General features: G+C 41.4%; 56 protein-coding genes and 1 riboswitch (2 of these 57 only partly in view). Of the genes, 52 read left to right on the forward strand and 4 right to left on the reverse strand.

Annotated elements, in window-relative coordinates:
* Nucleotides 1–630, forward strand: the 3' portion of a protein-coding gene (cysK, locus tag AC0VYE_RS08420) for a cysteine synthase A (protein ID WP_475447238.1). 288 nt of this gene lie to the left of the window's left edge; 630 of the gene's 918 nt are visible here — the last part of the coding sequence; its start codon lies beyond the left edge, outside the window; its stop codon occupies nt 628–630.
* An 18-nt stretch (nt 631–648) separates the two neighbouring features.
* Here cysK and AC0VYE_RS08425 read toward each other — a convergent pair whose 3' ends face one another.
* Nucleotides 649–1,719: a CotH kinase family protein gene (locus AC0VYE_RS08425; protein ID WP_475447240.1), complete on the reverse strand. Its 1,071-nt coding sequence runs from the start codon at nt 1,717–1,719 to the stop codon at nt 649–651.
* Nucleotides 1,720–2,142: 423 nt separating this feature from the next.
* Here AC0VYE_RS08425 and AC0VYE_RS08430 point away from each other — a divergent pair, with 423 nt between their 5' ends.
* From AC0VYE_RS08430 to AC0VYE_RS08580, 31 genes are all read left to right on the forward strand, one after another.
* On the forward strand, nt 2,143–2,889 hold the full coding sequence (locus AC0VYE_RS08430) for a DUF6897 domain-containing protein (protein ID WP_475447242.1): 747 nt from the start codon (nt 2,143–2,145) through the stop codon (nt 2,887–2,889).
* Between the two features lie 71 nt (nt 2,890–2,960).
* Nucleotides 2,961–3,635: a DUF2642 domain-containing protein gene (locus tag AC0VYE_RS08435; RefSeq protein WP_076267884.1), complete on the forward strand. Its 675-nt coding sequence runs from the start codon at nt 2,961–2,963 to the stop codon at nt 3,633–3,635.
* A gap of 134 nt (nt 3,636–3,769) precedes the next feature.
* Nucleotides 3,770–4,897 (forward strand): GerAB/ArcD/ProY family transporter, encoded by a 1,128-nt coding sequence (locus AC0VYE_RS08440; RefSeq protein WP_475447244.1) that lies wholly within the window; start codon nt 3,770–3,772, stop codon nt 4,895–4,897.
* The gene (locus AC0VYE_RS08445) at nt 4,894–6,348 is read left to right on the forward strand and encodes a spore germination protein (RefSeq protein WP_076267882.1); all 1,455 of its coding nucleotides are present in this window, start codon (nt 4,894–4,896) and stop codon (nt 6,346–6,348) included. Before AC0VYE_RS08440 ends, AC0VYE_RS08445 begins: the two co-directional genes overlap by 4 nt.
* Complete coding sequence (locus tag AC0VYE_RS08450; protein ID WP_083681927.1) at nt 6,345–7,520, forward strand: Ger(x)C family spore germination protein; 1,176 nt, start codon at nt 6,345–6,347, stop codon at nt 7,518–7,520. Before AC0VYE_RS08445 ends, AC0VYE_RS08450 begins: the two co-directional genes overlap by 4 nt.
* Nucleotides 7,521–7,608: 88 nt before the next feature.
* Entirely contained in the window at nt 7,609–7,833 is a 225-nt protein-coding gene (locus tag AC0VYE_RS08455) for a hypothetical protein (RefSeq protein WP_179089791.1), read from the forward strand.
* 36 nt (nt 7,834–7,869) lie between these two features.
* A complete protein-coding gene (locus AC0VYE_RS08460; protein ID WP_076267880.1) occupies nt 7,870–8,265 on the forward strand; it encodes a spore coat protein in 396 nt (131 codons plus the stop codon).
* A gap of 198 nt (nt 8,266–8,463) precedes the next feature.
* Nucleotides 8,464–8,955, forward strand: a complete 492-nt coding sequence (locus AC0VYE_RS08465; RefSeq protein WP_076267879.1) for an Lrp/AsnC family transcriptional regulator — start codon at nt 8,464–8,466, stop codon at nt 8,953–8,955.
* 16 nt (nt 8,956–8,971) lie between these two features.
* Nucleotides 8,972–10,192 carry an aminotransferase class I/II-fold pyridoxal phosphate-dependent enzyme gene (locus tag AC0VYE_RS08470; RefSeq protein WP_076267878.1) on the forward strand — a complete coding sequence of 407 codons (1,221 nt, stop codon included), beginning with the start codon at nt 8,972–8,974 and terminating at the stop codon, nt 10,190–10,192.
* A gap of 93 nt (nt 10,193–10,285) precedes the next feature.
* A complete protein-coding gene (locus tag AC0VYE_RS08475) occupies nt 10,286–10,858 on the forward strand; it encodes a cob(I)yrinic acid a,c-diamide adenosyltransferase (protein ID WP_475447247.1) in 573 nt (190 codons plus the stop codon).
* Nucleotides 10,855–11,814 (forward strand): RluA family pseudouridine synthase, encoded by a 960-nt coding sequence (locus tag AC0VYE_RS08480; protein ID WP_475447249.1) that lies wholly within the window; start codon nt 10,855–10,857, stop codon nt 11,812–11,814. The genes AC0VYE_RS08475 and AC0VYE_RS08480 overlap by 4 nt, the downstream gene beginning before the upstream one ends.
* Nucleotides 11,815–11,853: 39 nt before the next feature.
* Nucleotides 11,854–12,234 (forward strand): arsenate reductase family protein, encoded by a 381-nt coding sequence (locus tag AC0VYE_RS08485; RefSeq protein WP_475447251.1) that lies wholly within the window; start codon nt 11,854–11,856, stop codon nt 12,232–12,234.
* Nucleotides 12,235–12,242: 8 nt separating this feature from the next.
* Complete coding sequence (locus AC0VYE_RS08490; protein ID WP_475447252.1) at nt 12,243–13,448, forward strand: aminotransferase class I/II-fold pyridoxal phosphate-dependent enzyme; 1,206 nt, start codon at nt 12,243–12,245, stop codon at nt 13,446–13,448.
* Nucleotides 13,449–13,491: 43 nt separating this feature from the next.
* Nucleotides 13,492–14,358, forward strand: coding sequence for a 5'-3' exonuclease (locus tag AC0VYE_RS08495; RefSeq protein ID WP_430057621.1), 867 nt, complete (start codon nt 13,492–13,494; stop codon nt 14,356–14,358).
* Nucleotides 14,359–14,639: 281 nt separating this feature from the next.
* Nucleotides 14,640–15,623 carry an ABC transporter substrate-binding protein gene (locus tag AC0VYE_RS08500; RefSeq protein WP_475447254.1) on the forward strand — a complete coding sequence of 328 codons (984 nt, stop codon included), beginning with the start codon at nt 14,640–14,642 and terminating at the stop codon, nt 15,621–15,623.
* A gap of 90 nt (nt 15,624–15,713) precedes the next feature.
* Nucleotides 15,714–16,691: a FecCD family ABC transporter permease gene (locus AC0VYE_RS08505; protein WP_475449486.1), complete on the forward strand. Its 978-nt coding sequence runs from the start codon at nt 15,714–15,716 to the stop codon at nt 16,689–16,691.
* Nucleotides 16,692–16,741: 50 nt separating this feature from the next.
* A complete protein-coding gene (locus tag AC0VYE_RS08510; protein ID WP_475447256.1) occupies nt 16,742–17,686 on the forward strand; it encodes a FecCD family ABC transporter permease in 945 nt (314 codons plus the stop codon).
* A gap of 48 nt (nt 17,687–17,734) precedes the next feature.
* Nucleotides 17,735–19,348: a helix-turn-helix domain-containing protein gene (locus tag AC0VYE_RS08515; RefSeq protein WP_475447258.1), complete on the forward strand. Its 1,614-nt coding sequence runs from the start codon at nt 17,735–17,737 to the stop codon at nt 19,346–19,348.
* 333 nt (nt 19,349–19,681) lie between these two features.
* Complete coding sequence (locus tag AC0VYE_RS08520; protein ID WP_076267870.1) at nt 19,682–20,092, forward strand: helix-turn-helix domain-containing protein; 411 nt, start codon at nt 19,682–19,684, stop codon at nt 20,090–20,092.
* Between the two features lie 100 nt (nt 20,093–20,192).
* A complete protein-coding gene (locus AC0VYE_RS08525; RefSeq protein WP_441908976.1) occupies nt 20,193–20,945 on the forward strand; it encodes a YveK family protein in 753 nt (250 codons plus the stop codon).
* Entirely contained in the window at nt 20,935–21,591 is a 657-nt protein-coding gene (locus AC0VYE_RS08530; protein WP_076267869.1) for a CpsD/CapB family tyrosine-protein kinase, read from the forward strand. The genes AC0VYE_RS08525 and AC0VYE_RS08530 overlap by 11 nt, the downstream gene beginning before the upstream one ends.
* Nucleotides 21,592–21,945: 354 nt before the next feature.
* On the forward strand, nt 21,946–23,772 hold the full coding sequence (locus AC0VYE_RS08535) for a polysaccharide biosynthesis protein (protein ID WP_339207721.1): 1,827 nt from the start codon (nt 21,946–21,948) through the stop codon (nt 23,770–23,772).
* A gap of 25 nt (nt 23,773–23,797) precedes the next feature.
* A complete protein-coding gene (gene galU / locus AC0VYE_RS08540; RefSeq protein ID WP_076267867.1) occupies nt 23,798–24,679 on the forward strand; it encodes a UTP--glucose-1-phosphate uridylyltransferase GalU in 882 nt (293 codons plus the stop codon).
* A gap of 23 nt (nt 24,680–24,702) precedes the next feature.
* Nucleotides 24,703–25,869, forward strand: a complete 1,167-nt coding sequence (locus AC0VYE_RS08545) for a glycosyltransferase family 4 protein (protein ID WP_475447260.1) — start codon at nt 24,703–24,705, stop codon at nt 25,867–25,869.
* 25 nt (nt 25,870–25,894) lie between these two features.
* The gene (locus AC0VYE_RS08550) at nt 25,895–27,019 is read left to right on the forward strand and encodes a glycosyltransferase (RefSeq protein WP_475447262.1); all 1,125 of its coding nucleotides are present in this window, start codon (nt 25,895–25,897) and stop codon (nt 27,017–27,019) included.
* Entirely contained in the window at nt 26,946–28,031 is a 1,086-nt protein-coding gene (locus AC0VYE_RS08555) for a glycosyltransferase family 1 protein (RefSeq protein WP_475447264.1), read from the forward strand. The genes AC0VYE_RS08550 and AC0VYE_RS08555 overlap by 74 nt, the downstream gene beginning before the upstream one ends.
* A gap of 16 nt (nt 28,032–28,047) precedes the next feature.
* Nucleotides 28,048–28,959: a glycosyltransferase family 2 protein gene (locus tag AC0VYE_RS08560; RefSeq protein ID WP_475447266.1), complete on the forward strand. Its 912-nt coding sequence runs from the start codon at nt 28,048–28,050 to the stop codon at nt 28,957–28,959.
* A gap of 38 nt (nt 28,960–28,997) precedes the next feature.
* Entirely contained in the window at nt 28,998–30,071 is a 1,074-nt protein-coding gene (locus AC0VYE_RS08565; protein ID WP_076267862.1) for an EpsG family protein, read from the forward strand.
* An 11-nt stretch (nt 30,072–30,082) separates the two neighbouring features.
* Nucleotides 30,083–30,823: a glycosyltransferase family 32 protein gene (locus AC0VYE_RS08570; protein ID WP_475447268.1), complete on the forward strand. Its 741-nt coding sequence runs from the start codon at nt 30,083–30,085 to the stop codon at nt 30,821–30,823.
* Between the two features lie 35 nt (nt 30,824–30,858).
* On the forward strand, nt 30,859–31,467 hold the full coding sequence (locus tag AC0VYE_RS08575; RefSeq protein WP_475447270.1) for a sugar transferase: 609 nt from the start codon (nt 30,859–30,861) through the stop codon (nt 31,465–31,467).
* 120 nt (nt 31,468–31,587) lie between these two features.
* Nucleotides 31,588–32,724, forward strand: coding sequence for an aminotransferase class I/II-fold pyridoxal phosphate-dependent enzyme (locus AC0VYE_RS08580; RefSeq protein ID WP_475449488.1), 1,137 nt, complete (start codon nt 31,588–31,590; stop codon nt 32,722–32,724).
* Nucleotides 32,725–32,732: 8 nt separating this feature from the next.
* Here AC0VYE_RS08580 and AC0VYE_RS08585 read toward each other — a convergent pair whose 3' ends face one another.
* Nucleotides 32,733–33,389: an acetyltransferase gene (locus AC0VYE_RS08585; RefSeq protein ID WP_475447272.1), complete on the reverse strand. Its 657-nt coding sequence runs from the start codon at nt 33,387–33,389 to the stop codon at nt 32,733–32,735.
* Nucleotides 33,390–33,597: 208 nt separating this feature from the next.
* Between AC0VYE_RS08585 and AC0VYE_RS08590 the strand changes: the two genes are divergently transcribed.
* The 11 genes from AC0VYE_RS08590 to AC0VYE_RS08640 all read left to right on the forward strand — a co-directional run bounded on the left by AC0VYE_RS08590 (nt 33,598) and on the right by AC0VYE_RS08640 (nt 47,457).
* Nucleotides 33,598–34,794: a nucleotidyltransferase domain-containing protein gene (locus AC0VYE_RS08590; RefSeq protein WP_475447274.1), complete on the forward strand. Its 1,197-nt coding sequence runs from the start codon at nt 33,598–33,600 to the stop codon at nt 34,792–34,794.
* 22 nt (nt 34,795–34,816) lie between these two features.
* Nucleotides 34,817–36,037, forward strand: coding sequence for a glycosyltransferase (locus AC0VYE_RS08595; protein ID WP_475447276.1), 1,221 nt, complete (start codon nt 34,817–34,819; stop codon nt 36,035–36,037).
* Nucleotides 36,034–37,086, forward strand: a complete 1,053-nt coding sequence (locus tag AC0VYE_RS08600) for a glycosyltransferase (RefSeq protein WP_475447278.1) — start codon at nt 36,034–36,036, stop codon at nt 37,084–37,086. Before AC0VYE_RS08595 ends, AC0VYE_RS08600 begins: the two co-directional genes overlap by 4 nt.
* On the forward strand, nt 37,083–38,240 hold the full coding sequence (locus tag AC0VYE_RS08605; protein WP_475447280.1) for a polysaccharide pyruvyl transferase family protein: 1,158 nt from the start codon (nt 37,083–37,085) through the stop codon (nt 38,238–38,240). Before AC0VYE_RS08600 ends, AC0VYE_RS08605 begins: the two co-directional genes overlap by 4 nt.
* A 7-nt stretch (nt 38,241–38,247) precedes the next feature.
* Nucleotides 38,248–39,441 (forward strand): glycosyltransferase, encoded by a 1,194-nt coding sequence (locus AC0VYE_RS08610; RefSeq protein ID WP_475447282.1) that lies wholly within the window; start codon nt 38,248–38,250, stop codon nt 39,439–39,441.
* Between the two features lie 11 nt (nt 39,442–39,452).
* Entirely contained in the window at nt 39,453–40,634 is a 1,182-nt protein-coding gene (locus AC0VYE_RS08615; protein WP_475447284.1) for a glycosyltransferase, read from the forward strand.
* A gap of 23 nt (nt 40,635–40,657) precedes the next feature.
* The gene (locus AC0VYE_RS08620) at nt 40,658–41,836 is read left to right on the forward strand and encodes a glycoside hydrolase family 88 protein (protein ID WP_076267851.1); all 1,179 of its coding nucleotides are present in this window, start codon (nt 40,658–40,660) and stop codon (nt 41,834–41,836) included.
* Nucleotides 41,837–41,889: 53 nt separating this feature from the next.
* Nucleotides 41,890–43,470, forward strand: coding sequence for a lipopolysaccharide biosynthesis protein (locus AC0VYE_RS08625; protein ID WP_076267850.1), 1,581 nt, complete (start codon nt 41,890–41,892; stop codon nt 43,468–43,470).
* Nucleotides 43,471–43,519: 49 nt separating this feature from the next.
* Complete coding sequence (locus tag AC0VYE_RS08630; RefSeq protein ID WP_475447287.1) at nt 43,520–45,829, forward strand: right-handed parallel beta-helix repeat-containing protein; 2,310 nt, start codon at nt 43,520–43,522, stop codon at nt 45,827–45,829.
* 123 nt (nt 45,830–45,952) lie between these two features.
* Entirely contained in the window at nt 45,953–47,002 is a 1,050-nt protein-coding gene (gene galE / locus AC0VYE_RS08635) for a UDP-glucose 4-epimerase GalE (protein WP_076267848.1), read from the forward strand.
* Between the two features lie 193 nt (nt 47,003–47,195).
* Nucleotides 47,196–47,279: riboswitch (cyclic di-GMP riboswitch) on the forward strand.
* 16 nt (nt 47,280–47,295) lie between these two features.
* Nucleotides 47,296–47,457, forward strand: coding sequence for an anti-repressor SinI family protein (locus tag AC0VYE_RS08640; RefSeq protein ID WP_144376746.1), 162 nt, complete (start codon nt 47,296–47,298; stop codon nt 47,455–47,457).
* A gap of 14 nt (nt 47,458–47,471) precedes the next feature.
* Here the strand turns inward: AC0VYE_RS08640 and AC0VYE_RS08645 are convergent, their stop codons facing one another.
* Nucleotides 47,472–47,804, reverse strand: coding sequence for a helix-turn-helix domain-containing protein (locus AC0VYE_RS08645; protein ID WP_076267847.1), 333 nt, complete (start codon nt 47,802–47,804; stop codon nt 47,472–47,474).
* A gap of 406 nt (nt 47,805–48,210) precedes the next feature.
* On the opposite strand from AC0VYE_RS08645, the gene AC0VYE_RS08650 reads away from it, so the two are divergent.
* The 7 genes from AC0VYE_RS08650 (at nt 48,211) to AC0VYE_RS08680 (ending at nt 54,813) form a co-directional block, all read left to right on the forward strand.
* Entirely contained in the window at nt 48,211–50,151 is a 1,941-nt protein-coding gene (locus AC0VYE_RS08650; protein WP_475447290.1) for a lasso peptide isopeptide bond-forming cyclase, read from the forward strand.
* 16 nt (nt 50,152–50,167) lie between these two features.
* Complete coding sequence (locus AC0VYE_RS08655) at nt 50,168–50,311, forward strand: paeninodin family lasso peptide (RefSeq protein ID WP_144376745.1); 144 nt, start codon at nt 50,168–50,170, stop codon at nt 50,309–50,311.
* Nucleotides 50,312–50,394: 83 nt separating this feature from the next.
* A complete protein-coding gene (locus AC0VYE_RS08660) occupies nt 50,395–51,327 on the forward strand; it encodes an aldolase (protein ID WP_256710878.1) in 933 nt (310 codons plus the stop codon).
* Between the two features lie 3 nt (nt 51,328–51,330).
* Nucleotides 51,331–51,639: a lasso peptide biosynthesis PqqD family chaperone gene (locus AC0VYE_RS08665; protein WP_076267844.1), complete on the forward strand. Its 309-nt coding sequence runs from the start codon at nt 51,331–51,333 to the stop codon at nt 51,637–51,639.
* 15 nt (nt 51,640–51,654) lie between these two features.
* A complete protein-coding gene (locus AC0VYE_RS08670; RefSeq protein WP_475447293.1) occupies nt 51,655–52,113 on the forward strand; it encodes a lasso peptide biosynthesis B2 protein in 459 nt (152 codons plus the stop codon).
* Nucleotides 52,114–52,133: 20 nt separating this feature from the next.
* Nucleotides 52,134–53,939 carry an ABC transporter ATP-binding protein gene (locus AC0VYE_RS08675; protein ID WP_475447295.1) on the forward strand — a complete coding sequence of 602 codons (1,806 nt, stop codon included), beginning with the start codon at nt 52,134–52,136 and terminating at the stop codon, nt 53,937–53,939.
* Nucleotides 53,940–54,048: 109 nt separating this feature from the next.
* The gene (locus AC0VYE_RS08680; RefSeq protein ID WP_256710877.1) at nt 54,049–54,813 is read left to right on the forward strand and encodes a metallophosphoesterase; all 765 of its coding nucleotides are present in this window, start codon (nt 54,049–54,051) and stop codon (nt 54,811–54,813) included.
* 20 nt (nt 54,814–54,833) lie between these two features.
* Here AC0VYE_RS08680 and AC0VYE_RS08685 read toward each other — a convergent pair whose 3' ends face one another.
* Nucleotides 54,834–55,721: an AraC family transcriptional regulator gene (locus AC0VYE_RS08685; protein ID WP_475447297.1), complete on the reverse strand. Its 888-nt coding sequence runs from the start codon at nt 55,719–55,721 to the stop codon at nt 54,834–54,836.
* 125 nt (nt 55,722–55,846) lie between these two features.
* On the opposite strand from AC0VYE_RS08685, the gene AC0VYE_RS08690 reads away from it, so the two are divergent.
* Nucleotides 55,847–56,623 carry a phytanoyl-CoA dioxygenase family protein gene (locus AC0VYE_RS08690; RefSeq protein ID WP_076267839.1) on the forward strand — a complete coding sequence of 259 codons (777 nt, stop codon included), beginning with the start codon at nt 55,847–55,849 and terminating at the stop codon, nt 56,621–56,623.
* Nucleotides 56,624–56,932: 309 nt separating this feature from the next.
* On the forward strand, nt 56,933–57,671 hold the 5' portion of the coding sequence (locus tag AC0VYE_RS08695; RefSeq protein ID WP_076267838.1) for a dicarboxylate/amino acid:cation symporter. Its footprint extends 617 nt past the window's final position; the window shows 739 of its 1,356 coding nt (coding positions 1–739); its start codon is at nt 56,933–56,935; the stop codon falls past the right edge of the window.

A 57,671-nucleotide genomic window follows, 5' to 3' on the forward strand; every position in this document is an offset into this window, starting at 1 on the left:
AACAACATGACTGCTGAGCGGATTAAACTGCTGCAAGCATACGGAGCGGAGGTTGTGCTTACACCTGCTGCTGAACGCATGCCGGGAGCCATTCGAAAAGCGGAGGAGCTTCGGGCTGAGCGCCCGGGCAGCTACATACCGAATCAATTCGAGAATCATGCGAATCCGCAGATTCACCGAACAACGACTGCGATAGAAATTATCGAGCAAACTGGCGGCAAGCTAGATGCTTTCGTAGCTACCGCAGGTACAGGCGGCACGATCACAGGAACAGGCGAAGCGCTAAAGGAAGTACTCCCTCATTTGTATGTAGCAGTAGTAGAGCCGCAAGGATCACCGGTGTTGTCAGGAGGAAAGCCAGGTCCGCATAAGCTTGTCGGTACTAGTCCTGGTTTCGTGCCCGCTATTCTTAATACATCGATTTATGATGAAATCATTCAAGTATCAGATGAGCATGCTCTAACGACAATGAGAGCGTTAGCGACGCAAGAGGGTTTGCTGCTAGGCCCTTCCTCAGGTGCTTCGGTATGGGCAGCGATGCAAATTGCAAAACGTCTTGGTGCTGGGAAGCGAGTGCTGTGCATTGCTCCAGATACTGGAGAGCGATATATGAGCATGGATATTTTTTGATCAGCATACGGGAGTGGTTTATAACCATTCCCGTAATGATTGCTGCAATATATTGCGTCTTTCATCAATGTAGTTATAAATAAACGCTGGTTCTGCTAAAAAGGTGTCATAGCTCGCCTTTCGCGTATAATCGCTGCGAATAGCCGGAGATAACTGTGCATGCATCTGCGAAATGACGGGTTCCAGCTTCTCGGCAGTAAATGCGGATAACAGCAGTTTCTTTATGATCGCTCTATATTTACGTCTGCACGATGGGAATGTAAATAGCTTCTCTGTCAGCGTATTGTAGCCCTGAAGACGGACGAGATCGCTGCCGCAAGGCTTTCCGTAACAGTTTCTCCCCCAGGTTCCCTCGTAATCCCATGGAATGATTCGATATTTCCCACTTTTGCTATGCTCATAAAGCGCATAGTTTTGATCAAATCCATCGTAATTTCCAGTCAATACAGCTCCGGCAAGCCATAATAAATATTGTGATACATCAAGGCGTTTGGCATGATGTTCATTCAGTTTACTGCCAGACAAACGATTGATATTTTGAACGAACGATACGAGCCTCTTTTTTGTCCCCGTCTTTCCCAGCTTCAATTCATAACCATCAAATAACGAAGCTTTCGTACCTTTAGAGACAGGGTCCGTTAAGCTGAAGTCGGCACTGTCATTGACGGCATAGAGAAGAGAACGGCAGCCAATGCCCCTTTTTTTGAAAAAAAGTTGATCTACCGCTTCGATTTCCAAATAAACGCCTTGAGGCACGTCATTTATTATGAGCCAGAAGTGGTTGGTTTGAGGGGATGGCACGCCAATTTTATTGAAAAAGTAAAAGGAAAGTGCGTTCCGCATCATGGATGGATCGTCATATTCCGCATTCCAATGAAATGTTTTGCCATTTTCAAGCCGAACCTCATAAGATTTTTTGGAATAATTTCGCGTATGTCCTCCCCGCAGGCCAAACTCTGCAGTATAGGTTTGTCCCTCCATCTCGAGCTGTGCCGGTTTGAAGGAACGCCCCCAAGCATCGCTTTGTATCTCTTGGAAATCAGATGCATTCATGCGTATGGAACGTGTCGGCAAGACTTCAGCAACCATCTAACCATCTCCTAAAAGCAAAAGATAAAGCCTACCGTTGCACGATAGGCGTTTTGATCTTAATACTCTATTCAGCTAATGCCCAGATGGTCACGATTATTTGGTCATCAATGTTTTCAATCCTAATGATCACAGTGGAAAGCTTCCATATCTGAACCAGTAGAGTTCAAAATCTATAATTATACTACTCTATTATTTATAGGGGAATTGCTCAATCTCTCATAAATAGATAGCAATCTAGTACCACTTCCATACGGTATACATATTAATATATTACATTTCGTATCTCATGTTAGATGGTGTGAATGAGAGAAGGAGGATGCAAAGCAGCAGAGTAATGAATGGGAAGTGAATAGGTCGTAAGGGCGTATTTGAAGACAGGCTTTGAACAACAAACAATGAAATTATCGGAGGGATTTTTTTATGAGTCTATGGTACAACAATGGTTATTCAGCTGGTCAATCGGTTGCTAGTAATAACAATAGCCACAAAAGCAACAAGAGTGGAAACAAGGATCATAACTTTCTTCAAAGCTTGGTAGGAAAAAACGTAAAAGTTAATCGCGGCGGACCGGACTCACTTCAAGGCAAGCTCCACTCTGTAAAAAGCGACTATCTTGTTTTAAACACAAATGAAGGTGTCGTTTATATCGCAGACAGCCATGTTAAGAGTGTTACTGAGGGAGGTGCCAGCAATTCAAGCGGAGGCAACAAAAGTGGATCTGGCAACAGAAGCGGAAGTCGCAGCACAGAAGTTATTCGTGCAAACAATTTCAATGGTGTTATTCGTGCAATGAATCAAACCTTTGTACAGCTTAATTCCGGCGGACCTGAGAAAGTTGAAGGTTTCATTGCTCAAGCAGGCAGCAACTCAATCCTGCTCGTTTCCGGCAAAGAAGCTATGCAAATCCAGAACTTCCACATCAAATCAATTAAAGCAGCGGGAAGCAACAAATCTGGCGGAAACAACAATAACAAAAACAACAATAACAACAAAAATGAAAACAAAAGCGACAGCAAAAACAACAACAAAAGCGACAGCAAAAACAACAACAAAAGCGACAGCAAAAACAACAATAAAAACAAAACACAAGGCAATCGCAGCGGTGGAAAAAGTAATGCAAATGCGGCTGCCGTAAAAACAACTCGCAGTTCAGTAAAAAAATCATAATGGCCTGTCGGGCAAAAGGTAGAGCTTTTGCCCGATTAAGCGATCTATCCGGATGAAAGGAGGTTAATTGCATGAAAAACCGTCATCCGCTGTTGGATAAGCAGGTCGAATTGGAGATTTCAGGGAAAGTAGCGCCTATACGAGGTAAATTGATCGAGTTTGGTCAGGATATATTAGTGCTGCATAATGGAACACAATTTTTGTATATCCCGCTTATTCATCTGCAGCAGCTTCGTCTTTCAACTCATAAAGAAGAAGCAGAAGAAATATATGAAGTACCGGAAATGCCTTTCGAGCCTTATAATGAACCCGTCTCGTACCGAAAAATATTGATGAACGCGAAAGGTATGTTCTCTGAAATTTATATTACAGGTAATCAGTCTATTCATGGTTATTTGACCACCGTTATGAATGATTTTTTCGTCTTCTATTCTCCTGTTTATCATACGGTGATCATCTCTCTTCACCATATGAAGTATTTAATTCCGTATAGTCCTAACGTAACACCATACACGTTAACACCGGAACAATTCCCTCTAAAGCCATCCCCGCTAACCCTTGCAAGAACTTTTGATCAACAGCTTCGTAAATTAATCGGCGAATTCGTCGTGCTTGATCTCGGCGAGAATTCAAATAAAATCGGCGTTCTGAAAAATGTCGATCAAAGTATGATTGAACTTGCGACTGTAAGTGGAAACCCCGTTTTTTTACATTTTGATCATGTGAAGACGGTTCATATTCCGTAGGAAAGAAGACTATGCTTTTAGCCAGTAAACGGCTTAAGCATAGTTTTTTTTGGTCACTTTTAATAAAAGATTAACAGGATGCATTTAGATACGCGGATCTGGAAACATTATCTTTGGAAGGAAGTGACAAGATTATGAAAGTGAAACCATTTGGGATTTTGCCCTCTATGTTAATGATGGTTTTATCAGTTGGACTTGTAAATCATGTTCTGGTTGTACCGCTGCTGCTTGATGCCGCTAAGCGCGATGCATGGATTTCTGTTATTTTTGGACTTGTTATCGTCCTTCCATGGGTTTTATTTCCTGTTTATGGAATATTAAAGCGGATGGATGGAACCCCGCTTGATCAATGGCTGAAACAGCTTATGCCGCGGTTTTTGGCGTGGATAATTATTAGTATATTTCTGCTGGTACAGCTGAGCATTGCTTTTGAAACGCTAATTATAACCGCTTCGTGGACTGCGACAACCTATTTGCCCAATACGCCCTCCATGGTAGTTTGTACTGTTTTTTTAGGCCTTTGTATGTTTGCATCAGTCTCAGGGCTGCGGACCATCGCTTATGTTAGCTGCATATTATTGCCAATCGTTGTATTGTTAGGCGATTTTGTCATGTCTGCGAACATGCCTCACAAAGATTATCACTATTTGCTCCCTATGCTAGAGAATGGGATGAGCCCGGTCATGAAAGGCATTTATTATGTGTTGACTTCATCTTGCGAGTTTTTTGGGTTCATGTTTATCCAGCATCATATTCATGGGAAATTTAAAAGGTGGCATTTTATCGTGCTTGTTCTATTTTTATCGCTCCTGACGCTTGGTCCGGTCATAGGCGCGATTGTAGAATTCGGGCCTGTTGAAGCTGATAAAATGCGGTACCCTGCTTTTTCGCAATGGAGACTGGTTTCCATCGGTAAATATTTTGAGCATGTTGATTTTTTTGCGATTTTTCAGTGGATGTCAGGCGCACTTATTCGGTTAGCGATATCCATTCACATTTTGTCAGAGTTTTGGCCGTTGCGGCGTTTAAAACAGAAATGGATTTCCCCTACTGCGCTTGGCGTGATCATTTTAGTCATTTCGGGCGTTGGCATCAAAAATATGGTTCAGGTAAGGAGCGCATTACATGCTGCATTTCAATATACCGGCATTATCGTTATGTTCTTAACGATCGTGATTTGGATCGTGTCTATGTTTAGAAAAAAACAAGGTGATAAAAAAAGAACAGCCATTATCGGTTCGGAGGAGGCAGAGCAGTCATGATTCATGACGAGCATAATAGTGAGATCGATCACAACGATATTTCGTTGGATCAGTTAAAACACATATTGAAGGATTGTCATGATGTTATTGAATATAAGCTGACACTCGACGTAGACGGTCCAATGGAAGTGACTTTGTTGTATTGCGATGGATTAATCGACAATCAACAATTGCAGCTCGGCTTACTTCCGCTACTAGAGAAATGGGCGGAGCAATTAAGAACGGTTCCAGCCGTGGATACGGGTGAAAAACATAAGCCCAGCATGTTATTTAGTCAAATTCAATCTGGGGATCTTGGCAGCAACATATTTGCGCGCCTATTTGCAGGCAGCGTCATATTGTCCTTTGCTAAATTTGAAGGTTTGTTTGAATTTGACATCGCTAATCAGCCAGGAAGGACGCCAGAGGAGTCGGTGCTTGAAGTATCGATTCGAGGACCGCGCGACGGGTTCGTCGAACAGCTTTCAACGAATGTTGCTTTAGTGCGCATGAGGCTGAAAACACCAGATATGCATGTAGAGTATCGAAAAATCGGCACCGAGTCATTGACGGAGGTCGCTTTGCTTTATATGGAGGGAAAGGCTGATCCTAAGCTTGTTATAGAAGCAAGAAGGAGACTGGACAATATTGATATTCCGGCTCTAGTAGGCGGAAGTCAACTGGAGGAGCTTTTATCCGACCGCCGCTTTTCTTTATTTCCACTCGTTGAATTTGTAGGACGGCCTGATTATGTCGTTCAATCGTTGCTGCAAGGCAAGGTAGCGATATTGCTTCATGGGTCGCCATCAGCACTTATAGCACCTGGAAACTTATTGCTGCTTATCAAATCGCCAGAGGATGCACATTTACCCTTTTATTATGTTTCATTAGAACGTTTGTTAAGGCTTGTTGGACTCGTATTATCTATTTGTTTGCCTGGTTTCTGGATAGCGCTGTCTGCATTCAACACGGATCAGATTCCCTTTACGCTGCTTGCAACCATTACGATGTCGCGAATCGGATTGCCGCTGTCGGCTACGATGGAGATGTTTCTGATGCTGACCATGTTCGAGCTGTTCAGGGAAGCTGGTGTAAGACTTCCAAGGGCAGTAGGTCAAACCGTTTCTGTTGTCGGCGGATTGATTGTTGGAGATGCAGCCATCCGTGCGGGCATGACATCGCCAACGATGCTCGTAATGGCCGCGGTAACGGCGGTATCAACCTTTACTCTCGTGAATCAGTCATTAAGCGGCTCGGTAAGCATCATCCGTTACCTTGTCCTTATCTGCTCCTCTGTGCTGGGTATTTTCGGTTTTTTTATCGGCTCCTTTGCCGTTCTTATCTACATGTGCACATTAGAATCATTTGGACGCTCTTACTTATACCCGGTTGCACCCATGCGCTTAAAGGAGCTGCTGCCAGCGCTTATACAAATGCCATGGAAGCTTAAGAGTACTAGGAGGAATAAATGATGCTCTTTGCATGGATTAAAAAGCAGGCAACACACCTTAGAAAGTGTGCTGCACTGGCAGGCATTGTGTTTATGTCGTTGCTGCTGCAAGGCTGCTGGGATGAGGTTAATTTGGCGGATGTGAGCTATATATCCGCATTTGGCATCGATTATAAGGACGGACAATTTGATATTTATGCCCAAACGATTAAATTTGGATTAATTGCCAAAACAGAATCGCTTCAGCCTGATCCAAACCCGGTTTGGATCGGAAAAGGATCGGGAGATACCGTACTGCTTGCTCTAAATGACCTGGCTCGCTCTGGCCAAACGATTTTGAGCTTGGAGCATTTAAAAACCGTTATCGTACAGGAGAGAGCGATGAGCAAAATCGCTGACATCATGGACGGGGTGAATCGACAGCGGGCATCGCGGTACACCTCGCTGCTATTTGGAACTAAAGCACCGATTGATAAGATTTTTACTAGCGATACTTTTTTTGATCAATCACCGCTTAACAGCATTATGTATATGCCAGGCCCTCTCGACAGTCAGAGGAGCTTCATTCGTCCTTATTCCTTGCAGCTAGCGGTACAGACGCTGAATGAACCCTCGATGGTAACCACTCTTCCCGCATTGAATGCAAATGAAGAATACTGGAGAAGAAAGAAACAGCCGCTTCAAATCCAGTTAATAGAAGGGATATTTATATTCAAGGATCTTAAATATCTCGGGTATCTTACGGAGCCAGAAGTCACTGGGCTAAGGTGGGCAGATCCTGAATTCAAGCATTTTCTGCTCAAAGCGCAAGGGGAAAAAGGGAAAGCGGCAATCGCTGTTGTGTCATCCAAAGGGAGTGTGGATGTGAGTTTTAAAGGTGACAAGCCCATTTTCACATTAAAGATGCGAGTAGACGGGAATGTCGCAGAAATGGATGGCGTTATACAGGAACATGAAATTGTTTCGTCAGTTAAAGCGCGGATTAAGCAGGAGATGGAGGATACGTTCCGCAAGGGGCTGGAGAAGAAAGTTAGCTTCTTTCAACTGGAGCATCATCTGTACCGTTACCATCAAGCATATTGGCAGCAAGCATGCAAAGGCAAGGAGTGGCTGCCAAAGCCCGATCAGTTAATCATAGAGGTGGATTTCCAATTAATTCACACCGGTAATTTCGATTTAAATATTGACACATAAATAAAGGAAATTTAGCTCATAATACGTTTGGCACGAAATAAATGGATCAAATCGTAATTTTGAACCAAGTCTAGAGGAGGAAAACCAAATGTTGCAACAAATGACGGCAAAAGAGCTGGAGTACATTGCAGACTCTATGTCTAACGAGGATTTATTAATTAAGCAATGTGCAACGCTTGTTGCTACGGGTACTACACCAGCGCTTAGAAATTTATGCTCACAAATGATTCAAACCCATCAGCAGCACTATGATTCTTTGCTGTCTGCGATCTCGCACCATCAGCAAATCGCTCCAACACAGCCTCAACAATAAGAAGGATTTTAAAAGAAGATTAGGAGGTCAATCATAATGCAGCAACAACAAAAGCAATCGATTTTGACTGAGGAAGATTTGGCAGGCACGATCCTTAGCGATTTGAAAAGAGTTGTTCGTGAATATGCAACAGCAGCAACAGAATCTACTTGTCCTGATATTCGCCAGCTGTTTACGAAATTGACAGACAGCACGTTGGCACTGCAAGGCCAGCTGTTCACGGCGATGCAGCAAGCGAATATGTATAATACATCCTCGCCTGCGCTGCGTCAGGAGCTGGACAAGCAAGCAAAGCAATATCAGCAAACCAAACAAAAAACGAGCCAGTTTTTACAGCAAAACCTAGGGCAACAGCAAAACCAAACGATGTATACGCCGCAAATGCATCAGTCCGGCCAATATCAACAAGGCTCACAAACGCATTACATGTAAAGACCCCTTTGGGGTCTTTCCTTTTTATAAGGATTAGGAAGCAGAAGCAGCTTTTACATAGGATGCTAATATTTCTCCGCGAGAAGTGCTGAAGCCGCCAAAATAAAGGCTTCAGCCTTTTATGCTTTGATTGCGCGAGAAACAAAAACGTTGTAAAATATTCTTTATAATTGCAGTTGTACTGGAAGGAGTTATACAATGACCGAATTACAGTTGAAAGTGCTTGAACTGCTTCAGGAGGATGCGCGCAGGGACGCAGATTTGATCGCAACCATGTTAGCCGTAACAACCGAGGAAGTAAAGCAAGCCATCGCCGAGCTAGAGAAAGACCATATTATCGTGAAGTATGCGACAGTCGTAAACTGGAGCAAGATTGACGACCAGAAGGTAACTGCACTTATTGAGGTACAAATTACACCAGAACGCGGTCGCGGTTTCGAAGGAATCGCTGAGCGCATTTATTTATATCCAGAAGTAAAATCCGTCTACTTGATGTCGGGAGCATACGATTTGCTCGTTGAGGTTGAAGGAAAAACGTTGAAAGAGGTCGCCTCTTTTGTATCGAATAAACTATCGCCTATTGACGCGGTATTATCGACAAAAACATTTTTTATTTTGAAAAAATACAAACAAGACGGCATTATCTTCGAGGAGCATGAAGGTGATCATCGGTTGATGGTTTCGCCGTGAAAAAAGGGTGATGGCAATGATTAAAGATGAAGAGAAACAACCCTCCACACCTTTGCAGCGTCAATCGATGGCTGATTATTTGTCACCGCTCGTTCGGGGCATCAAACCGTCGGGAATCCGTCGGTTTTTTGATTTGGTCAGTACGCGCAAGGATGTTATTACATTAGGAGTAGGGGAACCCGACTTTGTGACGCCATGGCATGTTCGGGAAGCTGCTGTATATGCGCTTGAAATGGGGAAAACGCAATACACGTCAAATGCGGGAATGCCAGAGCTGCGGGAAGCAATCGGGCAGTACTTAAACGATCAATTTGCCGTGCCTTACAACCCTGCGGACGAAATATTAGTAACCGTTGGCGGCAGTGAAGCCATCGATCTTGCCCTTCGTGCGTTTATTGCGCCTGGCGATGAAATTTTGATTCCTGAGCCATGTTATATTTCCTATTCACCTATAACCGCGCTTACCGGAGGAAAACCTGTCGGTATTGAAACGTTTGCCAAGGATGAATTTAAGCTGAAGGCTGAGTCGCTTCAAGCCGTTATAACGCCGAAATCAAAAGTACTTATTTTATGTTATCCAAGCAACCCTACTGGCGGCACTATGACCTATGAGGACTGGCTGCCTATTGCAAAGCTAGTGGAAGAAAATGATCTTATTGTTATTTCCGATGAGATTTATGCGGAGCTTACTTACGGCTCGAAGCATGTAAGCTTTGCTGCAATGCCGGGGATGAAGGATCGTACCATTCTTGTGAGCGGCTTCTCGAAAGCTTTCGCGATGACAGGCTGGCGGATGGGTTATGCCTGCGGCCATCCCGATCTTATTGCAGCTATGCTGAAAATTCACCAGTATACCGTTATGTGCGCGCCGATTATGGCACAGTATGCAGCGCTTGAAGCACTTCAACATGGCTTAGAAGAGAAGGACCGCATGGTGGAGGCTTATAATCAGCGCCGGCGTCTTGTCGTAAAAGGATTCAGGGAAATCGGACTCGATTGCCATGAGCCGCAGGGTGCATTTTATGCATTTCCATCGATCGTATCGACGGGCTTATCAAGTGAGGAGTTTGCGCAGCGTCTGCTCGATGAAGCGAATGTTGCAGCTGTTCCGGGAGATGTGTTCGGTCTCGGAGGCGAAGGCCATCTTCGCTGCTCCTATGCAACTTCTGTCACGAATCTGACCGAAGCGCTTGATCGAATAGGCGGCTTTGTACATCGCTTGAAGCAAGAAGGCTAATCTAACGCCTTTAATAAACAGCAGGTCAGGAGCTTATCCGGCCTGCTGTTTGCATGAATAGAGAGTAATGGATGAAAAAAAGGAGGCAAGGCGATGAAACTATACACAAGAACGGGCGATAGCGGTCAGACATCTTTAATTGGCGGCCGCGTGCGCAAGGATGATGTTCGTGTTGAGGCATATGGCACTATAGACGAATTGAATTGTTTTGTAGGGCAGGCAGCGGCGGAAGCTGCCAAACATGAAGAGCTGGCAGAGATGGCAGCTTGGCTCGTTGATATTCAGCAGGAGTTGTTTGACTGCGGCTCAGATCTTGCTTACGCCGTTGAAGGCGCGCCTCTAAAAATATCGGCAGAGCCGTCTAAACGTCTGGAAGAATGGATTGACCAATATACAGCAGAGGCACCGGAAATCACGAGGTTTATTTTGCCGGGAGGAAGCCCTGTTTCTGCAGTTCTGCATGTATGCCGAACGGTATGCCGCCGGGCAGAGCGCCGCGTTGTAACGCTTGCAGCTCAGCATTCGATTAATGCCGATGTACAAACGTATTTGAATCGACTGTCCGATTTTTTCTTCGCCGCTGCTAGAGTTGCAAATGCGAAGCTTGGCATATCAGATACGGAATATGTACGCAGCGCAGAAGTATTTCGGAAGCCGAAAAAATGATGGATAGACTTGAATTATTATATTATCGGCCGTTGGTGGCTGCGGTTAGCGAGGCAGAGCATGGAATGACCGTCCGGCGGGTGCTGGAGCGTCAACTGGGCGTATCGCGCAAGCTGCTCTCGCAAGTAAAGCAAACGGAGCATGGACTGACTGTTAACGAGATTCGTGCCTATACGACAGCTCCTGTTGCAGCGGGCGATATCATTCGCGTACGCATGGAGCGGGAAATTTCCGAAGATATTTTGCCGCAGCCAATTCCGGTACAAATCGTATTCGAGGATGAGGATCTGCTTATCGTAAATAAACCAGCTGGGATGATTGTCCATCCGACCCATGGACATTACACGGGGACGCTTGCTAATGGTATCGTTTACCATTGGCAAGAAGCGGGGGAGAAGGTGCGTTTCCGTCCCGTCCACCGCCTTGATGAAGAAACATCCGGACTTGTCGCTATTGCCAAAACCTCCTATGTACATCAACAGCTTTCGGAGCAAATGCAGGCAAACGGTATTTTAAAGCTGTACCGCGCATATGTTTATGGCTGCCCTGAGCCAGCTGCGGGAGTGGTTGATGCGCCGATTGACCGTGACCCAGACCAGCCGCATGTTCGCATCGTCACGCCGGAGGGTTATCCGTCTATTACGCATTATGAGACGATTGCACATTATGAATCTAGTTCGGACAAGCCTGCCGCAGCGGCTGTGCGCTTAAAGCTCGAAACGGGACGGACGCATCAAATTCGCGTTCATATGAAGCATATCGGCTGCCCGCTTATCGGAGATAAAATGTATGGTACTCAACAAGGTGTGGAGGAGGAGTGGGAGGACGCAGTCGGTCGTCAAGCACTCCATGCCGAGATACTGGGATTTACCCATCCCATTACAAAAAAATGGATGGAATGGCGTGCGGATTTGCCGCCTGAGCTTGAACGATTAGAACGGAGTCTATCAAAATAAAATGGGACTAGTCAGCCCAATGCTGGAGGAAACAAGAGGATGACGAAACAAAAGGAACTAACTATCATTCAATATCCAAAATGCGGTACATGCCGCTCAGCGCTTAAATCGCTGCAAAATAAAGGAAATGATGTCGTATCTAGAAATATTGTAGAGCAAACACCTACAGCTGCGGAGCTGAAGGAGATTGTAAAAAACAGCGGTCTAGAGCTGAAAAAGTTTTTTAACACATCTGGAGATGTTTACAGGGAGCTTGGTTTGAAGGACAAGCTGGCTGACATGACTGAAGATGAGAAATATGACTTGCTAGCTTCAAATGGCATGCTGATTAAACGGCCTATCGTGACGGATGGCAAGACGGTTACTGTTGGATATAAGGAAGAACAATACGAACAAGTTTGGAACAATGGAAAAGGGTGAATGGACGTATGTCACAAACCAAATGGCGTTCCAAGAGGCTGTCGCAGCTAGGATCATCCATATTTGCAGAAGTTGCAGCGTGGAAGCGGTCAGCTGTGGAAAGCGGTCTTGATATTATTGATCTGGGAATCGGTAATCCGGATCAGCCGCCTTCGCCCGCCGTTAGACAGGCGCTTAGCGAAGCGGCATTGCGCAGTGATATGTACTCGTATCCAGCTATCAAAAGCGGCTTGCCCTTTCGAGAGCATGCAGCGAAATGGATGAAGCATCGATTTGACGTGGAGCTGGATGCCGGAGAAGAGATCGTAACACTGCTCGGCTCACAGGACGGTCTTGCCCATCTTGCCATGGCGCTTTGTGATCCTGGCGATATCGTTTTGCTGCCTAATCCGGGGTATCCAATCTATGCTGCATCATTAGCGCTCGCAGGAGTCGAATCTGTATTGATGCCGCTGCGCGAGGAGAATGGCTTTATGCCCGATCTGGAGGCAATACCGGATTCGGAGTGGGACCAGGCAACGTTTATTTTGCTCAATTACCCGAACAACCCGATTTCTGCTATAGCGGACATTTCCTTTTTTGAGCGATTGATTGATAAAGCAAAGCGTCATAACGTGTTGGTCGTTCATGATCTTGCATACTCCGAGATGGGATTTGAAGGCTGTGAGCCGCCAAGCATTCTTGAGGTACCGGGTGCAATCGATCATGCGGTTGAATTCCATTCATTGTCCAAAAGCTTCAACATGGCTGGCTGCAGAATTGGTTTTTTGGCTGGAAATAGGGCAGCAGTCGCCGCTCTCCGCGAGCTGAAAGCGAATATTGACTACGGCGTGTTTGATCCTATTCAAGAGGCAGGAATTGTTGCACTTCAGGAAGCGATAGCAAATGTAGAGAAGCCAAAGGCAGGAAAGCTTTATGAGCAGCGGCGCAATACGTTCCTTGAAGCGCTTCGTGCAGAAGGATGGGATGTTGCCGCACCTCGGGCAACAATGTTCGTTTGGGCGCAGCTTCCTCCTATGCAGTGGTCGCTTAGCGAGCCGTGGACGTCCAGGCGAATTTCCCAGGAAATGCTTCGTCAAACGGGCGTCGTCGTAGTGCCTGGGGAAGCTTTTGGCTCCGAGGGTGAAGGTTATGTAAGAATAGCACTGGTTGAAAGCGAAAAACGGTTGAAGGAAGCTGCGGAGCGGATTGGAAAATTTATTCGTGGGCAATAAATATAAATAATAGTTTGATATGTTTGAGAGGGGTTTTATAACGATGAGTGAACAACGTTTACTTTTGGTTGATGGGATGGCAATCTTATTTCGGGCTTATTTCGCTACTTCATTCGGAGGAAGCGTTCGTAAAACAAGTGCAGGCGTACCTGTTAATGCAGTACATGGATTTGTTCGGTATTTCATGGATGCAATCAATACGTTTAATCCAACACATGTCGTATGCTGCTGGGACATGGGAAGCACGACATTTCGTACGGAGCAGTATGATGGTTACAAATCCAATCGTCCGTCTGCGCCAGAGGATCTAATTCCTCAGTTTGATCTGGTGAAAGAAGTCGTTGCCAGCTTCGGTGTACCGAATATTGGGATTGCAGGATATGAGGCGGATGATTGCATTGGAACACTTGCTGCTGCACTTAAGGATCAAGCGCAAATTTTTGTTGTGACGGGTGACCATGATATGCTTCAGCTGGTGGACGACCGGGTATCGGTTGCGATCATGAAGAAGGGCATCGGGAACTACATGGTGTATACGCCGGAAACGCTAATGGAAGAACGCCAACTTACGCCTATTCAAATTATCGACATCAAAGGGTTAATGGGAGATACAGCGGACAATTACCCAGGCGTGAAAGGTATCGGAGAAAAAACAGCGCATAAGCTTATTCAAGAACATGGTTCAATCGAGGGTTTGCTCGCTAATTTGGAGGCAGTATCCAAAACAATCCGAGTGAAAATTGAAGCGGATCTTGATATGCTTCATCTATCCCGTGATTTAGCGACAATTCGCTGTGATGTGCCAGTATCGGCAGAGCTCGATGGTTGCTGCTGGGCCTATGAACGCGAAACCGTATTGCTCAAATTTGAAGAGCTGGAATTTAAAAGCTTGATATCGCTTATTGGATAAATGAAAAGGATCTCCTCTTACGGTTATATCCCGTAGTGAGGAGATCTTTTTTTTTTCGATTAGATTTAAATATGGAATGGTCAGGCAGCGTATTGATGACAGATTGCCAATTCTAATATTGCAGTAACATAGCTTAAAAATGGGTAATTTTGGGTGATTATTACCAGATTTAAAAATAGTACATGAAATAAAAAGGTTTGTGCATGGACAGTGTCATAGGATGTACGCTATTTTATTAATAATGGTTATCATTCTTAATTAGACGCAGGAGGAATAAAGGAATGTTTTCACGCAATCAAGTTCGTCATCTTAAATTAGGGGTATTTCTCTCCCTTATTGGGTTAATGATTTTGGTGCTTTCCGCATGCAGCAGTGCTGAATCGAGTACAGAAAACAATGGAGTGAAAAGCACCGAAAAACCATCGGAAACAACGTCAGAGCCAGCGGTTGACCGGACGGTCAAAGATGCATATGGAGACGTGTTGGTACCAGCTAACCCGGCAAAAATTGTCGTGCTGGATATCGGAGCGCTTGATAATTTGTTGGAGCTTGGCATTACGCCAATTGGAGCACCTTCAATTCTTGCTGCGGGAGATCCATATCCGGCTTATCTGAAAGGAACAGATGGGATTTCGAATATTGGATCTGTAAATGAGCCCAACTTGGAAGCGATAGATGCTTTAAAGCCGGATCTGATTATCGGCAACAAAGATACACATGATGCGATCCATGACCAGCTTACGAAAATCGCACCGACTGTATTCGTAGAAACATTAGGCGTTACATGGAAAGCGAACTTGCAGCTGCATGCTGAAGCAGTGAACAAACAAGCAGAAGGCCAAAAACTGCTGGACGCCTACAATGGGAAAATAACGGATCTAAAATCTAAATTAGCGGACAAAGGACAAAGTGTCTCACTATTTCGTCCGCGTGCCGATAAAATACAAATTTATTTGAAGGATACGTTCGCTGGAACCATTATGACAGACGCTGGGATCAATCGTCCCGAATCACAGAACATTGAAGGATTCTCCAAGGATGTGACCGAGGAGCAAATGAGCAGCCTGGATGGAGATATAATCCTTTGGTTCAACCGAGAGCCGGATGCCTTTGCCAAGGTTGAGAAAAGTGCGTTATGGGCTTCCTTAAACGGAGTCAAAAGCAATAGTGTACATTCCGTTGATTGGGAATATTGGATGAGCGGACTTGGCATTCAAGCCGTAAACAAGGTTGTCGATGATCTGCAATCATTTCTTGTAAAATAATTAAAGATTGGGTCGCCAAGCGGCGCCCCAATCTTTCTTCGTTTATTTGACAATGACGAGCTGGAGGTAGGCGAAGTGAAGCCCAGATTGATGGGATTGGCTGTTCTTGTTATTTTTGTTTGCGCTGCTTTATTATCGAGCATTATGTTTGGGATTGTACAAATTCCATTCCATGCCGCCCTCAATGCATTTTGGTCATATGATGCTTCACAGGAAGCTCACATCATTATCCGTTCCGTCAGGCTGCCAAGAGCACTGATCGCAGCAGCTGTGGGAGGCTCGCTCGCTGTAGCGGGCTGCTTGATGCAGGCGCTCAGCCGAAATGCGTTAGCAGGTCCTGAGTTATTTGGGGTGAATTACGGGGCTGCACTCGCTGTAGTTATCGCTTCAATAGCATTAAATTCCACCTCGCTTACTGTGTTCTCTTGGTCGGCTTTACTCGGTGCAGCAGCTGCAGGAACAGCTGTATTTCTGCTTGGTTCATTAGGCAGAGGCACATTGACCTCAGTCAGGCTTGTACTCGCAGGAGCTACGATCAACCTTCTGCTTACCTCCCTTACGCAAGGGATACTGATTTTAAATGAGCAGTCTTTGGATACGATGCGATTTTGGCTAGCTGGTTCGCTTACAGGAAGGGATCTGCAATTGTTTATACAGGTGTCCCCTTATATGCTAGTTGGATTAATTTGTGCGTTTGGTCTAAGCAATCATATGAATGTTATCGGTCTAGGAGAGGATGCGGCACAAGGACTAGGCCAACATGTGTTCTTTATCAAGACACTCTGTATCGTCGCTATTGTGCTGCTTGCAGGCAGTGCGGTTGCTATCGCTGGTCCCATTGGGTTCATCGGACTTGCAATTCCGCATATTGCTCGATCAATTGTAGGACTTAATTACCGATGGATCATTCCTTATTCCGCATTAATCGGTGCCCTGCTGCTGTTGATTGCGGACATTGGCGCACGATTTGTACTGCCTGATCAGGAAATTCCCGTAGGTGTTGTAACAGCCTTCTTTGGGGCGCCATTTTTAATTTATTTGGCTCAGCGAAGGGGTGGAGCGACATAACTTCTTTTATAAAAGGACGTTGGCACCGAATTATTATTTTGTTGTTATTGATGAATGTACTTGTATTGCTGCTGAACATTATTATTGGCGAGAGAAATATACCTGTGATGGCTGCAATCCAGACGGCGCTTGGAATAGGCAGTGACGAATATGCGTTTACGATTCGTCAAGTGCGGCTGCCAAGGGTATTGACTGGATTTTTGGCTGGATGCGGCTTGGCATTATCGGGGACGATCCTGCAAATGATTACCCGCAACCCGCTGGCTTCACCGGGCGTCATTGGACTAAATGCAGGAGCGGCAGCTGCTGTAGTTGCTTTTCTGGTGCTTGTCCCTTCCTTTCCAATGAGTCGTCTTCCATTGGTTGCATTTGGGGGAGCGCTGTTGGTGGCATTAACGATCTATAAGCTCTCTTGGAAAAAAGGCAGCTCTACCGAGCGTATGCTTCTAGTTGGAGTTGGCATATCTGCAATGGCTGGCGCATTAATAACGTATTTACTGACAGTGGGCAAAATATTCCGCGTTTCTCAAGCATTTGTATGGATGGCAGGCAGCTTATATGGCCGAACGTGGGAACATTTCTGGCCGCTGCTCCCGTGGATTATCATTTTATTTGTGCTGCTAATGCTGTATACACGCTCCCTTGATTTGCTTCAGCTCAGCGATAGTTCAGCAATTGGGATGGGCATACGACTGGAACGCGTCAGATTTTTACTTCTCTTATTTAGCGTTGGTTTAGCGGGCTCAGCTGTCTCGATGGCTGGAACGATAGCATTTGTGGGACTGATGGCTCCGCATATGGCTTCAAATCTCGTAGGTACACCGAGTGTAAAAAGACTGCCGGTTGCTGCACTTCTCGGAGGGTTAATCGTTATGTTGGCGGATTTACTAGGGAGAGTCCTTTTTTCGCCATTTGAAATACCCGTAGGATTAATTACTGCGCTGATTGGGGCGCCCTATATGATCAATTTGCTGATTCGTCGCAGAAGCTTATAAGAAATGGAATTAGCCAACGTTTTACGAAAGGCAGGCGGTTGTTGCTAAATGATGCCTCATTCCACACTGACTCATTCGCTCTATCTATTCTCTTCGGTGCGCAAAAGAAGCTTCACAGGCAAGAGAGGAATACGCACCTATCGGATTCCAGTATATTTATTATGCTTTATTACAGAAGGCGAAGGCGTTATTCTATTGGATGGTACGCTATGTAGAATTCGTCCGTTTGAGCTGTTTTTGCTTGTGCCGGGCATGGTTGTAGAAATATCTGAGCAATCCGGGGGCTTTGAATATTATGGCGTGTTTTTTCAGCCGCAAACATTAGTTAAGACGAAAGGCGGCATGATACTATCCAGCTCAATATCGCTGTCTGGCTCGCTGTTGCCCGGCCGGATACCAGTCTCTCAGCCTCAGCATATCCTGCAACGAATTGTTGAAATGGATAAGAGCAGCAAGGACGAGCGGGCAAAAGATAGCTTGTCGCTTCGGCTGCAGCTGGAACAATTTATTCAATCTTTAATTAAGAGCGTTCCAGAGCCGACTGAACAAAACGATGATCGCATCAATCGAAGCATTTCTTATATGGAGGAGCATTATACAGATAAAATAAGCATGGGGAAGCTCGCCGAAATGGCAGGGATGTCACCAGTCGCTTATTCACGTCTATTTGTAAAAATAACGGAGCTCTCCCCTGTTGAGTATTTGGGTACAATTCGAATGAATAAAGCAAAGCAGCTTCTGAGCAAAAAAAATAATCGGGTCAAGGAGGTTGCTGCTGCTGTCGGATTTCGCAGCGAATTTTATTTCAGTCGAATGTTTCAGCGTATGGTCGGCGTTTCCCCAACGATATTTATGAAGCGTGAGACCGTAAGAGTAGCGGTAGCCTCTTCGCTTGGGTATCAGCACTATTTGCAATCTTTAGGGATTGAGCCAGTATGTGTGCTCGATTTATTTCATTACCCGGGATTAAGCGAGAAAGAGTATGCAGCGCGGTTCCACAGCCAATTGGAGGAATTGAAGCGCTCTGCTCCCGATCTTATTATTGCTGACCATTATCAGAGCGAATTTCGTGAGTCATTGAAGGAAATTGCATTTCCCGTTTTTCACGATTTGTCGGTATGGGACTGGAAACGGAACTTTTTGAAAATTGCGGAGCTTCTCGGCCGGGAAAGCGAAGCTGCTCAAACATTAACCCGTTTGGAAATGCGGACGCTGGAAGTGAAGCAGACGCTGCAGCAAGCCTTGGGTGAGAGTCGTATTACAATTATGCAAGTCAATCATCGGACGATAGGCATTCAAGGTACTACGGGTCATCCATTAAATGAACTGATTTATGGCGAACTCGCCTTGAAGCCCGGTGCTCCGGGATGTGGAGACATTTGGAGACAAGAGATGCTGCCGGAGTCGATGCCGCTCCTCGAAACGGAGCATTTATTTATACATAAGCATCATGTACTTGCTGGAAGCGGGAAGATGTTTCAGCGAATGCTCGAGACAAATGTATGGGATCAAATTCCTGCTGTGAAAACCGGCAATACTAGGCTGATTCAAAATTGGTTTGTGATGAGCTGGACGCCTATAGGCAGGCATTCCATTATGGACATGCTGTTGGAATTATGTGCGAATCAAGATGGACAACCAAAAAGGTTGGACATGGCTTAGCCGTGTTCAACCTCTATTTGAGTTTCTATATGGAGTAATCATTCAATCCCAGCTCTTTCAAATACGAATTGCTCGAAATTAAACGTTTTATTCTATATCCATTGATTTAATCGGATTTTTCATAAATAATTGTCCTTTCAGCAAATTATTAGAGTCACTTTGTTAGCAAAAATTGTACATCTTTGCTGCTTCTTTGCATATAAAAAAATGGAATGCTATTGACCTGTTCTCATTAAAGAACTAAAATATACATATTGTCTGTTATAAAGTGTTAGTTTGTGTTGTTTTTGTTGAGCTTTACGTTTAGATCTAAACTGGCCGAAGGAGAATATTATGATAGGGGAACGGATTAAAAGTCTACGGGAAAAAAAGGGCTACTCGATCACGAAGCTTGCTGACCTAGCGGGCGTATCCAAGTCCTACTTGAGCTACATTGAACGCAATATGCAGAATAACCCATCTCTTCAGGTAATGGCAAAAATAGCAGCTCCACTAGACTCAAACATTGAATATTTACTCGGAGAAGAGCATTTACCAAAGATTCATATGGATGAAACGTTGGATGAGGAATGGCGAGTCATTATTAAAAATGCGGTTGATGAAGGTATGAGCAAGGGTGATTTCCAAGCACTAAAAGACTTGATCCGTTCAAATATGTGGAAGGAAAGCAGAACGGAGACGAACGTCTACTCTGCTGACAAAAAGAAATCATCAAATATAATTATTCTTCATATCGATAACTGACGTTGAATAAAAAGTCGGGAAAGTGTATTGACATGTTCTATATAAAGAACTAATATTGTGTTATTGTTCTTTATAACAAACATAGTAAGCAGGTGTGCAAATGGAAGGTAAACGGCTGGAGGATTCACAAGCATCGCATCATGATCAAGACAGAGTGAAGATTAAAGAAATAAATCTTAAAGCGTTATTTCTCACGGTAAAAAAACGTCTGTGGATAGTCGTGGTCATTACTATTCTCTTTACAGTCGCTGCGGGCTTCTTTAACTCAAAGCCTGAAACGCCAATGTATGTATCAAACACGCGGATGATCGTGGCTGCTTCCTCGGATATGATGGGCACAGTGAGGGTATTGTTCAGAGAGCCAATCGTTTTGGATCAGGTAATTGAAAAGCTCGGTCTTAATCTTTCGGCAGCAGCGCTGCGAAGCCAAATTAGAGTAGACAGTGTAGATGCCTCGCTTGTTACCGTAGTTTCTGTTATGGATACCGATCCAAGGCTTGCAGCTGAGATCGCGAATACAGCAGTGGAAACCTACAGGCAAGTAGCATCGGAAGTGCTTGGAATTACGAGCATCAGATTGTTGACGAAAGCAGAAGAAAATCCTTTCCCGATTAATGAAAAAAGCAATCGTATCGTGTACATTGCCTTTTTGCTTGGCATGATTTTGAGCGTAGGATTAGTATTCCTGCTAGATTCACTCGATGATTCTATCAAATCAGAACGAGAAGTGGAAGAGCTGCTCGGCCTAACGATGCTTGGTCAAGTTAATAAAATTAAACGAAAAGATTATGGTAGCAGTCGTTTGAAAAAACAAAAAAGCATTTCTGTAAGAGGTGAGACGATTGGTTCGTGAACGGCAAAAGGTATCAAAGTCTTATGTAAACAAAAGCTTACTCGCTTATATTAATCCGCATGGCATCGTTTCGGAACAATATCGAACCATTCGCAACAATATTCATTATGCAGCGAGCGGCAGCAAGGTGCGTTCTTTACTGGTCACTTCGCCCTCAGAGGGCGAAGGGAAATCGACAGCGGCAGTCAACTTAGCTGTCTGCATGGCACAACGTGGCGATAGAGTGCTGATCATCGACGCAAATTTTCGCAATCCAATCATAAACAAAATCTTTAATGTACAAACCTCGCCAGGCTTGTCGAATGTTTTAGGGCAGCAGCTCGAAATTCGTGAAGCGATCTATAATACGGAGGTCGAAGGACTCGATATTTTGCCAAGCGGGCAGCGCCTCTATAATTCGACAGAACTGCTCGATTCACAGCTCATGATAGATGTAATGGCATTTGCAGATGAGCATTATGACATGGTCCTGCTGGATTGCCCGCCGGTTCTTGGCGTTCCGGATACGAATGCGCTGGTAAGTAAATGTGACGGCGTACTCTTGCTTTTAAAACATGGGAAGACACAGCAGGAGCATGCACTGGAAGCGAAACGTGCATTGTTGTTTGCAAAAGCTAATATATTGGGTGTCATACTAAATAAGTAGAGCGTTTGATGATATCAATCGGATAGCGCTTTTTTTACGGACTATTGTTCTTTATAAAGCACATTAAGTGTTTGTAAAGGCAATTTCATTCGGTAATGTCTCCTCACCGTTATCAATGGAGGCACTCGGCCATACTGTGGGTTGCAAAAAAACCTTAGACGCGAGTCGTCAAGAGTGTGGTGTGAGGCGGGGTTCGATGCCCCTGGACTCTATGTTAGAGTCTTTAACTAAATGGTTTTGAATAAAGCCTTTTAGTTAAACACTCTAAGAGTGTAGCAGAGATATGAAACTTGATTCTCTTAAGCCAATAATTTCGTTTGTTTTTTCTATATCTGAAGAAAGGGTGAATGTTCTTTGACGTATCGACAAAGATTGTCTTTATTGATTTTAATCGACTCCATTATCGTTTTTACCGCCATTTTTTTTAGCAGGTTATTGCTAAGTGCTTCACTTGATGTGGTGACTGCACCCATTGTAATCAGCTCGATTACTTTGCTATTAAGCCATCATTTCTTTTCCTTCTACTACAATTTGTATAAGAAGGCATGGGAATATGCGAGTGTAGGGGAGCTATTGATTATTACAAAGGCCGTTTCCTTCTCGATCTTTGCAGCAGCGATTATTCAGCAAATTGTGATGCAGGATGTGTTTTTCAGGCTGCTGGCTGTGACCTGGATGATTCATATGCTGTTAATCGGAGGTTCGAGGTTATGCTGGAGAATTTTCCGTGGCAGCTACCAGAAAAATGCTGGATTGCGTAAAAGCACGTTAATTGTTGGTGCTGGCTCTGCGGGTACGATGCTTGCCCGTCAGCTCCTTAGCAACAATGATATGGAGCTATTGCCAACGGCGTTCATAGATGACGATGTAAATAAACACAATTTAGATATTATGGGCATTCCGGTGTTGGGCGGAGTTGAAAGCATTGCGAAGGTGGCGCTTGATTATGAGATTAACAATATCGTTATTGCGATACCCTCACTGAGCAAAAAACAGCTCAACACGATTTTTAGCGAATGCGCTAAAACGAAAGCAAAAACACAAATCATTCCTATGCTTGAGGATTTGGCTACCGGCAGAGTGTCGGTTAGTCAATTTCGTGATGTTCAAGTTGAGGATTTATTAGGGCGTGAGCCTGTGGAGCTCGATATTGAGAGTATTTCAGGTTACGTCACCCAGAAGGTCGTTATGGTAACAGGCGCTGGGGGCTCGATTGGATCTGAGGTGTGCAGGCAGGTTTCGAGGTTTTTACCGGAGAAGCTTATTTTGCTTGGACATGGAGAGAACAGCATCTACTCCATTGAGATGGAGCTGAAAGAGCTTTACGGACATACGAAAATAGAATTTGTGACAGAAATCGCCGATATGCAAGACGCAAATAAAATGCTGGCCGTTATGCAAGCTCATCGTCCGCAGGTCGTTTATCATGCAGCAGCACATAAGCATGTTCCACTGATGGAGAGAAATCCAGAGGAAGCGTTCAAAAATAACGTAATGGGAACCTTGAATGCGGCAAGAGCAGCCAGCCAAGCTCGCGTGGATACGTTTGTCATGGTATCGACCGATAAGGCGGTTAATCCAACCAGCGTTATGGGCGCGACAAAAAGGATTGCAGAGATGGTCATTCAGCATATGGACCGGTTCAGCAATACCAAATTTGTAGCGGTAAGATTCGGCAATGTTTTGGGCAGCCGCGGCAGCGTTATTCCGCTGTTCAAGAAGCAAATAGAGAAGGGGGGACCCGTAACGGTTACTCATCCGGACATGGTTCGCTATTTTATGACCATTCCTGAAGCTTCAAGGTTAGTCATTCAAGCTGGTGCACTTGCCAGAGGCGGTGAAATCTTTGTCCTCGATATGGGTGATCCCGTTAATATTACCGATCTTGCACAAAATGTCATTCGGATGTCAGGCTACTCGGTCGAGGAAATCGGCATTGAGTACACAGGAATTCGCCCAGGCGAGAAGCTATTCGAAGAAATGCTTAAGGATGATGAAATCAATGAAAAGCAGGTTTATCCAAAAATCTACATAGGCAAATCATCCGAGATTTATTTTGAACATATTGAAGAAATTATTGCCCTGCACGGGGGAATGAGCAAAGCAGAATTGCGTACAAGGCTGCTGGATCTAGCGAATAATGTCGTAGAGCTTCCTGGATTTGCATCTGTAACAGGTTAAAAAACGAAGGAGTTGCATAAAAGTTATGAAGGTTAGAAAAGCGATAATACCAGCTGCTGGTCTGGGTACAAGGTTTCTCCCAGCAACAAAAGCGATGCCAAAAGAAATGCTGCCAATCGTCGATAAGCCAACTATTCAATATATTGTGGAAGAAGCGATTGAATCAGGCATCGAGGACATTATTATTGTAACGGGTAAAGGAAAACGGGCAATCGAGGATCATTTTGATAACTCACTTGAGCTGGAGCAAATTTTGACTGCCAAACATAAATACGATTTATTAAGTGAAGTGCGCAAATCAGCGGATATGGTGGACATTCATTATATTCGTCAAAAGGAGCCGAAGGGGCTTGGGCACGCCATATGGTGCGCTCGCAAATTTATTGGCGATGAGCCGTTTGCCGTACTGCTTGGGGATGATATTATCTCAGCGGAGAAGCCTTGTATAAAGCAGATGATCGAAAAATATGATGAGTATCATACATCGATTATCGGCGTGCAGCGTGTGGCGGACGAAGCTGTATCTCGCTACGGAATTGTAGATGGCACTCTTATGGAAGAATCCTTCCACCGGGTAAGACATTTGGTCGAGAAGCCGTCCAAGGAGCTCGCGCCATCGAATATGGCGATTATGGGCAGGTATATTTTGAACCCGGCGATCTTCGACATTCTCGGCAATCAATCGCCTGGAGCGGGCGGAGAAATACAACTGACCGATGCGATCGCTGCTTTAAACCTAATGGAAGCCGTATACGCTTATGAATTCGAAGGCAAGCGTCATGATGTTGGTGAGAAAATGGGCTTTATCCAGACGACGATTGAATTTGCTCTTCAGCGTGAGGATTTGCGTTATGAGCTATTAAACTATTTATCGCAAATGGTTGAAAGAGAATCTGCTAGAAAATAATTCTAGTATAGGATGGTAGAAGCATGCCAAATAAAATTTTATTTTGCGCAACGGTTGATTATCATTTCAAGGCATTTCATATGCCTGTTCTCGAATGGTTTAAGCAGCAAGGGTGGGAGGTCCATATCGCCGCAAAGGGCGAGCTGGAGCTCCCTTTTGTTGACCGGAAATTTAATATTTCGATTGAGCGCTCACCGTTCCATTCTAACAATGTCAAAGCATACCGAGAGCTGAAGGCAATTATTCAGCAGCAGGATTATAATATCATTCATTGCCATACGCCAATGGGCGGCGTGCTTGCAAGACTCGCGGCACAGCCGGCAAGAAAACAAGGAACAAAAGTTATTTATACCGCGCATGGTTTTCATTTCTGCAAGGGTGGCTCGCTCCTGAACTGGATGCTTTATTATCCAATTGAGAAGAGGCTGTCCAGCATGACGGACTGTTTAATCACAATCAATACAGAGGATTATCAGCTCGCTGTCACCAAAAAATTTAAAGCAAAGCGGATCGCTCATGTTCATGGTGTTGGCGTAAATACAACACATTTTAAGCCTATGCAAAAGCTTGATAAATGGCGATTGCGTCAGGAGCTCGATTATCGCACGGACGACTTCCTTATGTTTTATGCTGCTGAATTTAACCGAAACAAAAACCATCAGCTGCTCATTCACGCGTTGGCCGCAATTAAAGAGGCGGTACCGCATGGGCGGCTACTGCTGGCTGGTAAAGGGCCTTTACTAGAGGAAAGTCAAGCTCTGGCAGAGCGATTAGGAGTTGGATCGATGGTCCATTTTCTTGGCTATCGGACAGATATCGACCGGCTGCTGCCCATGTGCGACGTCGCAGTAGCATCCAGTCTGCGTGAGGGATTGCCCGTCAATTTAATGGAGGCCATGGCCTGCGGGCTGCCCATTGTTGCCACGCGGAATAGAGGGCATTCAGAGCTCGTTATAGATGGCGAGAATGGATTCGTGCTGGAGCCGAGCGATATGGCATTATTTGCTGACCGGCTTAGGAAGCTGAGTGAATCGTTGGAGATGAGGCAGCGGATGGGGGCGTTTAGCCTTCAAATGGTACAGAAATATGGTTTGCTTCAGGTCAAGCTAGAGCTTAATGAAATATACAAGTCCTTTATGTTGGGGGAACAAAATGAATCCCAAAGTCAGTATCATCGTGCCTATATTTAATATGGAGCTGTATTTGGATAGATGCTTGAATAGCTTGCTAGAGCAAAGCTTATCTGACATAGAAATTATTGCAGTAAACGATGGATCTACGGATTCCAGCTTAAGCATTCTTAAGGAATATACGGAACGGGATTCACGAATCATTGTTATTAATAAAGAAAATGAAGGTGTGTCCGCTGCACGAAACGATGGTGTGCTGGCAGCAAATGGGGAGTACATCGGTTTCGTTGATCCAGATGATTGGGTAAATTTAAAAATGTATGAAGAAATGTACGAATGCGCTGTGGAACAAAACGTTGATATTGTGATGTGTACGTATATTAGGGAATTTGGGACACATTCGAAGGAAAAACGCTTCAACATGCCTGACAAGCAATTGTATCTTATGGATGAGGTACAAACGGTTATGCTAAGGCGGCTTGTTGGTCCATTAAAGGAAGAAGTAGCGAATCCCGAGTATCTGGATGCTTGGGGGACGGTGTGGTCAAAACTTTATCGTACGTCATTGCTGAAAGACAATAAGGTGAAATTTAAAGATCTCAGCATCATAGGCAGTAATGAGGATACACTCTTCAACATTCATGTCTTTTATAATGCTGAATCTTTTTTGTTTCTGAATCGTCCTTTTTATCATTATTGGCGGGCAAATACTAATTCAATTACATCCACTTATAACCCAATGCTCGCAGAGAAGTTCGAAAAGCTCTACTGTTCAATTGAGTCTTTTATAGAAGAAAAGCAGCTTCAGAATGAATATAAAATAGCTTTTCACAATCGGATTTGTATGAATGTAATAGGACTTGGTCTCAACATCATGAGTAATAAAAAATCATCCTCAATGCTCACAAAGGTAAAAGCTTTGCAAATGATGTTGAATGGGAAGCGGATAAGAAACTCTTTCATGCAATTTGATGAAGTTTATTGCCCTCTAGTGTGGAGGATGTTTTTTTTATGTGCAAAAAATAAATTCTCTTTAGGTATTTATTTGATGCTGACGGCTGTAAATTGGATGCGTATAAAAAATATAAGGGGGGCTAAAGTTGCAACCAGTAAGAATCTTGCAAGTGGTAATGATCATGAATCGTGGCGGTTTAGAAACGATGCTAATAAACTATTACCGTCAGATGGATCGAAGCAAAATTCAGTTTGACTTTATCGTTCATCGACAAGCTGAAGGGCATTACGATCAAGAGATTTTAGCATTAGGTGGTAAAATTTATCGAATGCCGCAGATTAGGCCTGGGAATTATTCTCAATATTTTAAAAGTCTTGATCAATTCTTTATAGATCATCCTTACTATAAGGTCGTTCATGCTCATATTAATGAGAATAGTAGTTTTATTCTAAAAGCAGCAAAAAAGGCGGGTGTTCCTTGCCGAATCACTCATAGTCACTTAAGTGACCTGGGAATTGATATTAAGCTGCCATTCCGTCTGTATGCAAGACTAACGATGAAGGATAATCCTAGCAGCTACTTTGCATGCTCACAAAAAGCAGGTAAATGGCTTTTCGGCAAAAAAATAGCTGATTCCGGTAAAGTAGTTGTATTAAATAACGCTGTTGATGTTAGCCAGTTTTCATTTAATCAAACTATTCGTGATGAAATAAGAGCGGAGCTCTCGGCAGGAGATCGATTAGTTATTGGTCATATTGGAAGGTTCACTGAACAAAAAAACCATGATTTTTTGATAGACGTCTTTAAAGCCGTTCATGACAAAAAACCTAATTCAATGTTGGTATTAGTTGGTGAGGGTCATTTGAGAAATGCGATTGAGAAAAAAATAGAGAAATTAGGTTTAACAAATTGTGTGAAGATACTCGGTGTACGAAAGGATGTCTCCAATCTCTTGCAGGGAATGGATATCTTTTTGTTCCCTTCTTTATTTGAAGGATTACCCGTTGTTCTAGTAGAAGCACAAGCTTCAGGAATACAAAGTATTATCTCAGATACGATTACTACGGAGACAGATGTAACAGGTAGGCTTCAATTTATTAGCTTAAAGCAAACGGCTGATTATTGGGCTGAGCAAATTATTAATACTTCCCCTGGGCATGTGGACACATCGGACTCTTTGAGAGAAAAAGGATACGATACTTCTACAATGGCAAAATGGTTATCTGACTATTATATGAATCAGATGCCCACGGCTGTTTTAAGGTAAGAGGGGGGGGAATATTTTGAAACCGATGTTGACTGTTTTTACACCGACCTATAACCGGGCATATACACTGCATCTTTGCTATGAGAGTCTGAAACGTCAAAGCTGCAAAGATTTTATATGGCTCATTGTTGATGATGGATCTACGGATAATACGAAGGAACTAATCGAGAGTTGGGTTCAGGAAAATCAAATACCGATTCAATATCATTATCAAAACAACCAAGGAATGCACGGCGCTCATAATGCTGCTTATGAACGAATTGAAACAGAGCTTAATGTTTGTATTGATTCGGATGATTATTTAGCAGATGATGCCGTGGAGAAAATAACTGAATTTTGGAAGACATCTGGCAGCAAGCAATACGCGGGCATAGTAGGCTTAGACGTCTCTCAGGATAACGAGATAATTGGTACTAGGCTTCCTGAACATGTGAAACAATCAACCCTTAGCGATTTATATGCTTTGCATTCAGTAAAAGGTGATAAAAAGCTGGTATATCGTACTGATATTATGAAAAAATATCCGCCATACCCTTTATTCGTAGGTGAGAAATATTGTCCCTTATCATACAAATACATTTTGATCGATCAGGATTATCAATTACTAATCATGAATGAGGTACTGTGTGTCGTTGAATATATGCAAGACGGATCTAGCTTAAATATCATTAATCAGTATAAGAAAAATCCACATGGGTTCTCATTCTTTCGAAAGGTTGCGATGTTATATGCTCCATCCTTGAAAGAGAGAATTCGCGAGGCAATTCATTATGTTTCCAGCAGTATCATTATTCGAAATAAAAACTTTCTTAAAGAGTCGCCTCGTAAAGGTATCACAATGTTAGCAATTCCTTTAGGGGTACTGCTTTACATTTATATTCAAAATACGAGTAAAACAACGGTTACTATTAAGAAAAGTCACGGTTAGCAAGTGCGAAAATGATTGTAAAGGAGGGATTATATAATATGACGATACTGTGGTTCACCCTGGTTATTGTATTCACAGTTGCTCTTACTGCTAGATATTTTTCGGTTCCAGCAGGGCTAGCCCCTGCTTTAATTAAACCAAATAAATTTTTAGCTATAATAGCAGCACTTGCACTTGCTACGGTATCGGGTTTGCGGATAAACATTGGGGATACATTTCTTTATATGCATAGCTATTCAATAGGTGATTTTAGTTGGACCACTGTTCTCCGAAGCCAAGACAAAGGTTTTAATATATTCCAAATGCTGCTAAAGCAAATATCGGATGATCCGCAAATTCTTGTTTTAACGACCGGAGTGCTAACAAACGTACTGATAGTAATCGTCTTGTATAAATATACGAGATTATTTGAGTTAAGCGTATATCTATATATAACGACAGGTACGTTTACAATTTCTATGAACGGAATAAGGCAGTTCTTTGCAGCTGCTATCGTTTTTGCTGCAACTAAATATTTACTAGAAGGCAAATGGAAGCCTTATATTTCGATTGTAATATTCGCCTCTTTCTTTCATCAAAGTGCTCTAATAATGATCCCGATGTATTTTATTGTGCGTAGAAAAGCATGGACAAAAACAACCTTCTTGCTTTTATCTGTAGCTGTTCTTATCGTTGTAGGCTTTAATGCTTTTTCTGAGCTATTATTTTCGGCGATTAAAGATACCCAGTATGGTCATTATGATAGTTTCAAAGAAGGTGGAGCTAATGTACTTAGAGCAATCGTATGGATTATTCCACTTGTTATCGCTTTTTTTGGAAGAGAAAAGTTAAAGTACTTATTTCCTAAATCAGATATTTTGGTTAATATCTCACTAGTTGGCGTTGTTTTAATGATTATTTCTACCCAAAACTGGCTATTTGCAAGATTGGCGATTTATTTTAATTTATATCAGCTCATTCTAATTCCTTGGTTAATTAAAGTTTTTCGTGAGAAGGATCAAAAGCTTATATATATTGTTATTTTAGTTTTTTATTTTTTATTTTATTTTTATGAATGTGTTATTGCGCTGGATTTGGTTTACAAAAGTGACTATCTGAAATGGCCGCTTTAGGAGGGAATTAAATGAACGAAATAATTAAGATACCACGAATTGTCCATTATTGCTGGTTCGGGCGAGGAGAGAAACCAAAGAAGATTGTAAAATGCATGAGAAGCTGGCAGAAACATTTAGCTGATTATCAAGTGATGGAATGGAATGAAGACAATTTTGATATTTCTACTAATCGATATGTAAAGGAAGCTTACGAGGCTAAAAAATATGCTTTTGTAAGTGACTATGTTCGCCTGTATGCTCTTCATAAGTACGGCGGCATTTACTTGGATACGGATGTGGAAGTTATAAAACCCTTAAATACTTTTCTGTATCACGAGGCCTTCTCTGGATTCGAAGATGAGAAATTTCTACAATCCGGTACGATGGGTGCTGAGAAAGGGCATATATGGATTAATGAGTTGTTAAAAAATTACGATAGTCGAAGCTTTTTGCTATCAGATGGTTCGTTAGATTTGACTACCAATACAGCAGTCATATCTGAAATTTGCAGGAAGCATGATCTAAAGTTAAATGGTGAGTATCAGGTGTTGAGCAACGGCGTTACTTTTTATCCGCGTACATACTTTAGCCCGTATGATTATATTAACGGGGGGAATTACATAACGAATGACAGTCATACCATCCATCATTTTGCCCAATCATGGCTTCCTGCCCATGTTCGTATGAGAGGTGAAGTTAAAAGAGTTGTAAGCCGATTTGTTGGTCCAAAAATGATTTCAAAAATGAGACAGCTGCTATCATCGCGGTAACTAGTATATAGAATGAAATACAGGAGTCCATACATATGCCAAAACGATTATTTGATTTCATTATTTCTTGTCTTTTATTAATAGCTTTATCGCCTATTATTGCAATAACTGCAGTGTTGGTACGATTTAAACTTGGTTCACCAATTTTATTCAAGCAGCAGCGTCCAGGTCTGTACGGCGTTCCTTTTTTTGTTTATAAGTTTCGAACAATGACATCGGAGAAAGACAGTTTAGGCCAGCTGTTGCCTGATCATTTAAGGCTGACGGCCTTTGGGATTTTTATGCGCAAGTTTAGTCTTGACGAGCTTCTGCAGCTTATTAATGTAATCAAAGGAGATTTGAGCTTGATTGGGCCGCGTCCGCTGCTTATGGAGTACTTGCCTCTATATAACGAAAAGCAAGCTAAGCGCCATCTTGTCAGGCCTGGAATTACAGGCTGGGCTCAAATTCATGGTAGAAATGCGGTCTCGTGGGAAGAGAGATTTGAGTATGATGTGTGGTATGTGGAAAATCAAAATTTAAAATTAGACTTAAAGATACTGCTGCTTACAGTTAAGAAGGTTATTAAATCTGAAGGTGTATCAAATGGTAATTATGTGACCATGCCTGTTTTTCAAGGAACGACAACAAATAGTGAAGGATAAAACCATTTCTCAAGCTTTATACGCTCGAGAGGTGGTTTTTTTATTTTGAAATACTAAAAAAGGATGTGTGGCAACGTGTCAGCGAATGAATTGAAAAAGATTTATTTATCCCCTCCTCATATGAGCGGGAAGGAGAAAAGTTATATCGATGATGCATTTGAGTCGAATTGGATTGCTCCGCTTGGCCCCAATATTGATGCTTTTGAGAAGCAGTTAGCAGCTTACGCAGGTACTGCAGACGCGGTAGCAGTGAGTTCGGGTACGGCGGCAATACATCTATCATTACAACTACTCGGAGTAGGTGCAGGAGACATCGTGTTTTGTTCAAGCTTCACGTTTGTCGCAAGTGCTAATCCGATTCGTTATTGCGGAGCTGAGCCCATATTCATTGATTCAGAGCCAGATACTTGGAACATGTCACCAGTAGCGTTGGAACATGCATTTAAAGATGCAAATCGTAAAGGTAAGCTGCCGAAAGCAGTTATTGTTGTTCATTTATACGGTCAAGTATCAAAGATGGATGAGATTATTTCATTATGTGAACAGTATGAAGTTCCTCTAATTGAGGACGCTGCGGAATCGCTAGGCTCCACATATAAAGGCAAGCAAAGCGGTTCCTTTGGAAAGTTTGGCATCTATTCATTTAATGGAAATAAAATTATAACGACATCGGGAGGCGGCATGCTCGTATCAGACGATGTGGAGCTTTTAAAAAAGGCTCGTTTTTTAGCTACGCAAGCAAGGGATACTGCCGCACATTATCAACATAGCAGCATGGGTTTTAACTATCGAATGAGTAATTTATTAGCAGGTGTAGGCAGAGCTCAATTAGAGGTACTGGATGATCGAGTAGCAGCGAGAAGAACGGTATTCGAGAACTACGTGGGTGCATTCTCGGACCGTAGCGGCATTAGCTTTATGCCTGAATTAATGAATACCAAATCCAATCGCTGGCTTACTACTTTAGTACTGGATGAAATGGAGACAAACACGACAATTTCTGAGCTTCTGTATGCACTTACAGCAGCTAATATAGAAGCGCGTCCGCTATGGAAACCTCTGCATTTGCAACCGCTGTTTGAAAACTGCCGATTTTATGCTCACGCAGGCGATGAATCTATTTGTGAGCAGTTATTTATGCGTGGTATTTGTTTGCCCTCCGGTTCGAGCATGACACTAATTGATCAAGTAAGAGTAATTGATTGCATGAATGATGTTTTCGATAGAGCAGAGGAAAAGAGCATTCAATCGGCTTAAACAAATGATTAAAGATAACGTTCACCAGTTTCTCTTGATCGGATCGATTTGGCAGGTGTTCCGTATGCGACCTTATAGGAAGGGATATCGGTTAATACAGTCGACCCGGCTCCAATAACGGTATGCTCACCGATCGTAATACTATGCACAATATTTGCACCTAAAGAAATGACGGAGTAATCGCCAATGGTTACATTTCCACCAGTACCTGCTTTAGGGGCTAAGGTCACGCAGTTGCCGAGAGTGGAATCATGGTCTACCGTCGATTGAGAATATAATACGCAATGTTCTCCTATTGTTGTATCGCTATTAACAACGCAGCCAGCCATAACAATTGTTCCATCTCCGATCTTAACGCCTCTTGCAATAGAGGCAGCCGGGTGAATAGCTTTAATAAATTTAAATTGAGGATGAATATGTGAGATGTTCTTAGCAATAGTAGAACGCAGCCAACTATCTCCAATAGCAACGAAACCACAGCTTATGATATCAAGGTTTGCTGCTAGCCAGTTTTCATCTCCTAAAACTTCATAACCGTAAACAATTGAACCAACTGGCTTGAATCCATCCAGTAAGCCAACAATTTGATACAGACCTTCTCTCTCAATTGTATCGATTACGGCTTTTGCATGACCGCCAGCACCATACACGATAATATTTTGCACTAGCTTTCAACCTCCCTATTTGTTAAGTCTAAACATTTAACTCTTCCATTCTAGCAGATTAAGTCGTTATTTTCTAAAAGATTAGTGAATGTATGGAATGTTTATTGACAGATATTAGGCTAGGTGATAATCTGTATCTATGTTCGTTTTATAGAACAATATTTAAATTATTGTTCGTTATTGGCTAATCAGTTAGAAGGAGATATTCATGAATAACAACGTTACTCTCCATAATGAAGAACTGTCTGACGAATTACGATTAATGCTCGCTTTTCTTTCGTCAGACGATGAAGCGGATCAGTCCTTCGATTATCAGGAGCTGCTGCGAAATGCGGATTGGGACCGGTTTATCGAGCTTGTTAGGCATCATCGGGTGTTTCCAACTATCAATCGCAAGCTTCAGCAACTGAAATCAGCAGAAATCCCGGTGTTTGTTACCCAAATGTTTCAGCGTGACTATTATCGGAATACCTTGCAGATGCTTACGCTCAGTGGAGAGATGGAACAACTTGCAAAGGAATTTTCTGAACGTGGCCTACGTTCGCTGTTTTTAAAGGGGCCGGTTATTGCTGCGGATTTATATGGAGACGTATCGCTGCGTACCTCTTGTGACCTCGATCTCCTTATACCACTCAAAGAACTTGATCAGGCAGAAGCACTTCTGGTGTTCCTTGGGTATGAGAAGGATGAATATATTGTTTCGGTGTTAAATGATTGGAAATGGAGACATCATCATACTACTTTTGTGCATCCCGAAAAAGGTATAAAGGTAGAATTGCACTGGAGATTGAACCCAGCTCCTTCTAAGGAGCCAAGTTTTAATGATCTATGGAGCCGTAAGCGAAAAAGCGCTTTAATTAGCCGTCCGATTTATTATTTAGGAAGAGAAGACCTCTTTATGTTTCTTGTTTCTCATGGTGCTCGTCATGGTTGGTCTAGACTTCGCTGGCTGCTAGATATTAAACAGCTAGTTAATCAGAAGCTTGATTGGCCAAAGTTGAACCGGCTGCTTTCCAAGCATAACTATTCCCATATTGGTGGGCAGGCAATATTACTCGCAGCACGTTTATTATCTTCGCCTCTTCGCGATGAAATGAAGCCTCTTCTTGCAGGAAGGAAGGCATATTGGCTCGCGGAGGATGCTATGTTTTATATTAATCGGCTGGTTAATCTACATTCCCCGCCGATTCCAGAAGAAATTAGAAGCTATCATGAACGATATCTTTTTGCCATACTGACAATTCCACAAAAAATACAGTTTATTGCAAGTTTTCTATTTCCTTATCCGGAAGACGTCGAAACGTTACCTCTTCCTAAGAAACTTCATTTCTTGTACTTTCCTCTTCGTCCATTTTTGTGGGTATGGAGGAAAACCAAAAAAAAATCTACAACGTATAAAATGTGATTTTTTAAGTTAGGGGATAACGATGAAAAACGTGCTGATTGCTTCCTATGATATGGAGGTTGGGGGGGTAGAACGAAGCCTTGCCGGTATGCTGGATGAGTTTCAATATGATTATTTTAATGTCGAATTGATGCTGTATCGGCATAAGGGAGACTTTATGTCGCTTCTAAATGATAGAGCAAATCTTCTCGAAGAGATTCCGCAATATGCTTCTTTCCGAAAAGGTATTGGAAGCCTATTGAAATCGAAGCAGCTGCATTTAGGAATTGCTCGCCTCCTATCAAAAATTCATGCGCGCATAATTGGAAGTTTAAAGGGAATACCCGAATCGGGATATATTCAGCAACAGCTAATGTGGAAGTATGCCCTGCCGTTTCTTCCTAAGCTCACACCTGAATATGATATAGCGATTAGCTATTTATGGCCGCACTATTTTGTAGCAGAAAAAGTTAAAGCCAACAGAAAATTTGCATGGATACATACTGATTTTTCTACTGTCCATACCATAAGCAATATGGATTTGAAAATGTGGAATAAATTTGACCACATTATTGCAGTTTCCGATGCGTGCAGAGATTCATTTTTAGAGAAGTATCCTACTTTAAAAAATAAAACGATAGTTATCGAGAATATCATGTCGCCTGAATTCATCAGAAGCATGGCATTAGAGAAACTGCCAAGTAATCCAATGACTTCGGATAAACGATTTAAGCTTCTCACAGTAGGCAGATTGTCTCACGCCAAAGGAATTGATAATGCAGTTAAAGCCTTCAAGCTTCTTACCGACCAAGGATATGATGATATTGTCTGGTATATTGTTGGTTACGGCGGAGATGAAGTGATTATTCAAAACTTGATAGCGGAATATAAATTGGAAGATCGTTTTATTCTACTAGGTAAGCAAATAAATCCATATCCTTTTATCGAAGCTTGCGACATATATGTTCAGCCTTCCAGATACGAAGGGAAAGCAGTCACTGTTACGGAAGCAAAGATATTGGGAAAACCAATCATCATAACGAATTACGCTACCGCAAACAGCCAAGTAAGCCATGAGGTTGATGGAGTTATTTCCGAATTATCCGTCGATGGGATTGCGAATGGAATACTAAAACTTTATCGAGATCAAGAGCTCAGGGAGCGCTTGTCAAAGAAATGTGCAGAAGTCGATTATGGAAATCGTCATGAGCTTGATAAGCTTTATAGCTTGTTTCAACCGAAAGAGAGGAGTATCGCGAGGTGAGTATAAAGCTAAGTGTGATCATTCCAGTCTATAATGCTGAGCCTTATATTAAACGCTGCATGGAGTCTCTTTTAAACCAGACTATACAAGATTATGAGCTTATTTTTGTAAATGATGGCTCTACGGATAATAGCAAGGAAATCATTGAAGAGTATCAGAAACATAATCGACAGATTATTCTTATTAATCAGGATAATAAGGGTGTCAGCATTGCTAGGAATGAAGGGCTAGCTGCTGCAGTAGGGGAATATGTTGGTTTTGTTGATGCAGACGATGATGTTGAGCCGGAAATGTATCAGATTCTTTATGCAGCAGCGGTATCAGGGAATTGTGATGTAGTAATTTCAAACTTTGAAAGTGAGCTTGATGGTCATTATATTATTACGAGGTATCCTTTCCCTAGTGAAGTTGTCCTAACCGAGGGCGAAATTCAAAAACAAATATTACCCTTCTTCTTGAAGAGTGATCAATTAAATACAGCATGCAACAAAATCTATCGAAAATTGCTCATTCAAGAGCATGCAATTGTTTTCCCTGCCAACGTTGCTCTTGGAGAGGACGGAATGTTTAATATTTTTTTCTTTAGTCATGCAAAGAAACTGAAATATATTAATTACACCGGATACCATTACCGTGAGACAAAAGAGAGTGCAACTAGAAATGTATCCCAAAAGGATTATTTTCAACGTGCTATTGAGGTATATAAATCTGAGCTTCCTTTATGTTATTCGAATTTAATTAGTGAAGTAAATATTCAACAATTTAAAGCCATTAAACTAATCCATAGCGTATTGGCTTACATACATATTTATCTTGAACCCTCGGCAAATATGCCATTTAAAGACAAGACACATTATGTTAAAAAGATGATATTGCACCATGATGTCAGGGAAGCTTTGCCGATCTACTCCAAAGAAATGAACGAAGAATTAGGGAAATATCAAAAAGCATTATTGTATCTTATTGATCAAAAGTCATTGCTAGGCATTTATTTAATAACGGCGTACAGCAGATACCGAAATAGAAAAGTAAGGGGGATAACAATATGAAAATAATGATGTTTGCTCATGATGGCAGTCTTAATCGAGGATGTGAAGCGATCGTTCGATCTTCAACAGCTATTTTAAAGGAGAGGATAAAGGACGCTAAGGTGTATCTAGCATCTAATAATCCGGAAACCGATCAAATTATAGCCAAGTTGGATGGTATTTATGATGGTTCTAAACTTGAAATAAAAAAATACTCGTATGATTGGTTCTTATCTTCACTAAAGGTAAAACTTTATCAGGATGAATCTTATGCGCTCGGGAAAATCCATAACAATATTATAAAAAATATTGAAAATATGGATGTTTGCATGTCTATAGGTGGAGACAATTATTGCTATGGTGAGCAGCCAGGATGGTATGAAATTGACAGGAGAGTAAAACAACAAGGGAAAAAACTTGTATTGTGGGGATGTTCGATCGGAGAAGAAGATATGTCGGAAAGAAAGTTGGAGGATTTAAAGCTCTTTGATCTAATTTTATCTCGTGAGTCATTGACCTACAATATGCTAATCGGTAAAGGCCTTAAGAACGTAAAGCTGTGTGCAGATCCTGCATTCACTATGGAAAAAGAAGAGTTGGATTTGCCAAAAGGGTGGCAGGAAGGAAACACAGTTGGAATTAATTTTAGTCCGTTGGTATGGAAACGGAATAAACAATCGCAGGGTGCGATCGACGAGCTGATACGGCATATATTGAGTAAAACGGATATGACGATTGCCTTAACTCCGCACGTTATTATAAATGGGAACAATGATTATGAGGTGTTAAAAGGCTATTATGAAACTTACAAGCATACAGGTAGAATTATTCTTTTGCCGGATCATTTAACAGCGATTCAATATAAAGGTTATATCGCTAGAATGAGATTTTTTGTTGGTGCACGCACACACGCTACCATTGCTGCTTACTCCAACTACGTTCCGACGATGGTACTTGGATACAGCGTGAAGTCCAAAGGAATAGCAAGAGATATTTTTGGCGAAGAAAAGCTGGTGCTTGGTATCGAAGAATTATCAAATAGTGTTCTATTAATTGAGAAATTCGATGAAATGGTCCAAGAAGAGGCAGAGCTGATACAGAAGCTCAAACAGGTAATTCCAAACATTCAGAAAATGTCTTATAAAGCGGTGGATTATTTATGTGGTCTAACATGAGGTGGGTATGAAAAAAAATATATTGTTTGTCATTCCAAGTCTTTCAGCCGGTGGTGCGGAACGAAGCTTAATTAATTTAATTACTCAAATTGACTTCAATCAATATAACGTCGATTTATTTTTGTTTAGTCATAAAGGCATATTTATGGATTTAGTGCCTGAGAATGTTCAGGTTCTGCCTTTGCCTGAAAGTTATTATCGTTTTATTAAGCCTCTTTTACCTTCGGTATCCCAGTTTTTGGTTAGAAGAAATGCAAAGCTGGCCTATAGTCGATTCATGTTCAGTTACAAAAGTAGGATGTCTAAAAGCGTTAGTATTAACGAGCAAGAAGGCTGGAAGTATATTGCTCGTTCCATTGATTTAGTAGAGAAGAAATATGATGTAGCTATTGGGTTTTTAGAAAAAACCTCTATTTATTTTTGTGCGGAGAAGGTTAATGCCGCCAAAAAGATAGGATGGGTTCATAATGATTACGACAAGCTGGGGATGAATCCTTATTTTGATCAGGGGTATTTCGCAAAGATGGATCATATTGTAACCGTTTCTGAAGAATGCGGCCATATTTTAAAACAAAGATTTCCCGATCAACATTCAAAAATTGAAGTGATTCATAATATTGTCTCTCCGAAGATCATTAATCAGCTCGCTGATTTGGTTGAGAAGGATGTTTATGATCGTAAGAGTGATGAGCTAGTTATTTTATCTATTGGTCGATTGCATGCTCAGAAAGGATTTGAGTTGTCGATTAAAGCCTGCAGGATTCTATTGGACAAGGGTTACAAGTTCCAGTGGAATATAATCGGCGAAGGTGAAGAAAGGGAAAAATTATCCGCCCTTATTACAAGTGAAGGATTGGATAATAATATTAAACTGCTTGGTCTGAAGGTAAACCCATACCCTTATATTAAACAGGCGGATATATATGTACAAACCTCATGGTTTGAAGGAAAAGCAATTGCAATCGATGAGGCGAAAATATTGAATAAACCTATCGTCATAACTAATTTCAGTACAGCTAAGGACCAAATTAAAGATGGCGTTGAGGGATTAATCGTTGATTTGGATGTCGATGCCATAGCAGTTGGGATTTCTAAGTTGATAGAGGATCAAGAGACTCGTACTAGGATGACAAAATATTTATCGAGTCTTCATTTAGGGACGGAAGATGAAATTCATAAATTGTATAAAATTCTCGAATAGGTGGATATGCCTTGAAAATTAAAATTCTATTTGTAATGAATAATTTAAATTGCGGCGGTGCCGAGAAGTCGCTTCTCTCGTTATTACAAACAATCGATTATTCGAGATTTGATGTGGATCTCTATTTGTTCAAGCACGAAGGAATATTTTTAAATAAGATTCCAAGCTCTGTGAAATTGTTAGAAGAGCCTGTTCAGTACCGATATTTTGATATGTCTATGAAACTGGCAGTCATTGATTGTTTGAAGAACGGAAAAATCGGGTTAGCGATAGCAAGATTGAAAGCAGGATACATTTTTTATACAGAAAAGAATCCAGCAAAACTTGAGCAAAGAGTTTGGAAATATTTATCTAAAGCGCTGCCGGTGCTCCATAAAAGATATGATGCTGCAATAGGTTTTCTTGAGAAGGATCCTATTTATTTCAGTATTGAGAAAGCAAACGCAGCAAAAAAAATTGGATTTATTCATAATGATTACGACAAACTGCGGATGGATCCGTCTTTAGATGCCCCATACTTTGAGCAATTAGATCATCTAATCACGGTCTCGGAAGGATGTGGAGAAGTATTGATACAACGCTTTCCACAGTTTATAGAAAAAATTAGAGTCGTTCATAACATCGTATCGCCTACACTGATTCATGAAATGTCAGAGGAAATGACCGAATTAAATCTGAACAAAGGAATTTCTATAGTTTCAATCGGACGATTGAATTACCAGAAGGGTTTTGAAATGGCAATAGATGCATGTAGGATTTTAGTGGCTAAAGGGTATAACGTAAACTGGTATGTAATAGGGGAAGGGGAAGAACGGGGTAAGTTGGAGCAACTGATAGATATGCATCAGCTCACTGACCACTTCCATTTAGTAGGGATTAAAGAAAATCCATATCCTTATATCAAAGAGGCAGATATTTATGTTCAACCATCACGGTTTGAGGGGAAATCGATAGCTATTGACGAAGCAAAGATTTTGCATAAACCGATTATTGTTACTAATTTCAGTACAGCAAAAGATCAAATTGTACATAACCAAAATGGATTAATTGTTGACATGAATTCAGAAGCGCTATCTGAAGGGATTCAGCAGCTGATAGAAAATGAAAGTCTAAGACAATTCTTCTCAAACCAGCTTTCAAAGGGAAATTTCGGAACAGAGCTGGAAATTGAAAAGCTATATGCGTTGATATAATTGTTTGTGAAGGAGCGAATAAGATGCTAGAGATTCTAGCTGTTATTTTATTGGGGCTAATCGGTATTATAATATTTATTGATATTATGCCAATTAGCAGGGATTGGTTGAGCAGAATACATATCGGTAGATATAGAAATAAACAAGAATGGAATCAATCCATTACGCATATTGGCGTTAATTGGCTTAATCATACACCAAAAATTAAAGTAACTGATAATGTTAGATTGGTAGCAATCGACATGTTGAAAGGTAATTATTCTAAGAGTGTTATTCAGCATTGGCAGGAAGCATCTTTGTTATTAGGATTATCCGAGTGCTTGAAGAATGGTACAGATAAAGAGCTTGAAACAAATATCAAACAATTTCTAAAGACAAAATTCGACGAGAATGGTCAATGGAGGGAACCTCCTTCCTACATCGACTCTGCCATTCTTGCTTACGGAGTTATGAAGCTAGAAGGTATAGACACCCAAAAATTCAAGCCGGCTTTTGACAGTACTTGGGAACTTATACAATCACATATCGGAGAAGATGGAACGGTTCAATATCGGAAATTTATGAAAAATTATCGATATGTCGATACGATAGGTTTTATCTGTCCGTTTCTTGTTACCTATGGAATAAGGTACAACAAACAGGAATGTGTACAGTTAGCAGTCAAGCAGTTGGAGCAATATGAAAGGTACGGTATGCTTGACGATCATTTTATTCCAAGTCATGCATACCACATGGGAAATGCATTACCACTCGGTTTATTTGGCTGGGGACGCGGGCTAGGGTGGCTAGCAATTGGTCTTTGTGATGCTTGGAGTGAATTACCGGAAGCACATGATTCAAAGGCGAAGCTAGAACGGTTTGTAAAAAAATTCGCGCGGGCCATTCTTGTTTTTCAAAGGCCGGAAGGAAATTGGAACTGGACGGTAACACGGAATGAAACAAGAGCAGATTCATCTACTACAGCAACATTAGGCTGGTTTTTACTTCAGGCATCTCAGATTGAAGAACTTTCTGAAGAATGCTCAGCAGGAGCAGAGAGAGCAATCCAATACTTAATGAAGGTAACAAGAAGAAACGGTGCAGTTGATTTCTCACAAGGGGACACAAAGGATATTGGCGTGTACTCTATGTTATTTAATATTTTGCCTTTTACTCAAGGTTTCTGTATTCGAATTGTAAATTATAACAAGAGAGTAATATAGACTGAAGAGCAATGAGAACAGTAACAATGGGATTTGTCAGATAGGAGCTTCGCATGAGGGTAAAAAGTTCATTATTGAATATTTCAGTCGGGCTAGGCAACCAGCTCATTATAACGGTATTGAGTTTTATATCCAGGACGGTTTTCATTAACAGCTTAGGTATGGAATACCTAGGAATTAATGGGTTATTTACTAGTATTCTTGCCATGCTTACATTGGCAGAGGCTGGAATCGGCTCAAGTATTATATATAATCTCTATAAACCTGTTGCCGATAATGATAGGCCCAAAATATTAGCCTTAATGGAGTTATACAAAAAAGCATATCTGGTCATAGCAGGTGTAGTACTAGTTCTCGGTTTAGGGGTTATGCCTTTCTTGGATCTCTTCATCAAAGAAACGAGTGTTGAAAACCTCAATTTGATATATATACTTTTTCTTATCAATACAGCTGCTCCCTATTTGTTTGTTTATAAACACTCTTTTCTTAATGTAAATCAGAAAAACTACATCGTAACAGCTGTATTTTCAATTTCGGCGATTATCTCTACCTGCATGAAAATAGCAATTTTATACTACACGGAGAATTATATTTTATATCTTGCTGTAGAGAGCGCTCTTTCCATTATAACATCCATTATTCTGGTCTTAATTGTAGATAAATTATATCCATACTTAAAGGAAAAGGTAAAGAGCAAGCTGGATCCCGAAACGAAAGCCAATTTCATTAAAAATATGAAAGCGATCATTCTTCAAAATGTCGGGAACTACTTTATTTTTGGAGTAGACAGCATTCTTATCTCTTCTTTTGTCAGTATCGCAGCGGTAGGTCTGTATTCAAATTACAAAATGCTTATTGATATTTGTCGAACATTCCTTAATCAGATATTTGCTAATATGTATCATAGTTTAGGTAATTTGGTTGCGAAAGAAAGTCCCGATGCTGTTTTTCGAATATTCAAGGTTACATATCTTCTTAACTTTTGGTTATATTCACTCTTATCAATTGGTTTATATTTATTAATTGAGCCGCTGATCGACATTTGGATAGGCGAAGAGTATAAAATGACGAATGTAGTACTGCTGATATTGGTCCTATCATTTTATGAAAGAGGCATGCGGAATTCTTTAAGCGCAGTGAAAACGACAGCCGGTATTTTTCATGAGGACCGATTTGCTCCGTTATTTCAGGCTGCGGTCAATCTTGGTTTATCACTGATTCTTGTACAATATTTGGGTATTGCCGGTATATTCATTGGGACATTGGTTAGCGGATTAGCGGTTCCTTTTTGGTATACACCATTGCTTGTTTATCGTAAGGTATTTCGTCAGCCTGTAGCGCACTATTTTATGAGTTACATGCTCTACACTGCTATTGGAATTGTTGCATGTATCATTGTTGGTGGAATCAATTATTTTCTTCCGACATCCAACGTACTATGGTTACTGCTTAAAGGCATAATCTGCCTCATTCTAGTAAACGGGATTTATATTATCGTATTCCATAGAACAGAGCAATTCAAATATTTACTCGGTATATTTAAAAATCTATTAATCAAACTACCAAACATAAGTGCAATATTCAGAAGGGCAGAAAAGCGACGTCATGGTATAGAGGCTGGTGGAAATAAGTAACCTTTTACGAATAAGCTACATAAGATAGTGTAAAAGGAAGGTGAGTTCTATGAGTCAACAAGGCTCTTATCGAATAGAACTAGACCGTTTTGCTATTAGCAACTTAGGCATAAATGCAGTTGAGACTACAAAAGGAATAAATGATGCTATTAGTTGGGCTAAATCTCAAGGATTTTTACATGTTATTCTTCCAAGTGGAAATTATATTGTAAGAATGGATCCAAGTACTCTCGTAGCTATTAACATGTTGAGCGGTATTCATTTAGAGCTTGAGCAAGGCTGTGTAATAATGCTCGAGGGGAATTCTTCTCCAAGTTATACGATTGTCGAAATGAGAGGAATTAATAATGCAAAGATTTCAGGTGGTAAACTAGTAGGCGATAAGAAAAACCACGTATATGAGATTTTTGTAAAGTTTGTTAGGGGAGGTATAAACGCTGACGGAACGCTAAACAATGACCCCAACTGGATTCGCAGCGAGGTGATTGACCGTTATGCAAACCCCGGACTTCTTGCAAGCTTTAGACTATGGAGCATTGCGGGTGTAAATGCTACAGGCTATCAATTCTATCAATATAAAGATACCGTATCTAAAACAACACTTACTGGCTCACGAACGAATGGTGTTTTTGCACCGACCAGCTCAGGAGGAAGAGGCTGGTTTCTTAATGAGGATAAGGATTTAAGTAAAAATAATAAAATGATTTTTGCGATCCCCATTACAGCTCCTCTAACCGATAGTCAAATTGCGGATATTCGGGCTAAGGTTGATAATTCATTTTATACGCATGAAAGCGGGTACGGAATCGGGTCGTTTGGATCTAATAATATAGAAATAAGCAATATGGAGATTTCAAATTGTACAGGCGATGGAATTTTAACGGGTTATGAGAAATATCAGCTTGATCCTACCTTATATACCCAGGAACAGATGGGTCAAAATGTTCTTATTCATGACTGTCATATCCATCATTGCAGAAGACAAGGAATTTCTATCTGTGCTTCAAATGATACTCATATTTACAGAAATAAGATTCATCATATTGGCTTTGATGACGATGGTGTAACAACTAATTTTAGAAACGGTACACCGCCTATGTTCGGAATCGATATCGAATCAATGTATAGTGAAACCAATATTCCGTATAAAACAGCAGATCGTCCTAATGGGTTTGAGCTTAATTATCGCATATTTATACAAGATAATTATATTTATAATAATGCACGTGGACATCTAGTTAATGCCGATGGTACAAATCTCTTGATAGAGGGAAATACCTTTGAAGGCGTTAATATTGGAGGTGTTAGCTCAAATCCGAATTTCGCAAATGTCAAATACATTAATAATTCATTTGATGGGTGTGAGTTATGGGTACAGGGAGATAATTTTGTTAACGGAGCTGTTATTCGAAACGGAAATTTAAGACTGCTGGATGTAAGGGGAGCAGTCGCTCAAAATTGTCAGGTAAAAAACGGCTTAGTTTATGGTTCAAGCGTGTATGGTTATTTTGGATCACCTGCTGTTGATGTTGCTACAGGCACATTCACGTTTAAATCACCGCATCTTATGGGTAACGGAGCACAAGTATCGTTTGAGCAATGGTCCGGTAAGATTCCGACAGGCATAAGTACTGATAAGCTGTATTATACCGTTAACGTTACTTCACTAGGGTTTCAGGTATCTGAATCGCTAGGTGGTGTGCCAGTAATTATTAAGGATGCCGGTGTTACGGGATTTAACTTGGGGAGATACAATTATGGCAGATGTTATCTATCCAATATAACCGTTGAACGAGATTGGCGTTCTGATAATTCGTTAACTCCGAACTTTAATTTGCTAGCAGCTGGAGCTGTTATCAAGGATGTAACAGTGAAAAATTACGATGTATCTATATTAGTTCCACAAGATTATGCAGGACGTCCAATAGTTGTAGAGGGCTTAACTCTTATTGAAGGCTCTGCAAGGTTTGAGGGTTGCCATATCAGCAATAGTGAATTTATTCGTGTAAAAACTCCTCTTTTAGGTAGTACTGATATTCAGCTAGGTTCAAGTGATACTAAATATATGAGACAGAATACACTAAGAAATGGATTATTTCAAAATCTTGGACTCGTCATGGATGGAAATTCGCTTGTAACAGGAACTACTTTTATTAATGCTGTAGTTGGAAAAGCAGATAATAACAAAAAAGCAGTCATTTCTCATTCGTTTTTTGATAATAGCAAAATCAACTTTAATTGGTTGAGACAAAATAAATCTGCAATTATTACGAAATCTGTATTTAGAGGAGTAACCGTGACAGGTACTGCGCCATATATCTGGCTAGATGATATCTCGGATTTGGGAAGTACTGTGTAACGTAAGTGAAAGAAGAAAATATATCCCTGTAGTTTTTCAAGATACAGGGATTTTATTTCATACAGTGTTCTTAATAAAGAATAAATATGTTTTTTATAATGAAGGCTGAGAGGGGTCAATGAAATGGCTATCTTAATTACGGGTGGAGCAGGTTATATTGGAAGTCATACATGTGTGGAACTTCTTGAAGCAGGGTATGAGGTAGTTATTGTTGATAATTTGTCTAATAGCAGCTACATCTCATTAAACAGAGTTGCAGAAATTACAAACAAAGCCTTTACATTTTACCAAATGGATCTAATGGATCAAATCGGTCTTGAAGGTGTTTTCACCAGACATACTATTGATGCAGTTATTCACTTTGCAGGATTGAAGGCGGTAGGTGAATCTGTACAATTGCCACTGTCATATTATCACACTAATATTACAAGCACCTTAATCCTGTGTGAGGTTATGAAGAAGTATGGTGTTCATAAGCTTGTATTCAGCTCCTCTGCAACGGTATATGGTCGACCGGAACATGTGCCGATTGAAGAAAGTTCTTCGCTTGGAGCAACGAATCCTTACGGAAGAACAAAGCTCATGCTAGAACAAATTTTGCAGGATTTAGCGGAGTCTAACGAGCAATGGGGGATTTCAATTTTACGATACTTTAACCCAATTGGTGCACATAAAAGTGGAAGAATTGGCGAGAATCCTAATGGTATTCCAAATAACCTTATGCCATACATATCTCAGGTAGCTGTAGGCAGGCTTAAAAAAGTTAATATTTTTGGAGATGATTATCCAACCATAGACGGCACAGGCGTAAGGGATTATATTCATGTCGTGGATCTAGCGAGAGGACATTTATGTGCACTAGAAAAAATCATGAACAAATCAGGTGTGGATATATTTAATCTCGGAACTGGGCGTGGGTATAGTGTATTAGAGATGATTACTGCATTCGAGAAGGTATCGGGACGAAGTATTCCATATTCATTTACAGATCGTAGACCAGGAGATATTGCCATTTGTTATGCTAATACGATGCTTGCAAACGCGGAGTTGAATTGGGTTGCGACACTTGGGATAGAGGAGATGTGTGCAGACTCATGGCGCTGGCAATATTTAAATCCAAATGGTTATGAGGAAGAGACCACTAGAGATTCCATTAAAGAATTGACATCTTAATTTAAAGCTGTGAAATAATTAAACACAATTAGGTCTGTTTTCTATATCGGTTGGTAGCTCTTTCCTATTTATCGCTCCATTTAACATTACTTAAATAAATTCGACAAAAAATGTAATTATCTATCATTTTTGTGAGACATGAAGCGACAGTATGCGCACTTGTGGTGATTTATAATACATCTATAAACGAATGACAAGCATGGGAGACGTTGAAATGCGTTTAGTATCTGGGCACCTTAAACGCATGGAGTCAGTGGTGCAACCGTCCTGAAATGAATGGGGGACATGGGAAAATGGTACTAGCTAAAGCAGAAGATATTCAGGAATTGGATATGGAATGGGTAACATTAATCATGAAAGCACGTTCTTTGGGATTCAGCAAGGATGAAGTAAGGAAAGTATTGCTTTGTCTTGAAGAAAGTAAGGATAATGATGTACAAGTAACAGCTGTATAAAAGTGGAAAAAGCGCTATTCGCGCTTAATTTTCCATTTATTAAATTCTAGAAACTCTTTAAATTGATCTTTGCTCACACCGGAAGCCATAGCTTCTCTTACTAAATCAGCCCACTCGTTGTCTAAATTGTCGGGTTTGCGATCATTTTTTTCATCGGTATTCAAAAAATCTTCAACCGTCACATTCAATACGGCGCCTACCTTTTCGAGGAATTGAATCGAAGGATTTTGCTGGAGCCCTCGTTCAATGGAGCTTAAATAAGATTTAGCGACGCCCGCCCGTTGGGATAACTCTGTAAGGGATAGGCCCTTTCTCTTGCGCAGCAGTTGAATGCGTTCTCCAATCATAACAAATTCCTCCGTTATCACATCGTTGTAGACTATTTCTATTATAACGAATTATTCTTAATTACGAAAGGTTGTTAGCTATAACGCACTTATTTTTTTATTTAAACATTAAAACCACTTATTTTAATAATGAGTGGTTATTTTTTTATTTATTAAACCACGATATTGACTTTCAGAAAATGTTTTTAATGTAAGTTACTAATGTAAGAAAGTAATCGACAATTTGTTTTTAATAAAGAACAAAAGTTATGAATTTTTTGCAATTTATCGTAGAAAAGTCATTGACAAAGGTTTATTTCAGGTGTAATATTCAAATATGTTCTTTATAAAGAACTGCAAAGTAAAGGTTTTGTTTTTGAAATAAGTACGTAAATAAAACAAATTCTATATCCACCCGGAGGCCACGATGAGCGCCATCGCAGGAGTGTTTCATACCGGCAAGCAAAGTTTGGCATGGCAGCAGGGCGATGCTTTAATGGAGGCATTATCTCAGTTTCCATGCAATACAGCTCAAGCTTGGCATGCCGATAATATATTTTTAGGTTGTCATAATCAATGGATTACACCAGAGTCGATCAATGAACGTAATCCTTTTTTGGATGATGAACGAGGGCTTGTTATAACTGCGGATGCAATTATTGATAACCGCATAGAATTATTCAACCGACTCGAAGTAGAGCAGCAATTAAGAAGAAATATGACCGATAGCGAGCTAATTTTATTAGCTTATGATAAATGGGGGGATAGAACACCTATTTATTTAGCTGGTGATTACGCCTTCCTAATCTGGGATTGTAGAAGACAGAAGCTGTTTGGTGCAAGAGACTTCTCCGGAGGTCGTACGCTCTATTATCATCGAAATAATGAGCGTGTTGCCTTTTGTACAACAATTGAACCCTTACTTACGTTATTGGGCAAGGAGAGGTTGTTAAATGAACAATGGCTTGCTGAGTTTCTAGCTATTTCTGGCATGGTTGACGTTGCGGATGCATCCAAGACGGCCTATCGAAATATTGAGCAGATCCCTCCATCTCATACGATAACGATAACTGCAGGGCGAGTTACTCTTGCAAGATATCATCAACTCAGATCAGATGAAGTCGTACGATTTAAATCAAATGATGAATACGTTGAGGCGTTTCAGGATGTGTTTCAACAAGCAGTTACTTCAAGGCTGCGGACACATCGTAATGTTGGAGCACAGCTTAGCGGCGGTTTGGATTCAGGCTCTATTGTTGGCTTTGCTTCAAAGACACTGCAACCGCAAAATAAAAGTCTGTACACGTTCAGCTACGTACCGACAAGCGACTTTGTTGATTATACACACAAATCAATGATTACTAATGAGAGACCTCTTATTGAATCCACCGTGGAGCATGTTGGAGGTATTGAAGAGCACTACTTGGATTTCCGTGGGCGTGACTCTTACTCTGAAATCGATGGCTTTCTAGATATAAACGAAATGCCATATAAGTTTTTTGAGAACTCTTTTTGGATAAAAGGGATGTTCGAGAAAGCAGAGGAGCAAGGTGTAGGTGTGCTGCTTAATGGAGGCAGAGGCAATTTGTCAATTTCGTGGGGAGCTGCCATTCCATATTACGCTACGTTGTTGAAAAAAATGAGATGGATCAAACTGCTTCGCGAAATGCGGCAGTATAGTTTGAACATTGGCTCTGGTCGTGCTCATGTATTTTCAAATGTCAGCCGTGCTGCTTTTCCGTTTATTGAACATTTACGATCAGTAGGAGAATCTTATCATTATCCTATGATCATATCTCCTGAATTCGCCAAGAGGACAGATGTGTTTAACCGGCTGGGCAAATATGGAATTGATGAATCAGGCTGGTTTGCAGCGAAAAATGTGTACGATGAAAGAAAAAGCCATTTTGACGAAGTTTATCATTGGAATGCTGGAAATACGGTTTCGACGAAACTTTCGTTAAGATACTCTTTATGGAAGAGAGACCCAACCAACGATGTCCGAGTCATTCGATTTTGTTTGTCTCTGCCAGAGGATCAGTACGTTCAGAATGGAATGGATCGTGCACTGATCAGGCGTGCTACCGATACGCTGCTTCCCGACAAGGTGAGGTTAAATCAGCGGACTAGAGGCGTTCAAGGAGCGGATTGGGTCCATCGTATGAGACCAAAGTGGCAAGAATTTAAGGAAGAACTGAGACAAATGAGTCAGGATCGAGCGTTTATGCAATTTGTTGACGGTAAGGTAGTCCGATCAGCGCTAGCAGGATTTGAGGAAGGGGCTCAATCCAAACTTGCGATCGATCCGAATTATAGATTATTGATGCGGAGCTTAATCGTGTATCGTTTTCTTAAAAAATTGAATTGAAGGGAGGTGACAAATTATGCAAGCGAAGAAACAATGGAATAGACCTGAGCTAGAAATTCTTCAAGTACATATGACAGCGGCTTCTACTCACAACGGTCCTCTAACGGACGAGGCGTATGTACCAGGAAAACATGATGAAAAACCACGCTTTACAAGCTAAGAAATTATGCATTTTATGGAGAGGAAAGTCCTTATACAGTTGGTGTATAAGGACTTTCTAATTATTATCAATGAACTGACGGAGTGAGAACATTGTTGCTAACGGAAACTAAAAAGGTGTATAGAGCATTTGGACTAACGATTGAAAGTGAGATTTCATTACCTGAGCTCACTCCTATTTTAGAAAGCAGCGAGCAAATCGACATGGAGATCACAATTGATTACTCCTTAGCAGATTTCTTTAAACAGGAGCCATATGATTTTGTTGTTGATCGACAAGTCGTAACCGTAAATATGCCTGATTCAGGGATTTTTCGGATTGAAAATGGGAATAAGATCATCGTATCTCCTCATGCTGGAGCTGATGAGGATCTCGTTCGGCTCTATGTCCTTGGGACCTGTATAGGTGCATTATTGCTGCAACGCAGCATATACCCATTGCATGGCAGTGCAATAGCTATCGATGGCAAAGCATATGCATTTGTTGGTCGCTCAGGCGCTGGGAAGTCGACATTAGCGTCAGCATTTATCCAAAGAGGTTATTCGCTGTTGAGTGATGATATCATTGCTGTTTCACAAGCATCACCAGAACAAGCGACACTCGTTATACCAGCCTATCCACAGCAAAAGCTATGGCAACAAAGTTTGGACGCATTTGGTGTAAACAACGAAGAGCTTCGTTCCATTTTTGGTAGAGAGAACAAATTTTGTCTTCCAGTCGAATCGAGTTTTTGTTCAACGGCTTTGCCGCTCGGAGGTGTGTTCGAGCTTATAACAACAGAGTCCGAACAGGTGGCAGTGCTTCCTGTCCAAAAGCTTGCTCGCCTAGATGTTTTATTTCAGCATACCTACCGACAATTTTTAGTGGAAAAGTTAGGTTTGACGCGTTGGCATTTTACCTTATCTGCTTCCATAGGTGAGGCGTTGCCTATTTATACGCTTCAAAGACCAATAAATGGGTTTACAGCTCCTGAGCTTGTCGAACTTATTTTACAAACGATATCTATGGGGGAATAGAAGATGATTAAAAGTCAAACGACTGCCATTCAAGCATTAATGCTAGAACAACTGATAGTGCAAGATACTAACAACATCGTAAGCGATATGGGTGGAGAAAAGGTTATATTAAGCATTAACAATGGGAAATATTACAATTTAGGATTAATGGGCAGCCAAATATGGGTTCTGATTAAAGAGCCTGTAACCATCACAAATGTAATTGATGCGTTGCTGCAAGAATTTGAAGTTGCTAGAGAAGTTTGTGAGGAGCAAGTACTCTCTTTTTTGTCGCATCTACTAGAAGAACGTCTTATTTATATAAAGGAATAAATATATGGTGATGATATGGGAAAGTTAATGAAATTGAGAACATTGTTTTCATTAGATTTTAAAACTCTTTTTCTATTAGTAGAAGCAACCTGGTTTCTAGGTACTGCCCGGATTCGAATCTTTAATCAACCATTTTCCAAGATAGCGCCTACTCTAGGCGAATACATGAAAGAGACTGAAATTCATGCTACAGATGAACACAGAAAAACGTTAGTTCAAATACGTTATATTCTTCAAGTTGCAAGCAGGAATACGCCTTGGGATAGTAAATGTTTAGCTCGAGCAATAGCCGGCATGCAAATGCTGGAGAGACGTAATATAAGCAGTACACTTTATTTGGGTACAACAAAGGATGAAGCTGGCAAGCTGATTGCTCATGCCTGGCTGCGAAGTGGATCCATCTTTATTACGGGATCAGAGGAAATGCATCGATTTACGGTCACCGGTATGTTTGCTAATGTAACCTATTCCTAAAGATGGAAAGTGATGAAGCGATGAATCATCTAATATATTTTTCCAAAAAGCTGCATGCATATGGGGGTAAGATTCTATATTTGAATCTATTTGGTATGATGCTCGTGGGACTGCTTGATGGCGCAAGCATTCTATTGTTAGCTCCACTGCTTAGCGTGATCGGGATTGTTGACATCCCACTGGCATCGTTCCCTGGTCTATCTTTACTAGAATCGCTGCAAGAGCTTCCAAAAGAAAGAGCACTATTTATTATTTTATCGTTTTATATTTTAATTGTTGCCGTACAGGGTATTATTGGACGTAATTTAAGCTTAAGAGAAATAAGAATACATACGGGCTTTGTTAATCAAATTCGTTTAGAGCTTTATCTCGCATTGTTGCAAGCAAATTGGGGCTTTTTCATGAGAAAAAGGAAAACTGATCTCATAAATTCTTTTACGAGTGAACTTTCTCGTGTGACAAATGGTGCTTTCTTATCTTTACAATTAATTGCTTCAATAACCTTTACGTTTATTCAGATTGGAATAGCCTTGTTTTTGTCAGTAAAGATGACCTTATTTGTTTTATGCTGCGGACTTGTTATTGCTTTTCTCTCTAGAAGATTTATTAAGCAATCAAGAGTAATTGGCAGTGTAACAATGGAACTGTCGCAAAACTACTTAGCTGGTATTACGGATCATTTTAATGGAATGAAAGATATTAAAAGCAACCTGCTTGAATCATCCCGATATCGCTGGTTGTTGAATTGGTCGAGTGACATTGCTCGAGAAAGATATGAAAACTCGAAGGTGCGGAGCAATTCGCAACTCTTTTACAAGCTGTTTTCAGCTATAATGATTGCTGTTTTTGTTTTTGGATCCATTATGCTCTTTCAGAGCCAAGGTGGCTATTTATTGCTCATCATGGTCATCTTTTCACGTTTGTGGCCTCGGTTTACAAGTATTCAAGCCAATATGGAACAAATTGCATCATCGTTGCCTGCTTTTAAAGCGTTAATGGAGCTGCAGGAGGAAAGTATTAAAAATAGAGAATTTAATGATAAGGAACTTTTAGGTGGAGAACATATTCGCCCGCTTAGACTCAAACACCAGCTCGAATGCCGCCATGTCTATTTTCGTTATGACGAGGAGCAGCCGGAGTACACGCTGGAAGCAATTAATCTGAGCATCCCTGCTAATGGCATGACTGCCATTGTTGGACAGTCAGGTGCAGGGAAAAGCACTTTAATCGATCTAATGATGGGACTCATGAAGCCAGAACTTGGTCATGTGCTTATTGACGGCAAGACGCTTACAGATGAGGATCTGTTGTCGTTAAGAAGATCAATCAGTTATGTCCCGCAGGAGCCGTTTCTGTTCCATGGGACGATTAGAGATAACTTGATATTAATCGATCCGAATGCGACGGAAGATCAAATATGGGAAGCGATGGAGTTCTCTTCTGCAGCTGAATTTGTTCGCAAGCTTCCGGATGGCATCGATACGATTATTGGGGATCGTGGAATACGTTTATCAGGCGGGGAGCGTCAGAGACTCGTTTTGGCTAGAGCCATATTAAGAAAGCCATCTATCCTTATTTTGGATGAGGCTACAAGTGCACTAGACAGCTTGAACGAGACAAAAATTCAAGAAGCCATAGAGCGGCTTAAGGGAAAAATGACCGTTATCGTCGTTGCTCATCGCCTATCGACCATTCGGAATGCAGATCAGGTTATCGTGTTGGAAAATGGGAAAATCGTGCAAACCGGCCATTTCATCATGCTCGCTGAGGATAAAAAAGGACTGTTCAGCCGTTTATTAGGCAACCAGCTGCAAGTAGCTTTATAGTCGTAACTTTACTATACTAATTAGAGTAGTAAAGTTCATGACAAGGACAGGCATTTACTCCTTGGGATAGATTAACTCAGAATTAGTTTCAATGATTAGGAGGACACATTTGGCTATTATACTAACGCTCGGAATAACCGTGCTTCTCTTGTACCTGCTCTTTATCCTCCCAACCCAGTGGTTGAAAATCGAAAAAATTACACATCCCATTGGCATTAACAAACGCATATTGCAAATAAGCGATCTGCATGTAGACAGGCTGCGCATAAGCGCAAAGCGAATTCAGCATGTCATTGCCTCTGTGCAGCCTGACTACATTTTTCTGACCGGCGATTATACGTATAAAGAACACTATTTGACGCGGGTAGGCTATTATCTTAAAGCTATAGCAGACAGCGGAATACCTGTCTATGCAGTGCTTGGAAACCATGATTATGAGCTTCCGCGTTTAAAGAAATTGCTCGATCTATTTGGCGTTTATGGGATTAAGGTGTTGCGTAACGAGAATGTCATGCTTGATGATTTTCAGCTTGTCGGAATTGACGATGACAGCTCTCATCATAGCCGAATCTTACCTTCATTTAGAGGTATTGATGACAGCAAGCCTGTCGTCATTATGACGCATGATCCTAATGTCGTTCTAAAAATCAATCGCCCTTTTCAATATTTAATGGCCGGTCATCTGCATGGGAAGCAGCTGAACGTGCCGTTCTTTTTTGCATTAAAGCCAAAGGGTCCGTTGTCCGTGAAAGGGATCTACAAAGGCCTTCATCACAATAAGGACGGCTCTTTTTACATTTCCAAAGGCATCGGTCAAGCAGGCGTTAACGCAAGGTTTATGGTCAGAAGCGAGATTACGATTCATGACCTATAATCAATGAATCAGAGATGCAACTAGTCATCATCGGTATTTCTGCGGCTGGCCTCACGAAAGGCAGCTGGAGGAATGCCCTTTGCTTCGGCAAACGTTCGGGAGAAATAATGTACGGATGAGAAGCCGCAGCGCTCAGCGATGGTTTTAATCGGCGTTACTGTTTGTGATAGCAGCTGCTCCGCCACGCGGACTCGCTCATGTCTAACAAGCATGGAGAACGATTCATGAACGCTTTGCGAAAAAAGTCTAGATAGATGGCGCTCCGACACATTAATGTAGCGGGCAACCTCCGATAAGCTCAAATTAGCGCCTAAATTATCGCGTATGTACAGCTTTGCGCGGCTAATGAGGATAGCTGCATTTGAAGCGGGCAAAATGATTTCTGTATTTTTGTTCCTCCCGCCTACAATTGTAGGAAACGTCAGTATCAAGGCATGTGCCAGCTGATTCAGCAAGGCGATTGGCACAGCGAACATTTCTTCGCTTGGAATGAGCAGCGATTTCCAAATTTGAGCTGTTGGAGAATGCTGCTGGTTTTCAATCCAAATCGTGCCGGTGTTTAAAGACTGATTGTAATATTCGAATTCATCCGGCTTAGAAAGCTTCTCATCGAGCTCGTAGGCAACATATAATAAATCCAATTGATCTACATCTCTTATTTGATGACGGATATTTGGCCGCGAGCAAAAAAGCACGCCTTCATGCAGAGGATAAGCCGTTCCGCCCTCCTCATAAATTCCTGTACCTCCAGCCACGTAACAAACCTCAAAAAAAGAATGCTTATGAACAGCATTTGCAACTAGCTTTGGTACCGCTCCCCAATAATAAACATGGATGGTCACGCTCTCACCTTGCAGCAATCTTGCATATCGATTTAAGCGTTCTTCGCTTTTTGACCAAACGTACATATGAACGATCAGCTCCTATGGCGTAATAATGCAAAATTATGTCGTTAACAGGTAAATACGATTGCACTATATCCTATCTATAATTAAACCATATTCACATTAATTATACGATAAGGGGAATGAACATGATCACTAATGAAGATGTGCAATTTTATAAAGAAAATGGTTACTTGCTAGTTAGAGGCGTGTTTAACAATGATGAGGTAGTTGAGATGAGAGCAGCTGTTGAGCGGGTTATTCAACGAGCGGCGCTCGCTCAGGCAGATCATAACCACGCATGGCAAGGAGATTTCCTCCCGCCAGAGCAGCTTAAGAAGCTTGTTCTGAAAGGCTTCCATGATGTGCATTATCATGATGCTTCCTTTACAAAGGCAGTCATTCATCCGAATATGGTATCCGTACTGAACGGAATCATCGGTCCCAATGTACAGCTCCATCACTCCAAAATGCTTGTGAAGCCGCCTGCAAACGGAGCAGCATTTCCTATGCATCAAGATTATCCATATTTCCCTCATAACGACCATTCGATGCTTGCTGCAAGCGTTCATCTTGATGATGCCGATTCAGAAAATGGCTGCTTAGCGGTTATCCCTGGTTCTCATTTGGAAGGTCCGCTGAATCATGTGGGAAGACATTATCTCAACCATAAGGAATATCCAATTTCATCTGGAACGCTTTGCCCGGCGAAAGCAGGGGATGTGTTGTTCTTCAACTATTTGACGATTCATGGATCGGATGTTAACCGCAGTGACAGAACGAGAAGAAACGTTTTGTTCCAATATCGTGATGCAGCCGACAAGCCTTCTGTAAATACTCATTTTGATTGGGGCATGGGCCTTATGGTTAGCGGAGAAAATCTTGATTTCAACAATGTTAAACCAAAATTTGAAATTACGGAGTAACTAATTATACTGAAGTTACGCCACAAAGAGACGTATACAACCGGATGCAAAAGGTTGTTATACGTCTCTTTTTTGTGTGAAGTAATACTTGAAAGAGTTCTACATATTTATAGTATCGAAACTCCAAAAAGCTAAACGAATATTTCTCTGGAAGCTGTGGAAAAATCATATTGACATAAGTTTGAGAACGATGATATATTTGTTTCTGCAAAGTAGAGTATTCTTATCGGAATTAAAACGAAATTGATTTTAAGAGTTAATTTTTGCTATTAATCATAATGTGTAGACAGAAAGGATGATTGTTGTATTATGGAAAATAATTTATTGACAGCAATTGAAACAAACTGGATCAGTTTAGTTGTATCAGCAATAATACTTGGCGGTCTTTATTTTATGGCCAAAAAACGTGTAAGCTTCGGAACGAGGGTATTGGTCGCACTTGGCCTTGGCCTTGTGGCAGGTATCATTTTTAACAACTTTAAACTAGATACTGAAGGCGTAGGTACGATTGGCTCCATCTACATTAATTTAATTAAGATGATCGTTATCCCACTCGTATTTGTTCTCGTTATTAACAGTATTATCTCGATTACGAATCTTGAGTTTCTACGCAAGCTTAGCGTTAAGACAATTAGTTGGTTTCTTGCAACGACAGGTGTAGCGGCAATTATCGGACTTCTAGTAGCATCTGCTATTAATCCGGGTGCAGGCTTTGAGCTTAAAACACCTGAAAATTTTGAAGCGCGTGAAGTTCCAAGCTTTTTCAAAGTGATATTGGATCAAGTGCCTTCGAATCCGATTAACGATGCTGCAGAGGGTAAAGTAGTGCCAATTCTTATTTTCGCACTATTCATTGCTATCGCAATCGTTAAGGTAGGAGCAAAAAATCCAGATTCCGTTCAACCGTTCAAAGCGTTCATTCAATCGGCAACCGTAATTATGCACCAGGTTGTTAAGTTCGTTCTTCGCTTTACACCGTATGGTGTGTATGCCTTGATTGCAGTTATGGCTGCTAGATATGGTTGGGAAACACTCGAACCGCTTGCCA

Source organism: Pristimantibacillus sp. Z349TD_6 (genome assembly GCF_056173205.1).

Bases quoted from the DNA above. Each gene is read 5' to 3' on its own strand.
- AC0VYE_RS08555 (WP_475447264.1), top strand. From the start codon at position 26,946: ATGAATCGTGGCGGTTTAGAAACGATGCTAATAAACTATTACCGTCAG.
- AC0VYE_RS08485 (WP_475447251.1), top strand. From the start codon at position 11,854: ATGACGAAACAAAAGGAACTAACTATCATTCAATATCCAAAATGCGGT.
- AC0VYE_RS08495 (WP_430057621.1), top strand. From the start codon at position 13,492: ATGAGTGAACAACGTTTACTTTTGGTTGATGGGATGGCAATCTTATTT.
- AC0VYE_RS08520 (WP_076267870.1), top strand. From the start codon at position 19,682: ATGATAGGGGAACGGATTAAAAGTCTACGGGAAAAAAAGGGCTACTCG.
- AC0VYE_RS08460 (WP_076267880.1), top strand. From the start codon at position 7,870: ATGCAGCAACAACAAAAGCAATCGATTTTGACTGAGGAAGATTTGGCA.
- AC0VYE_RS08475 (WP_475447247.1), top strand. From the start codon at position 10,286: ATGAAACTATACACAAGAACGGGCGATAGCGGTCAGACATCTTTAATT.
- AC0VYE_RS08605 (WP_475447280.1), top strand. From the start codon at position 37,083: ATGAAAATAATGATGTTTGCTCATGATGGCAGTCTTAATCGAGGATGT.
- AC0VYE_RS08590 (WP_475447274.1), top strand. From the start codon at position 33,598: ATGAATAACAACGTTACTCTCCATAATGAAGAACTGTCTGACGAATTA.
- AC0VYE_RS08650 (WP_475447290.1), top strand. From the start codon at position 48,211: ATGAGCGCCATCGCAGGAGTGTTTCATACCGGCAAGCAAAGTTTGGCA.
- AC0VYE_RS08645 (WP_076267847.1), bottom strand. From the start codon at position 47,804: ATGATTGGAGAACGCATTCAACTGCTGCGCAAGAGAAAGGGCCTATCC.
- AC0VYE_RS08505 (WP_475449486.1), top strand. From the start codon at position 15,714: ATGGGATTGGCTGTTCTTGTTATTTTTGTTTGCGCTGCTTTATTATCG.
- AC0VYE_RS08430 (WP_475447242.1), top strand. From the start codon at position 2,143: ATGAGTCTATGGTACAACAATGGTTATTCAGCTGGTCAATCGGTTGCT.
- AC0VYE_RS08655 (WP_144376745.1), top strand. From the start codon at position 50,168: ATGCAAGCGAAGAAACAATGGAATAGACCTGAGCTAGAAATTCTTCAA.
- AC0VYE_RS08580 (WP_475449488.1), top strand. From the start codon at position 31,588: ATGAGCGGGAAGGAGAAAAGTTATATCGATGATGCATTTGAGTCGAAT.
- AC0VYE_RS08515 (WP_475447258.1), top strand. From the start codon at position 17,735: ATGATGCCTCATTCCACACTGACTCATTCGCTCTATCTATTCTCTTCG.
- AC0VYE_RS08685 (WP_475447297.1), bottom strand. From the start codon at position 55,721: ATGTACGTTTGGTCAAAAAGCGAAGAACGCTTAAATCGATATGCAAGA.
- AC0VYE_RS08525 (WP_441908976.1), top strand. From the start codon at position 20,193: ATGGAAGGTAAACGGCTGGAGGATTCACAAGCATCGCATCATGATCAA.
- AC0VYE_RS08675 (WP_475447295.1), top strand. From the start codon at position 52,134: ATGAATCATCTAATATATTTTTCCAAAAAGCTGCATGCATATGGGGGT.
- AC0VYE_RS08465 (WP_076267879.1), top strand. From the start codon at position 8,464: ATGACCGAATTACAGTTGAAAGTGCTTGAACTGCTTCAGGAGGATGCG.
- AC0VYE_RS08595 (WP_475447276.1), top strand. From the start codon at position 34,817: ATGAAAAACGTGCTGATTGCTTCCTATGATATGGAGGTTGGGGGGGTA.
- AC0VYE_RS08470 (WP_076267878.1), top strand. From the start codon at position 8,972: ATGATTAAAGATGAAGAGAAACAACCCTCCACACCTTTGCAGCGTCAA.
- AC0VYE_RS08510 (WP_475447256.1), top strand. From the start codon at position 16,742: ATGAATGTACTTGTATTGCTGCTGAACATTATTATTGGCGAGAGAAAT.
- AC0VYE_RS08425 (WP_475447240.1), bottom strand. From the start codon at position 1,719: ATGGTTGCTGAAGTCTTGCCGACACGTTCCATACGCATGAATGCATCT.
- AC0VYE_RS08640 (WP_144376746.1), top strand. From the start codon at position 47,296: ATGGTACTAGCTAAAGCAGAAGATATTCAGGAATTGGATATGGAATGG.
- AC0VYE_RS08610 (WP_475447282.1), top strand. From the start codon at position 38,248: ATGAAAAAAAATATATTGTTTGTCATTCCAAGTCTTTCAGCCGGTGGT.
- AC0VYE_RS08665 (WP_076267844.1), top strand. From the start codon at position 51,331: ATGATTAAAAGTCAAACGACTGCCATTCAAGCATTAATGCTAGAACAA.
- AC0VYE_RS08670 (WP_475447293.1), top strand. From the start codon at position 51,655: ATGGGAAAGTTAATGAAATTGAGAACATTGTTTTCATTAGATTTTAAA.
- AC0VYE_RS08445 (WP_076267882.1), top strand. From the start codon at position 4,894: ATGATTCATGACGAGCATAATAGTGAGATCGATCACAACGATATTTCG.
- AC0VYE_RS08490 (WP_475447252.1), top strand. From the start codon at position 12,243: ATGTCACAAACCAAATGGCGTTCCAAGAGGCTGTCGCAGCTAGGATCA.
- galE (WP_076267848.1), top strand. From the start codon at position 45,953: ATGGCTATCTTAATTACGGGTGGAGCAGGTTATATTGGAAGTCATACA.
- AC0VYE_RS08545 (WP_475447260.1), top strand. From the start codon at position 24,703: ATGCCAAATAAAATTTTATTTTGCGCAACGGTTGATTATCATTTCAAG.
- AC0VYE_RS08625 (WP_076267850.1), top strand. From the start codon at position 41,890: ATGAGGGTAAAAAGTTCATTATTGAATATTTCAGTCGGGCTAGGCAAC.
- AC0VYE_RS08500 (WP_475447254.1), top strand. From the start codon at position 14,640: ATGTTTTCACGCAATCAAGTTCGTCATCTTAAATTAGGGGTATTTCTC.
- AC0VYE_RS08620 (WP_076267851.1), top strand. From the start codon at position 40,658: ATGCTAGAGATTCTAGCTGTTATTTTATTGGGGCTAATCGGTATTATA.
- AC0VYE_RS08630 (WP_475447287.1), top strand. From the start codon at position 43,520: ATGAGTCAACAAGGCTCTTATCGAATAGAACTAGACCGTTTTGCTATT.
- AC0VYE_RS08455 (WP_179089791.1), top strand. From the start codon at position 7,609: ATGTTGCAACAAATGACGGCAAAAGAGCTGGAGTACATTGCAGACTCT.
- AC0VYE_RS08440 (WP_475447244.1), top strand. From the start codon at position 3,770: ATGAAAGTGAAACCATTTGGGATTTTGCCCTCTATGTTAATGATGGTT.
- galU (WP_076267867.1), top strand. From the start codon at position 23,798: ATGAAGGTTAGAAAAGCGATAATACCAGCTGCTGGTCTGGGTACAAGG.
- AC0VYE_RS08575 (WP_475447270.1), top strand. From the start codon at position 30,859: ATGCCAAAACGATTATTTGATTTCATTATTTCTTGTCTTTTATTAATA.
- AC0VYE_RS08480 (WP_475447249.1), top strand. From the start codon at position 10,855: ATGATGGATAGACTTGAATTATTATATTATCGGCCGTTGGTGGCTGCG.
- AC0VYE_RS08435 (WP_076267884.1), top strand. From the start codon at position 2,961: ATGAAAAACCGTCATCCGCTGTTGGATAAGCAGGTCGAATTGGAGATT.
- AC0VYE_RS08570 (WP_475447268.1), top strand. From the start codon at position 30,083: ATGAACGAAATAATTAAGATACCACGAATTGTCCATTATTGCTGGTTC.
- AC0VYE_RS08450 (WP_083681927.1), top strand. From the start codon at position 6,345: ATGATGCTCTTTGCATGGATTAAAAAGCAGGCAACACACCTTAGAAAG.
- AC0VYE_RS08565 (WP_076267862.1), top strand. From the start codon at position 28,998: ATGACGATACTGTGGTTCACCCTGGTTATTGTATTCACAGTTGCTCTT.
- AC0VYE_RS08690 (WP_076267839.1), top strand. From the start codon at position 55,847: ATGATCACTAATGAAGATGTGCAATTTTATAAAGAAAATGGTTACTTG.